Source organism: Collinsella sp. 1033st1_E11_1033SCRN_220408, from assembly GCF_039062465.1.
Classification (GTDB): Bacteria; Actinomycetota; Coriobacteriia; order Coriobacteriales; family Atopobiaceae; genus Parolsenella.
The window spans coordinates 269445-325788 of sequence record NZ_JBCLNF010000001.1; the positions used below are offsets into that span (position 1 = coordinate 269445).

The following is a 56344-nucleotide window of genomic DNA, read 5'->3' on the forward strand; positions in this document are numbered from 1 at the left end:
ATGCCGGGCCCATCATCTTCGACCCTGACAATGGCCTCGTTACCTTGCGAGTACGTTGAGACGCGGATGGTCGAACCCGCCAGCGTGTGGGTTACGGCGTTGTTCACCAGGTTGACCACGACCTGGACAATCAGCTTGGCATCCACTTTGACGAGGAGGAGGTCCTCACACGGCTCGATATCCAGACGATGCTGGCAGATGTCTGGATTGGCGTGGCGCAACGCCTCCTCGATGATGTCGTCGAGGAGCTCTACGGTGGTATTTAGCTGGACATTCCCATTTTCGAGGCGAGTGATGGCGAGGAGGTTCTCAACGGTGGCGTTCAGCCAGTTCGCGTCGGATCGAATGTCTCGGAGCAGCTCTCCGCGCTTGTCCGCGCTCAGCGCATCTCCGTCCGAGAGCAGAACGTCGGCGTTTCCCGAGATTGCCGTGAGCGGAGTGCGCAGGTCGTGCGAAATCGAGCGGAGGAGGTTGGCGCGAAGCTGCTCGTTCTTGGCAAGCACGGCGGCCTCCTCGCGCTGCTCTAGCGCCTGGATACGGTTGAGCGCGAGAGACGCTTCACCCACAACTGCCTCCGCCTCGTTTTGCTCGGCGGGGAGTGGCGTCTTATTGCCAAGGCAGGCACCCATTACGCCGATAACCTTGTCGTCCGAGATGACCGGCAGATAATAGCCGCTTGCGGAGGGGAAACAGCCGGTCCCGGCACCGACCGCGCCTCTGTTCTCCATAGCCCTACGAGCCATGGGAGTCTCGACGATTGGCTCTGTCTGCGTTGCCGAGACAGCGGAGAAGTGTCTTTGGGGAGCAAAGCCCGAGATGCCCTCGGCATACCAGATGACTTCGGCTTCGAGCAGCTTGGACAGCTGGGCGCCAATCGCATCTATGATCTGCTCGCGCGTAGAGCACCTGCGCAGCGCTTCGTCCGCTTCGAGGATGATCTGCGTCCTTCGATATGCGAGCTGTGAGGCGTGGACTTCGCGTCTGAGCGTCACGGCAACGGTACTGGCAATGAATGCGACCACGAACATAACTGCGAACGTCGCGGGATAGGTCCTGCCCCAGGCGGTGAGCGAGAAGCGCGGGTGAGTGAAGAAGAAGTTATAGAACAGGACCGCGAGGGCGGAGGCCACGAGGCAGTGGAGGCGTCCCACGGTGAGGAGCGAGACGCAGAGAACGGCCAAGACATACGTGATGACTATGCATGCTTCCATGTCGAGGCCGTAGAAGATGGCGCCAAGAACCGTGGCAAGCACCATCGTCAGGAAGACGATAAGCGTGTCGGTCGCGAAGCGCTTGAGCGTGGGCTTATCGGACCACGCGAAAACCCTCTGCTCGAACCACGAGACTATGCTCCAATTTGAGCACGGGCTTGCCATGTCGTCCCCATTCGTTTTTCGCCCTATCACGAGCTTGCCCTTTCTGCTTTCCTTCGAAATAAGTCGTAATTATTAGAATAGGCAGGCGTCAATCAGGTCCTTGGCTCTGAGCGTCTCAAGCCATGTATCCGGTATTCCCTCAATACCATAGACGATGCCGGCAAGCGCCCCGGCCACCGCGCCGGTCGTGTCGGTGTCGTCTCCCAGGTTGACTGCCATGAGCACGCACTCCGCAAAGCTCTCGGTGTTGGCGAGGCACCACTGGGCTGCCTCATGGGTGTCTCTGACAAAACCGCCGGAGCGGATGTCGCTGCGATCCTTGCTGACATTGACGCCGTGGGCAGCGGCGACATCGCGTGGGGTGGCGCCCGCTATGAGCTCGCGTGCCGCATGGACCATGCCTACGCAGGTTTCGGTTGAGACCCTGTGTGCGTGGGTAATTGCAGAGACGGCGCGAATCTCGTCGTCGGTGGCGCTTGTGAAGGCAAGCGGGACCGTTCTCATGAGCGATCCGTTGCCGTTGTCACGCTCGCCCGAGAGGCCCGTACCACGCTTGAGCGCAAGAATCGTGGTGTTGCCGATATCGAACAGCCTGTCACAGGTGTAGGCATCGTCACGGTACCAGGAAACGAAGCGTCTCCGAATGTCGTCCGTGTCAATACGTCCGAGCTCACGATAGCTGTCGCATATGGCGAGCGCCATCGAGGTGTCATCGCTCCAGGTGCCCGCCGGTTGGTGGTGGGTGCCGTAGCCAACCATGTCTGAACATTCATAGCTGTCGCGAGGACGGAATTCGAAAGGCACCCCAAGGGCGTCACCGATGGCCTGGCCATATACGCAGTCTCTAAGCGTTGCAGTCATGGTATCCCGCCTTTCTTCGAGGCCGCATGCAAACGGACGTCCCGAACTCCTCTCATCGGACCGGTCTTGATGGTAGACCAAATCGCGCGATTAATAGCATGAAGGGGAGGGCTCCCAGTCGCTGCTCGTTCAGACGAGAGGACGCTCAGATACCCTCCCCCTATTGGCCGCGAACAGTCCTTACGCTCCCGGGCCGCGCGACGGCGCTCTCGCGATACAATGTCACGCGGCTCATTCGCCTGCGGCCGGCCCATTTGCCGACGCACGTCCTAAGAAGAGGTTCCACATATGGCAGACAAGCCCTCGTACTTCGTCACCACCCCCATCTACTACGTCAACGCCGACCCGCACCTCGGCACCGCGTACTCCACCATCCTGGCCGACGTCCAGGCTCGTTACCGTCGCGCCGCCGGCTATAACGTCAAGTTCCTGACCGGCATGGACGAGCACGGCGAGAAGGTGGCCGAGGCTGCCGAGAAGCACGGCATGACCCCGCAGGAGTGGACTGACTCCCAGGCCCCGCACTTCAAGGACCTCTGGAAGAAGCTCGAGATTTCCAACGACGATTTCATCCGCACCACCGAGCCGCGCCAGTACAAGGCCGTGCAGTACCTCTGGGAGCGCATGAAGGAGTCCGGCTATCTCTACAAGGGTAGCTATGACGGTTGGTACTGCGTGCCCGATGAGACCTATTTCACCGAGACCCAGGTCGAGAAGGGCGACGAGGAGAACGGCACCCCCGGCGCCCACCTCTGCCCGGATTGCCATCGCCCGCTCGAGCGCGTGAAGGAGGAGAGCTACTTCTTCAAGCTCTCCGCGTTCCAGGATCGCCTCCTCAAGCTCTATGACGAGCACCCTGACTTCGTCCAGCCGGACTTCCGCATGAACGAGGTGCGCAGCTTCGTCGAGGGCGGCCTGAATGACCTCTCCGTCTCCCGCACGAGCTTCGATTGGGGCATCCCCGTTCCGTTCGATGACGGTCACGTCACCTACGTTTGGTTCGACGCCCTCCTCAATTACATGACGTCTGTTGGCTACGGCGTCGATACCCCCGAGGCGAAGGCCGAGTTTGCCTACCGTTGGCCCGCGAACACGCATATCGTTGGCAAGGACATCATTCGCTTCCACTGCGTGATTTGGCCTGCCATGCTCATGGCCATTGGCGAGGCCCTTCCCGAGCATGTCTTTGCCCACGGCTTCCTCACGGTCCGCAACTCGGAGACCGGTAAGGCCGAGAAGATGTCCAAGAGCCGCGGCAACGCCATCGCCCCGCACGAGGTCATCGACCTTCTCGGCGTCGAGGGCTATCGCTACTACTTCATGACCGATGTCGTGCCTGGCACGGATGGCGCCATTAGCTTCGAGCGTATGGAGCAGGTCTACAACGCTGACCTCGCGAACAGCTGGGGTAACCTCATCAGCCGCTCTGCCAACATGAGCGTGAAGTACTTCGACGGCTGCGCTCCTGCCAAGCCCGCGAGCGCCAACGCCTTCGCCAACCCGCTCGCCGAGGTCGCAGACGGCATCTTCGAGCGCTACTCCGCGCGCATGGACGTCTTCGACTACGCTGGCGCTAAGGACGAGGTCATGGCGCTCGTCCACGCGGCAAACCACTACATCGAGGACTCCGAGCCCTGGAGCCTCGCCAAGGATCCCGCCAAGGCTGACGAGCTCGCCTTCGTGATCTACAACCTGCTCGAGGCCATCCGCATCTCCGCGCACCTGCTTGCGCCCTTTATGCCCGAGACCAGCGCCGAGGCCCTCCGCCGCATCGGCGCCGAGTCTGAGGCCGGCACCGATGACCTCTCCGGCGCTTGCGCCTGGGGCGGCCTGGCCGGTGGCACTCCCGTCGAGAAGGGTGAGGCCCTCTTCCCGCGCCTCAAGCTCGACGAGGACAAGTAATCTAGCTCTTTGACGCTGTGCCCGCGGCCGCCCGGCTTGCCCTGGCGGCCGCGGGTGCTCTTTTGATTGGACGGTCAAATGACCACATCCCCGCTTGCAAGCCCGGCCGCTACGAGGGGCCTGCTGGAGGAGTTTGGCCTGGCGACCAAGCATCGCCTGGGGCAGAACTTCCTTATCGACAATCACGTGATCGAGCGCATCATGTCCCTTGCCGAGCTGGATGGCAGCGAGCGCGTGCTCGAGGTCGGTCCCGGCATCGGCACCCTCACGCTCGCCCTCTTGAGCGAGGCTTCGCGCGTTGTCTCCGTGGAGGCAGACCCAGAGCTCGAGCCTGTTCTCGAGGCTCACGCGGAGGAACACGATGGTTTCGCCTTCATCATGGGCGATGCGCTCAAGGTGACACCGGCGAAGATTGCCGAGGCTGCCGGTGGCGAGCCCACGGTATTCGTCGCGAACCTTCCCTATAACGTTGCCGCTACGATCATCCTCCAGTTCTTCCAGACGATGCCTGCCCTTAAGCGCGCCGTCGTCATGGTGCAGAAGGAGGTCGCGGATCGTATTGCGGCGGCACCGGGCAACCGCACCTATGGAGGCTATACGGCCAAGCTCGGGCTTTATGGCCACGTTACTGGTCGCTTCGAGGTTCCGCCGCGTTGCTTCATGCCGGCGCCGCACGTTGATTCCGCTGTCGTGCGCATCGATCGCGGGGGCGTCGAGCTTCCTGACGGAATTGATGCCGAGGCCGTCTCTTGCGTGATCGACGCCGCCTTTGGACAGCGGAGGAAGACCATCCGCAACTCCATGGGCTCGAACGGGTTCGATAAGGCCATGCTTGACGAGTCGTTCCCGGTCGCCGGCGTGGATCCGAGCGCGCGTGCGGAGACCCTCTCGACGACAGATTTCGTTCGCCTGACGGCCGCGCTCGCCCAATCTGTGCCCGCTACGGGGAAGAGCGAAGCTCGATGAGCCACGCCGCCCTGCTTAACGCCGATGCCCTCACGCTCGAAGACGGAATGCTCTTTCATACGAAAAAGGGCAAAGCACGCGAGTTTCCGTCGCCGCTCGCCCCTCTTGCTGACACTCATGGGCACCTGACGGTGCTTAAGAGCCATGACCCGGCCCTTGCGCTTGCGCGTGCGGCGCTTGCGGGCGTGCGCCTGCTTGTGGTTCCGCTCGATCCTTTCGATGACTGCGGCTCCACCGAGGATGACCCCGCCCCCCGTCGAAGCCCGTCGGACCTTCTGTCGTTTCTCGACGAGGCATACGATCTCGCCCTGCCGCTTATGGCGGAGTTCGCGGAGGCCGGGCTGGTGCCGCCCTCGTTTCTTGGCTATGAGCCGCTGCCGCTCGCCACGCCAGAGCTGCCTCTTGACCTGCGATTCGTTGCCGGTTCTCATCCGTATAACGCGCCATATTTCGACGACGCGGCCGAGGCTCGCATGCGCGAGTTGCTTCAGGGTGAGCGTTGCGTTGGCGTTGGCGAGATTGGTCTCGACTTCGGTCCCTATAACGAGGTCGATGTCGAGACTCAGCTTATTGCCTTCAGACGTCAGCTCGCTATTGCCCATGAGCTAGATTTACCCGTCGAGTTGCATCTCAGGAGCGCGTCGGATGACCCTGATGCCTCCGCACATGCGTTGGCGGCGCAGGTTCTCCGCGAGATGGGCGTGCCCGCCGCTGGCTGCGATATCCACTGTTTCACGTCGGGCCCGGAAGTTGCCGAGCAATTCATAGAACTTGGCTGCTCGATTGCCTTTGGCGGCGCCGTTACCTTTGGCAAGAGCGACGACATTCGTGCGGCCGCCGCGAAGGTCCCGCTCGACCAGCTTCTCTCGGAGACGGATTGTCCCTATATGGCTCCCGTCCCGCTCCGTGGGGAGGAATGCGAGCCCGCGATGGTTGCTTATCAAGCTGCCTGCGTTGCTGATGTTCGTGCGGAGTTCGGCGTTTCTTCGCGCGAGGAAACGTATCGCGCCCTGTGGAATAACGCTTGCGCGCTCTTCCGACTGAGCTAACCTATCTTCGATGATTTACCGTCCGTCGCGTACCGCATAAACGGGACGCGGCGCTGTTTGATATGAAGTTGCTTGAGTGGTAAATGCCACATGTCAGATGGGAGTCACATGGAAGGCACCCTTCATGTCGCCGTTCTCTTTGGCGGCACTTCGTCCGAGCACGATATTTCGCTTCGTTCGGCCAACAACGTCCTGCACGAGCTGTCGGGCCTTGAATATGACCTTACGCTCGTCGGCATCACGCGCGATGGCGAATGGCTCAACTACACGGGCGTCCTCGATGATGTTGACGAGGGCGATGCATGGGCCGCGCACGACGTGTGCCCCGTGGTTGTCGTTCCCGGTGGCGGGCTTTGTCGTCATGAGGCAAACGGAACCCTGACCCGTCTCGATGTGGACGTTGCGCTCCCGGTGCTTCATGGCCAGGGCGGGGAGGATGGCGTTACACAGGCGCTTCTTGAGAGCGCTGGCGTGCCGTATGTCGGCTGTGGGGTCCTCTCGAGCGCCGTCTGCATGGATAAGGACGTCTCGCATCGCCTGGCCGCGAGCGCAGGCGTGCGAGTCCCCAAGTGCGAGGTCCTCTATCGCGGCGCAAGCGTTGCGGATGCGGAGGCTGCCGTTAGCGCATGCGGTGGCTATCCCGTGTTCGTGAAGCCCACGCGAGGAGGCTCTTCCTACGGAGTCTCTAAGGTCGCCGATGAGAACGAGATGGCTCGCGCTCTCGAGCTCGCCTTTTCGCTCGACCCCAAGGTCTCCGTTGAGGAGGCCATCGTCGGCACCGAGGTGGGATGCGCCGTGATCGGCGACGCGACGTCGGGCCTCGAGATGGGCGTCGTGGACGAGACCGTCGTCTCGGATGGTGGGTTCTTCCATATCCACCAGGACCAAACCGCAGGTGCCTCGGCTTCCTCTCAGAACTCGTCCCTTCGCTGCCCGGCACAGATCTCGGATGAGGATATGGCGCTCGTTCGCAAGACGGGCTTTGCCGTGTACGAGGCCCTGTGCTGCTCCGGATTTGCGCGCGTGGACCTCTTCGTGACGCCCGAGCACGAGGTCGTCTTCAACGAGGTCAACTCCATTCCGGGACTTACGCGCTATTCGCGATTCCCGGAGATGATGAAGGCGTCTGGTCGCGAGCTTTCAGGCGTCCTTGATCAGCTGATTCGCTCGGCGGCGAAGAACTAGCCCGTGCTCCCGGCATTGGTGTTGAACCTGGAGCAAGACTGATTATGGCCGAGGCCCTCTTCGCGTATAAGCGATAGAATTGTTGACACCGAGAATCCCCTTCGTGCTTGCATGGAGGGGATTCTGTGCATTTGGGGTCTGTTTGTAGTGCCGCCATGGAGGTTGTCTGGCCGACGCGCTGCGTCGTTTGCGATGAGCCTGGGGAGTTAATCTGCGAGTCGTGCCGGAACTCTCTCCCGTGGATCGAACAACGTCTCGCGTGCCCGAACTGCGGGGCTCCCTTTGGTCGGCTCGCTTGTACGGAGTGTGACTTGCCTCAAGGCGGAGGATGGGAAGCTCGCTCGTGCGTCTGCGCCTTACCGCTCGAGGGCGTCGGCCGCGCGCTGGCCGTTGCTCACAAAGACGCGGGGGAGAGGCGCCTTGCAGCGATCATCGCCGCGATAATCGCGACCTCTCTTGACGAGGCGGCAACTCTACCCGCCACTGACGGCTCGGCCCGCTTTGACGCGAACGAAACGGATGCCGTCTGCTTCGTGCCGGTGACGCCTGAGGCGTTCCGGCGCAGGGGCTTTGACCATATGGAGGCGATCGCGAGGTTCCTCGCCTCCTTTCTCGACTTGCCGTTGGCAGACGTTCTCGCGCGCGAGGACGCCAAGGACCAGCGTAAGCTCGGTCGCGAGGGAAGAAAGGCAAACCTCGAGAGCGGCGTTATGGTTATCGAAGACGTTACGGGTTGCTCGCTGCTGCTCGTTGATGACGTCCTCACGACCGGCACGACGGTTCGCGCTTGCGCGCGCTGTTTGCTTGAAGCCGGAGCGGCGGATGTCACCGTTTGCGCCCTCGCGCGCTCGTGGTGAGGCCTAGGAGGTGAATTCACAGTCTCACCATGCCTAAGCTGCTATAATGCGGAAGTCTCATTCAGGTCTGTGGTTGCGGGCCGGTGGGTCAGTCGATACGTTGCGAGCCAAAGTTGGCCAGTGCGTTCGTCTGTCCCTGCGGGCGTGTGCCCGCAGCCGTCCCAAGTCCATGCCAGACGAGGGCAAAGGGATCCACGTAAGTCAGTCCGCGCGCGGGCTGGCGATCATGGCTCGTCCTAGAAGTAAGCCGCACCGTTCGTTAGATGAGGGGCTAAAGCTCCGCGGGCGAGAGAGTCACGAGTGGCGGACGCCGCGGCGTCCAAAGCAAACGCTCCAGTGCGCGAGTGTGGGGTCAAATACCAGGTCAGCTGTCTGAGACCACTGACAACTTCCGGCATGTGCCGGCCCAGTGGGCGCTCGCGCCCGAGATACGAGGAGACTCGATGAAACGCTCGTTGGCGGCTAAGCCCGTCCTCGCCTCCCTGCTTGCGGTGGCTTGCACTGTTGCCCTTGCGGGCTGCTCTAACCCGCTCGAGGCGATTAGTGACGCCTTTGCCTCTCCCACAGTCGAAGAGGCCCGATCTCAGCGCGCTGCCGCTGCCACACCGGCTGTCTCCTCTCCGTCCGTTCTCGAGGACGGCGCCCTTACGGTTGGTCTCAACCGTTCTTCTTCGGCTCCCATGTGCATGACTGACCAGGCTGGCTCTTACCAGGGTTATGACGTGGACATGGCGTATGCGCTTGGTGATGAGCTCGGCCTTTCTGTCAAGCTCGTTAGCGTTTCGAGCACTTCCTCTTCGCTTGGCTCTGAGTGCGACGTCGTCATGGGCGAGACCTCGGGCCGTTCGAACGTGACCGTTGCTGGCTCCTATGCCGAAGACGCGATTGGTTTCTTCCACAAGGGTGACGAGACGGTTGCCTCTAGCATGGATCTTCGCGGTAAGAGAATTGGCGTCCAGGAGGGCTCCTCTTCTGCCCAGTATCTCAAGCGCAGCGACCTCAACGCCACGGAGCAGGATTTCCAGAACCTGAACGACGCGTTTGATGCGCTTGACCAAGGCATTGTTGACTACGTGCTTTGCGACGCGTTCTCGGGCGCCTTTCTTTCGGGTTCCTATGACGGCATCGCCTTTGCCGGCTCCATCAATGCCCCGTCCATGATTGGCGTTGGGGTTATGACCTCTAACACCGATCTCCAGATGGCGGTCAAAGACGCCCTCGACAAGATCTCCTCCAATGGAGTCGGCGACGTTATTCGCGCCAGGTGGCTCGGCGGTTTGAGCCCCTTGACGGATTCCTCGCAGATCTCTGGCATCACGCTTTCTGCCGGAACCGTCGAGGGGTCAGAGTCTGACTCCTCTGGGATTGAGGGTGTGACCTCGGGAATTCAGGACGGATCGACCGCTGGTGCCAATGCCGCGGACGTCTATTAATGCCTACTTAGTCTGTCTAAGCGTGTGACTGTTCGCTTGTGAAGGGTGGAATCGGTAACCGGTCATTTATTTTCTCGCGAACTTTTTTGTCGCGTTTGGGTATCTAGAGAGTACGGACGTAAGTCCCAAGGGCTCGCGTCCCCGGAACGTGCATTTTGGCTCTAGGGTTGGAGGCACTATGGACATCAAGGTATCCGGTCGCAAGGTTACCGTTACTGACGCGCTGCGTAACTACGTTGACGAGAAGATCGGCGGGGCTCTCGGAGTCTTCGACATTCAGCCCATGACGTGCGACGTCGTCCTTCGAGTCGAGAAGAACCGCTCCAATCCCGAGGCAGCGGTCTGCGAAGTCACCGTGCGTGTTCGTGACAACGTGGTTCGCGTCGAGTCCGCAGATCCTGACATGTACGCCGCCATCGATATCGCCGCCGATAAGGTGACCCGTCAGATTCGTAAGTTCAAGACCAAGGTCATTGACCGTCGCCAGCGCACTCAGGGGCTGCCCGTCGCTCCCGTCTCGGGGGATTTGGCTGATCTCATCGAGGGCGATGATGACGAAGAGCTCGTTCGCGAGAAGGTCATCGACCTGCCGCCTATGAGCGAGGAAGAGGCACTCGTCCAGACTGACCTCATCGGTCACGACTTCTACGTCTTCACGAATGCCACCACTGGCCTTGTAAACGTTATTTATCGCCGCAAGAGCGGCGGATATGGAATCATTAAGCCCAAGATCGAGGAGCCGGATGAGTAGCGAGATTTCTGACAATTCAAACCTTCAGGCCGCGGGTTCTACGGAGCCCGCGGCCGTCGCATGCTTCGAGGCTGCGTCGGTCGTTGGAGAAGAGCCCGAGACCATTGCGCGCGCAGTTGGAGCAAGCTATCGCCGTGACGGCCAGTGCCGCATCATCGTGGACTCGTGTGCGGACTTTGCCCCGGAGGTCGCCCGTGCCCTCGGCGTCGAGATCGTCCATTTCCCGTTCGTAATGGAGGACGGGGAGCACGTGGATGACCTCTGGCGCTCCATGTCGCCTCATGAGTTTTATGAGCGCATGCGTGCCGGCGAGCACGTGTCGACGTCTGCCGTTACGCCCGGCAACTACCTCGAGGTGTTCGAGCGCATGGCCAAGGACGGTGTCCCTGCCGTTTACCTCGCCTTCACTCGTGGCCTTTCCTCCAGCGTCGACGCCGCTCGTCAAGCGGTTGACCTTGTCCGCGAGGCGCATCCCGGCTACGAGATTTACGTCGTGGACAATCTTTGTCCCTCCGCTGCGGCCGAGCTCTTGACCATCGAGGCCGTGCGTCAGGTGGGCAACGGCCTCACGGCGTCCGAGCTTGTCGAGTGGGCGGAAGAGGCCCGCTATTACATCCAAGGCTACTTTACGCTCGATAGTTTTGACGCCCTCGCGCGTGGTGGACGCATTCCGCCCGCGGCGGCGACCGTCGGTGGCAAGCTCGACATCAAGCCCGAGCTCTCCTATGACCTCAGCGGCGCCCTCACGCTTCGAGGTATGTGTCGCGGTCGTAAGAAGGCCCTTCGTGCCATCATTGCCGACTTCAAAGAGAACTACATTGGCGCGAGTGGTGTCATCACGCACATGCCCATCGGCATCGTGGACACTGACGCCGAGAAGGACGCGCGCTGGCTTGCTGACCAAATTCGCAAGGAGCCTGGCTGCCGCGACATTCCCATCATCCACAGCTCCGTCTCGCCGGTCATTGGCGCGCATGTGGGCCCCGGTATGGTGGCGTGCGTCTTCTGGGGCAAGGACCGTCGCGAGGCCCTCTCCTTCACGGATCGCATTGCCCGTAAGGTCCGCTCAAAGTAACTGATCCCCACGAGGGGGGAATCCTTGTTCATTTGCGGTCGTTTGCGCCGCCAGAAAGGAGCAGCATGACTGCAGCCAAAAACCTCAAGGTCGCCTTCATCGGTACCGGCATTATGGGCGCGCCCATCGCTGGCCACATCATGGATGCTGGCTATGACGTAACTGTCTACAACCGCACCAAGGAGAAGGCCGATGCCCTCATCACTCGAGGCGCTACCTGGGCGGATAGCCCTGCGGCGGCAGCCGCTGACGCAGACGTCATCTTTACGATGGTCGGCTATCCCTCTGACGTGGAGGATGTCTACCTTTCGACTGACGGGCTCATTCGCGTCGCAAAGAAGGGTGCATGGCTTATCGACCTCACGACCTCTTCGCCCGCGCTCGCTCGTGATATTCACGACGCGGCGGAGGTCGAGGACAAGCACGCCTTCGACTGCCCGGTGACCGGCGGCGAGCAGGGCGCCATCGACGGCACGCTGACCCTCATCGTCGGGGCCAAGGAGGAAGACGTCGCTCCGGTCCTTCCCATCCTCGAGTCCTTCTCCTCGAAGATCTTCTACTTCGACGCGGCTGGCGCCGGCCAGACCGCCAAGCTCTGCAACCAGGTCTCCCTTGCCGGCTGCATGGTCGGCATGGCCGATGCCCTCGCCCTCGCCGAGCAGGGCGGCCTTGACGTTTCCCGTATGCTCGAGATGGTCGGTTCCGGCATGGGCGGCTCCCGCGCGCTTACGGGCCTTGGTCCCAAGGCCCTCGAGGGAGACTACAAGCCTGGCTTCCTCGTCGAGCACTTCCGCAAGGATCTTGGCCTCGCCATTGAGCAGTCCGAGGACCTCGACATTACGCTTCCTGGTGTCGAGACTGCTTTCACGCTCTACGACATGCTCGATCAGATCGGTGGCGGCCGTCTTGGAACCCAGGCGCTCACCCTTCTCTACGCCGAGCAGGCTGACGCCGTGGCAGCGGGTCTGGACTGGGGCAAGCTAGACACCAGTGCCTTCGAGCCTGATGACCATGACCACGAGTGCTCCTGCGGCCACGACCATGGCCACGATCACGAATGCACGTGCGGTCACGATCACGACGGCGACCAAGAGTGTGCCTGCGGCCATGGCGACGGCTGCCATTGCGAGGAGTAGCGCGTGGGTGACGGTTTTGGCATCACTATCGTCAGCATCCTGTTCGCGGTCTTTGGCATCTTCATCGGGTTTCACCTCGGTGAAGATGCTGGAGGCCGCGTGAGGGGCACGACTGGCTTCTTCGCCGCTAATCTCGCTGCGGTTCTCGCGGGATCCTTCCTGTTCATGATTGTCTGGATGACGGGATATGTGGTTCTCGGCATGTTTGCCATCGGTGCCATCGCGGGCGCAATCGCCGGGCTTAAGTTCGGTTATGGCGAGTCGGTGGGTCCGTGGAAGTTCGTTGATCGCCTCATGACCCCTGAGGCTCGCGCTCGTGATCGGGAACGCGCCCGCGTCAAGCGTGCGGAACGCGAGCGAGCTCGCACTGGCGCGGCCGAGCCAGAGCTCATGAGCGTCGCCGACGACAAGAAGAAGGCTGGTAATCAGTCGTGAGTGAAATGGACCAATCGATCCCCGCGGCTCCTCAGGGCACGATTGCCGTGTTCATCGACTACGAGAACCTTGCTCTTGGTACTGGCAAGCGCAATCGTCGAGGCCATCAGGAGCCAGGTCCCGCGCCGGACGTCAAACGCATTCTCGAGCGCCTTGTCGAAAAGGGACGCATCGTCGTGAAGCGTGCCTATTGCGACTGGCAGCGCTTTGATGAGGCGGTAACGCCGCTGCATGAGCTGGGCATAGAGCTGATCGAGATTCCCGATCGAGCCTATACGGGCAAGAATTCCGCAGACATCCGCCTTGCCGTAGACGCCATGGAGATGTGTCTCACCAAGAACCACATTGACACCTTTGCGGTTCTCTCCGGCGACTCGGACTTCTCGCCGCTTGTCTCCAAGCTCCGAGAGTTCAACAAGACCGTGATTGGCGTGGGCATGCGCGAGGCGACGAGCACCTTGCTCACCGAGGTCTGCGACGAGTTCATCTTCTATGAGGACATCGTCTCCGCTGGTGGCGTTCCCGCCTACGAGGATCGGGTCCCGAAGGAGAAACTCGCTTGCTATAAGCTCATGTTGGAGACCGTCGACGCCCTCCAGCGAGAGACCGACAGCATCATTCGGGCGTCGCTCATTAAGGACACCATGCGCCGTAAGCAGCCGCAGTTCTCCGAGAGGAGCTATGGCTATCGTTCTTTCACGGCGCTGTTGCGCGAGGCCGCGTCGTTTGGCCTCATTGAAATTCACACCGACCCTCGAAGCGGCACCGCCGTTGTCGATGGGTTCTGCGAGTAGGGGAGGACCCGCATGACCGAGAAGACCACCACCGCGAGGTTTGGCGCTGGAAAGATTACCATGGTTGACCGCCTGATCGACGAGGTCTCCGGCCCCGTTCGTCGTGCTCGTCAGGAAGCTTCCCATACGCTCACGAGTATGCTTGCCGATGACCCCAACGCCCTTGGCGACAAGCTTCCGGCTGTTGCCGAGGCCATGGTCGACGCGTTGTTCCGTTCGGAGGCGCAGACGCGCTGGGAGGCACTTGATGCGCTCCGTTATATTGCCGATGTTGACCCCACGCTTGTCGAGGATTCCTACGAGGGCGCTGAGGCCTCGCTGTTTGATGAGAACAACTCTCGCGTTCGCGTTTCCGCCTTCTGCCTGATTGCTCGTATGGGTTCCAAATCCCCCGATGCTGCCGAGAAGGCCTGGCCTCTTCTCGACGAGGCCATCCAGTGCTATCACGGTGACCTTGGCTACCGCGATATGCTTGCTGGCATGCTTGAGTTCGTTCAGGGAGAGGCGAGCGATGAGATTAAGTCCGCCCTTGCTGAGCGCATTCGTTTCGACGCCGAGAACGGAAGAGGCTTCGTCAAGGATCGTTCTGCCGAGATCATCGCCATCGTCGACGGCAAGTAGGTTTCGGCTCTGTGAAGCCGTGCGCGCGCTTGCTTCGCCTTCAATTGTTCTTACGTAGAATCGCTTACGCAGCTAATAGCGGGTCGCTCCGCAATACGACGAGGGGGAAATATGGCCCATCAGGTAACGCTCATTCCTGGCGATGGCATCGGTCCGGAGATTTCTGCTGCCATGCGTGAGGTCGTCGAAGCCTCTGGCGTAAGCATCGACTGGCATGTCCAGGAGGCTGGCGCCCACGTCATGGAGGAAGAGGGCACTCCGCTGCCTGAGCGCGTCCTCGATTCGATTCGCGAGACCGGCACCGCCATCAAGGGCCCGGTTACCACGCCCGTGGGTTCCGGATTCCGCAGCGTGAACGTTGCACTGAGACGCGCCTTCGATCTCTATGCCTGCGTGCGCCCGTGCCTCTCGATGCCTGGCGACGGTAGCCGTTATGATGGCGTTGACCTCGTAATCGTTCGCGAGAACACGGAAGACCTCTACGCGGGCATCGAGTTCGATGAGGGTAGCGAGGGCGCTCGTTCTATCATCGACACCGTCGCCGCGCAGGGGGCCGGCACCATCAAGCCTGACTCCGCGATTTCGCTTAAGCCCATCAGCGTGAGCGGATCCGAGCGCATCATTCGCTATGCGTTTGATTACGCTCACAAGAACGGCCGCCGCAAGGTCACTGCCGTTCACAAGGCGAACATCATGAAGTGCACGGACGGCCTGTTCCTCCACACGGCCGAGCGCGTCGCTGCCGAGTACCCCGATATCGAGTTTGACAACAAGATTGTCGACGCCACGTGCATGGGCCTCGTGCAAAACCCCGCGGACTTCGATGTCATGGTCCTTCCTAACCTCTACGGCGACATCGTGAGCGACCTCTGTGCCGGTCTCGTTGGAGGACTTGGCCTCGCGCCCGGGTCCAACATTGGCCTGAACCAGGCCATTTTCGAGGCTACGCACGGTAGTGCCCCCGATATCGCGGGTAAGGACATCGCCAACCCCACGGCAATGATTCTCTCCGCGGCGATGATGCTCGATCACCTTGGCGAGAACGAGGCGGCGCATCGCATTCGCACTGCCGTGCGCGAGGTCCTCTCTGCCGGCGAGAGCGTCACTGCGGACATCAAGCGTGCCCTCACGGGCTCCACTGAGGGTTCCGTTGGGACGCGAGCCTATGGTGCCGCCGTCGCCGCTCGTGTTGCAGAGCTTGCCTAGCGTCAACGTGGTGTCTCCAACATTGGGGTAGACTTGCCAAAGTATGCATGCGCGGCCGGGTTTCTTACCCGGCCGTTCGATTGATTTGGAGTTTTCAATGGATGATAAGAAGTCTTCCGATAAGCATGCCTCGCAGGGCGCGCGTTCCGGCGGTGCTAGGTTCTCGCAGGCTCCTAAGGCTGCTGCCTCTGTTCCTGTCCAGATTCTTGCCGCAGGCGTCGTCATCGCTCTCGTCGTTGGCGTGCTCGTCGGTCACTTCGTTCTTGGGGGCGGTGCGCCGTCTCCGGCGTTCCCTGGCGCCACGACGGTTTCCGAGGGCGACCTCGACCGGGTGATTGCCTCCTATACCTATAACGGCAAGACTGAGACCATCACCGTTCGCGATGCCATCGAGTCCCAGATCTCGCTCGACTCCGCTAAGGATGCGGATGGCAACTACTCGTTGCCCAACGCCGACTCCACCCTTGCTGTCGCTCGCAACCAGATTCTTGCCAAGCAGGCAGAGGCCGAGGGAATCACGGTCTCAGATGATGAGATCGGCTCTTATGCCGAGCAGATCCTCGGTACGTCCGACATTGCCTCCCTTGCGCAGCAGTACGGCTTGACCGAGGATCAGGCAAAGGAAGTCGTTCGCGAGAGCGCTGCCATGTACAAGCTCAAGGAGAAGGTCTGCAGCACTCAGGCGGGTACCATCCCCGATGCCCCCACGGCTCCCGCCGAGGGCGCGGAGGATACCGCCACGAGCGATTACGGGGCTTACATCGTCAACCTCATCGGCGACGAGTGGGATGCCACCAATAACACCTGGGCGCGCACTGACGGTCCTTACTACGAGGCCCTGAAGGACGAGACCTGGACTCCCGATTCCGCCACGTACGCCCAGGCGCAGATCGCCTACGCCGTTGCCTATAAGCAGTATGCTTCTAACGCCACGGCGTCGAGCAGCGAGTGGACTGCCTACGTGAACGGCATCCTCTCCAGTGCTTCCATCCAGATCTATACCCTGGGCGCATAAGAGAGCCGTGGATCTTATCGTAAGCAGGTGCCTGTTGGGCGAGCGTTGCCGTTACGACGGTGGCGCTCGCCCTTGCGCGTCCGTAGAGGCACTCGTGCGTTCCGTGAGGAATGGGGGAGGACGCGTCGTTCCCATTTGCCCCGAGGTTGACGGCGGTCTGACCACTCCTCGACCGCCTGCCGAAATTCTCGGAGATTCCGTTGTCACCGTGTCTGGGGACGACGTAACCGCAGCTTATGTACGCGGGGCGAGGTTCGCCGCCTCTCGTGCTCGTGAGCTCTCTTCGCCGCTCGCCGTACTCAAGGCGAAGAGTCCGGCCTGTGGCTCCGGAGTCGTCTACGATGGAACCCATACAGGGAGACTCGTGAGGGGAACGGGTTTTGCGGCCCGTGCTCTCGAAAAGGAGGGAATCATCGTGGTTGATGAGAAGGTTGTCGAGGGTTGCCGTGCGAGCGTCGAGCATCCCGTTGCCATCGTCCTCGGAAGTGGTCTGGGTGCGCTTGCTGCCGCGGTCAAGCCCGTCCGTCGCATTCCGTATGCCGATATCGACGGGTTCCCGGTTACGGCTCGCCCGGTTGCCGGGCACACGTTTGAAGCGACGGTCGGCACCATCGATGGAGTACCCGTCGTCGTGTATCCGGGCCGCGTCCACCTGTATCAGGGCTATGATCCGGCCCAGGTGACCTCGCTTGTGCGCCACGCCTATAAGCTCGGTTGTCGCGACATCATCTTTGCCTGCGCGACGGGCGCCATTGCAGGGCGTGCCCATGTGGGCCTTGGCCTGATCACGGACCATCTCAACCTTACGGGTACGAACCCCCTTATCGAGGACGAGGACCTTGCCTGCGTCGAATCGCCCTTCGTTGGCATGACGGATGTCTACACGCCCTATCTGCGCAGTCTTGCCGCTGGGGTCGCAGCGGATAACGGCATCGACCTCCAACAGGGCGTTTATGCTGGCCTTCTCGGACCTTGCTTTGAGACCGGCGCCGAGGTTGCCATGCTCGGCAGCCTGGGAGCCTCCTATGCGGGCATGTCCCTTGTCTGCGAGGCTATCATGGCTCATGCCCTCGGTATGAACGTCCTCGGCGTCACCCTCGCTGCCAACATGGCTGGCGAGGCCGGCGTCACGCACGAATCCGTTCTTGAGGTCGCCCACGATCACGAGAAGGACTTCGAGACCCTCATTCGCGGAGTCCTCGCCCGTCTCAAGTAGGGAAGGGCTTGTTCCTTTGTACCGGTAGTTTTTTGATTGAGCCGCACCTTGCTGGGCCGTCTTGGCAGAAAGCCGAGGCGGCCTTTTTCTCGTTGATTCCTTGGGACAATCTTCGTTTTTGCTGGGACGATCTCCGGTATTTCTGAAGCAATCCCCGGTTTTGCTGGGGCAATCTTCGGATTTTTGTTCCCAGATCTCGGCATAACCAAATGTTAACCAAATCAAACGGTTCACCACGGTTGACTCATGCAAAAGTTAGGCACATACTACTCAAATTAGTTATGGAGTTAGTTGGGGACAACTTTTGGTTAGAGGAGCAGCTATGGTTGCAGCGTCAGTCGCACAGCTTCCGCTTGCCATGGCACGCGAGGGCGAAGACGTCCGCGTCGTGAGGGTCAGCGGCACCACCGAGATGCGACGTCACCTCGAGAACCTTGGATTTGTCGAGGGTGCCGTGGTCAGGGTCGTAACCCAGGGCGGTGCCTCGGGGTCCATCGTGAGGGTTAAGGGAGCCCAGCTTGGTCTCGATCGCACAATCTGCATGCACGTGTTCGTTTGCTAATTCGCCTATTCGCTCGCTTGGGTTTCGCATTACATCAGGCGAATTCGCATCTAGTTGTCGTTTCAGGCCGGCATGCCGGCAGAGAGAGGAAGAGAGGGAACAGGTGACTACGCTTAAGGACATACCAGTTGGGTCGTCTTGCACGGTGAAGGCACTCACTGGTGTCGGGGCCGTGAAGCGCCGCATCATGGACATGGGCATCACCAAGGGCGCCAAGGTGAAGGTCGTTAAGGTGGCCCCACTTGGTGATCCGCTCGAGCTCAACGTTCGTGGCTACGAGCTTTCCATCCGCAAGGATGAGGCCGAGAAGGTCGAGGTCGAGCCCGAGTAAGCGGGGATCGGCTTGGTGCCAGCTATGCTCCGCACGAGCGGAGAGGCGCGGTCTCGAGGGGATCTCCGCGCCCATCTGAAAAGGTCCGGCATAAGGGACCAGGGGGCCGACCCCGCCCCCAGCAACACATCAGGAAAGGGAGTCATGGAAGACCGCATGTATATCGCGCTCGCAGGTAATCCGAACTGCGGCAAGACCACGCTGTTCAACGCCCTCACCGGATCGAACGGCTATGTGGGAAACTGGCCTGGCGTCACCGTTGAGAAGAAGGAGGCCAACTGGAGGAAGGATAAGCAGATTACCTTCACCGACCTCCCCGGCATCTACTCGCTTTCTCCGTACTCTCCTGAGGAAGTCGTCTCGCGTGACTACCTCATCAAGAACCGCCCGTCTGCCGTTATCGACCTCGTCGATTCGACGAACCTCGAGCGCAACCTCTATCTTGCGACCCAGATTCTCGAGTGCGGCCTTCCCGTCGTTCTCGGCCTGAACATGCTCGACCTTCTCGAGAAGAGCGGCGACCGCATTGACGTGTCCGCCCTCTCTCGCGAGCTTGGCTGTGAGGTCGTTCAGGTGTCCGCCCTGCGCGAAACGAACGTCGATGACCTCGTCAACAAGGCCGTCGAGGCTGGCAAGGCGGGTACTGCTCCGGCTCCTGCCCGCGTCTTCTCCGACGAGGTCGAGGCGGCGCTTGCTAAGATCGAGAAGGGCATCGCCGGCAAGTGCGACGTTTCGCTGAACCGCTGGTTTGCCATCAAGGTGTTCGAGCGCGACGCCGCCGCCATCGAGCCCCTCGGCCTTTCGAATGCCGAGCTCGAGGCCTTCGAGGCTGACATCAAGGCTGTCGAGACCGCTCGCGATGACGACGCCGAGTCCATCATCACCTCCGATCGTTACGAGTGGATCGCGCGCGTCATGGACGCTTGCGTCGTGAAGGCTCCGAAGAAGCTCACCACCTCCGAGAAGATCGACAAGGTCGTTACCAACCGTGTCCTCGGTCTGCCGATCTTCGTCGTCGTGATGTTCCTCGTCTACTACATCGCCATCTCCACCGTAGGCACCGCTGGTACCGACTGGGTGAACGACAATCTCTTCTCTGACGGCTTCTTCGTCAACTCTGCCGGCCAGGAGCAGTATGAGGCCGATGCCGAGGAGTTTGCCGACAACCACTACGGCGATCAGATTTCCGGCTTTATCGCCGCTGCCGAGGATGACGGCGTCGTGACCGAAGACGGTGCGACCGAGGTCTCCGACGCTGTCGACGCCCTTGCGGAAGACCCTGAGGACGCCGACTCCGAGGCCATCGTTGACGGCTTCGTTGCCTCTGCTGCCGACGTGACCGCGAAGGACGTCGTGATCACCGACGAGGACGGCAACGACACCGAGGACACTATCCCCGCCGTCACGGCCGATGACTTCCTCGCCGCTGTCGATGCGCAGTCCGAGGAGCCCGATCCCGCGGACTACGACGGCTACGTCCCCTCCATTCCCGGTGCCGTCGAGGGCTGGCTTGATGACGCGGGTGCGTCTGATGCGGTCAAGTCCCTCGTCATTGACGGCGTCATCGGCGGCGTCGGCTCCGTGCTCGGCTTCATCCCGCAGATGTTCGTCCTGTTCGTCCTCCTTTGCTTCCTCGAGGACTGCGGCTACATGAGCCGTGTCGCCTTCGTCATGGACCGCGTCTTCCGTCGCTTTGGCCTCTCTGGTAAGTCCTTCATCCCGATGCTCGTGAGCTCTGGTTGCGGCGTGCCTGGCGTTCTCGCCACCAAGACCATCGAGAACGAAAAGGACCGTCGCATGACGGCCATGCTCACCACGATGATTCCGTGCGGAGCCAAGCAGCCGATCATCGCCCTCGTCATGGGCGTCCTCATCGGCGGTTCTGACGGCTGGTGGATCGCCCCGATGTTCTACTTCCTCGGCGTTGCCGCGATCATCATCTCCGGCATCATGCTGAAGAAGACCAAGGCCTTCGCTGGCGAGCCCACCCCGTTCGTCATGGAGCTCCCGTCCTACCACTTCCCGTCCATCAAGTCTTGGTGGCTCCACATCTGGGAGCGTGTCAGCGCGTACATCAAGAAGGCCGGTACGATCATCTTCGCCGCTGCCGTCGTGGTGTGGTTCCTCTCTAACTTTGGCTTTGACAACGGCGCGTTCGGCTTCCTGGCCGACGGCGACGTCGAGAAGTCCCTCCTGAAGGTCATCGCCGGTTCCATCTCCTGGCTCTTCGCCCCGCTTGGCGCCGACAACTGGATGGCCGCCGCCGCCTCCATCAACGCGCTCATCGCCAAGGAGAACTTGGTCTCGACCTTCGGAGTCCTGTTTGGTCTTGGTGACGCCACCGAGAACTCCCTCTCCATGTGGAGCGGCTTCGCTGGCATGTTTACGGATGCTTCCGGCATCATGCATGCCGGCGCCATGTGCGCGTTCGTTGCCTTCAACATGCTTGACGCTCCGTGCTTTGCCGCTATCGGTACGATTCGCAAGCAGATGGATGACCCCAAGTGGTTCTGGTTCGCCATTGCCTACCAGTGCGGCTTTGGCTGGGTTGTCGGCCTCATCATCAACCAGCTCTGGGAGCTCGCTGTTCTGGGTAACTTTGGCTTCTGGACCGTCGTGGCCTTCGTCGCGCTTGCTGGAATCCTGTTCATGCTCTTCCGTCCCGCTCCCAAGTACGACGGCAAGGACGAGCACATCCTCGATTCCCTTTCTGAGGCTGAGGCGTCGCTGTAGCGGCTAGGGTATGGCTGGCGACGTTCGAGACTCTTAGCAGCTAGTTCATCGCTCAGATCTAAACTCGCTCGTCATGTGCTTTGTGTAAGGGGCTGCGTGCCGCGATGCCGGCGCGCAGCCCCTTTGTTTCGTTCGTGCGAGTGGGTGACGCAAGCGAACCCTCACGAATGACGTTTTTTGCCGCGCGCGAATACGGCTTGGAGGGCGGGTATCATGAACCGTAGCCTGATGATTTGGGAGGTTGCATGGGAAACGTCAAGGTTGGCATCATCGGAGCGATGGATTCCGAGGTCGAGCTGCTTAAGAGTAAGGTCGAGGGCGCGACGGAGCACGACGTCGCGGGGCTGGTGTTCGTCGAGGGCATCATTGACGGGGTTTCTGTCGTCGTCGTCAAGTGCGGCGTCGGCAAGGTGAACGCGGCCATGTGTGCCCAGACCCTCGTTTCCCAGCTTGGCGCCACCTGCGTCATCAATACGGGCGTCGCTGGCTCCCTCGACAATAACATTGAGGTGGGCGACATCGTCGTCTCTACGGATGCCGTTGAGTACGACATGGACGTGACGCCCCTCGGCTACAAGCCTGGCGAGCATCCTGACCTGCATGTCATTGCCTTCGAGGCGGACCGCTCCCTTCGTGAGGCCGTGCTTTCCGCGGCGAAGGCGCTCGACGACGTGAATGTCTTTGAGGGTCGCGTCTGCTCCGCGGATAGGTTCGTCGCCTCGACCGAGGCCAAGGCTCAGATTACCTCGCAGTTTGGCGGTATGTGCTGTGAGATGGAGGGTGCGGCAATCGCCCACGTCTGCTATGTGGCTGGCGTTCCGTACGTTGTCGTTCGTGCCATTTCAGATAAGGCCGACGGCTCTGCGAGCGTTTCCTATCCGGAGTTCGAGGCGGCTGCGGCCAAGCACTGCGCTGGTGTCGTTCTTACGGCGCTCCCTCTCATTGCTAGGTAACGGCACGAGGACACTCGCTTCAATCCTTTGGCGCCCCGATGGTTCGATGACCCTCGGGGCGCTGTTTTGTCTCTTGTGTTTCTCGACTGGTGCCTGGCTTGAGGTGCGGACACGCTACCAGCAGACACGTTCGACAAGGCGAGTGAGCACCGCTTGGGCTCGGCACACATCCTCATGCGGCACGTATTCGTTGGGCTTATGGGCAAGCGCGAGCGATCCCGGCCCATAGCTCATGCAATTGTGATTCTGGCACGTGCCCGCTATGACCGCGGTGTCGGTGTAGCCTGTGAAAATGCCAACTTCCGCGGAAGTGCCCGTTACATCGGCGGTTGATTCAAGCAGCTCGGCCAGCAGGGGAGAGGCGGGGTCACGCTCGACGGCGGGACGGTCCCCGGTGATGACGAATGAACCGTGGCAGCCCTCCACCTCGCTCTCGGCGGCTGCAATCGCGTCCTGTACAATCTTCGTTGCCGCCTGCGTGTCGCAGGGCGGGACCAGCCTCATGTCAATCCAAACCTTGCACGAGTCGGGGACGACATACGGGCGATAACCGCCCTCGATCTGTCCAAACGTTACCGTGGATAGGCCAAGCTCGTCATGCGCGGGCTGGCTGCCAATCTCTCGGCGAATTTGATTGATGACTACTGCCATGGCAGCGATGGCGTCCGCTCCTTTCCACGGCTGGCTCGCGTGAGCGGTTACTCCCTGCATGGTAAGTTCGAACCACGTGCGTCCCTTATGAGCGACCTGGATCTGGGAGTCGGTCGGCTCGGTGTCAACAACCCATTCCGAGGTGCCGACCCAGCCCTGTTTGATGGCGGCCTCGACGCCACGCATAAAGTCTTCCTCGTCGACGCTGCAAATGAGCGAGAGCCCTCTCCGTGGAAGCTTGCCGGTCCTCGCCATTTTGTCGAGCGTAGCTTCGAAAGCGACCATAGCGCTTGCGAGACCGCTCTTCATGTCGCATGCCCCGCGGCCGTAGAGGCGCTCGTCGCGAATGAGGCCGGATAGTGGGTCAACGCCGTCGTCCCAACCGTCTCCGAGCGTCACGGTGTCCATATGGCAGATGAAGACGAGGCGGGGTTCATCAGTTGCGCCTGGGATGGTCGCCATGAGTTCCGTGCGCCCCGGGAGGATCTCGAGCTCATCGATTGAAACTCGTGACGCGAGCGATTCGGGGAGGTTTTCGATTCTCTGGCGTAGCCAGGTTCTGATGTGACGCTCGATCTCGCCTTCATAGGCCCCCGGATCGGAGCTGTCGATTTGTACGAGTTCGCGCGCGAGTTTCCAAGCAGCATCTTCGTTTGAGTCCATGGCTCCTCCTTAGGTATGTCTGATGCCATGGTAGGACTAGCCTGCGTTTTGGGTGATGTGGCTTCGTATTTTTTGGCCTGTGCGGGCGGGGAGACCTTTGTCCGGCATCGTCAAATCGTCGAGTCAGTCTCCGGGTAAGTGGTTGCGTTGTTCTATTGCGCAACAACGGTTGCTCGTAAACATACCGTTCACAGACCGCTATTCGTAAGCGCATATAACGTTCGCTAACATTCTGTACGGCAACCAAACCATGTGTCATTGGACGATGACTCACGGCGGCTGCCGGATAAGCAGTCTCTGCCGATGCGCTCTTGGCGCGATTCAATGCCGTCTGTAGATGAGGGAGGCTAAGCGCCCATGGAGGATACGTTCGACCAGTCGTTGCCGCGGACGTTCCAGGAGTTCAACGAGCAACGCAAGGCGAGCTTCATTCGCGTCAAGGACTACAAGCAGGCCGGTAATCGCCTTGTCGGATATCTTTGCAGCTATACGCCGCTCGAGATCGTGGACGCCGCGGGAGCTGCGGGCGTTTCCCTCTGTGGCACATCTGACGAGGTGATTCCCGAGGCGGAGAAGGTCCTCCCCGCCAATCTCTGCCCTCTCGTCAAGTCGACGTTTGGCTTCGCGTACTCTCAGAAGTGCCCGTTCACGCATTTCAGCGACATCATCATCGCCGAGACCACATGCGACGGGAAGAAGAAGATGTACGAGCTCCTGAACGACCTCAAGGAGACGTACGTCCTCCACCTTCCCCAGGGCCGAGACCGCGGCTACGAGCGCGAGGCGTGGTACGAGGAGTGCCGCCTCCTAAAGGAGCGTCTCGAGGACCTCTATGGCGTCACGATTACGGATGATGACCTGAGGACTGCCGCGGTGAGGCGCAACCGTCTCCGCGCCGCAAAGCTCGCGATGTATGGCCTCCAGGCATGCGAGCCTCCCGTCATGAGCGGCGTAGAGCTCATGAGCACGATGTTCGCGGGCACCTTTAACTTCGATGTCGACGCCTATATCGAGAAGCTCGAGACTGTGACCGCTGATCGTCGCGCTGCTTACGAGGCCGGCGAGCGTCCGATTCTGGCGGACGCGAAGCGCATTCTTCTCACGGGCTGTCCTGTGGGCGGCGTCATCAACAAGATTGGCCACAATATCGAGGTGAACGGCGGGGTCGTTGTCTGCATGGACGATTGCTCCGGCGAGCGCACGGCTCGCATGATGGTGGACGTTGACGCGCCTGACATCCTGCGCGCCATCTCTGACCGCTATCTCCAGATCAACTGTTCTGTCATGACCCCCAACGAGGGTCGCATGGAGAACACGCTGGCAATGTGCGAGAAGTACCACGTCGATGGCGTTATCGAGAGCGTGCTCTCCGCGTGCCATACGTTCAACGTCGAGAGTGCCCGCATGCAGGCGGCCGTCGAGGGCGCCGGTATCCCCTACATGAAGATTGAGACCGACTTCTCCAAGGGCGACCAGGGACAAATCGACACGCGCATTGCCGCGTTCATCGAGACTCTCTAGGGGTGGGGCATGTTCGGGGTCGGAATAGACATTGGGTCCACGGCAACGAAGCTCGCTGTCATCGATGGCGGCGGGGATATCCTCTTTACGAGGCAGATGCCCACGGGTTTTTCGAGCGTAGACGCCTCGGACCGTGCTCTCGAGGAGCTCCGAGTAGCCGGCTTTGATCCAGCTGATCCCGAGACGCGCGTGGTTGCGACCGGATACGGGCGCATAGCCGTTCCGTATGCCGACAAGGTCATTACGGAGATAACCTGTCATGGCGTGGGTGCCGTGAGACTCTTCGGGCCCGAAGGTACCGTTATCGATGTCGGAGGCCAGGATACCAAGGTGATCACGCTTCGTGGCGGCCGCGTTGCCAAGTTCGCGATGAACGATAAGTGCGCCGCCGGTACGGGGCGTTTCCTCGAAATCATGGCTGACAGGCTTGGCGTCTCGCAGGGAGAGCTCTCGCGTCTGGCTGCCGAGGGCGAGCCGACGAAGATCTCGAGTATGTGCACCGTATTCGCGGAGTCCGAGGTAATCAGCATGATTGGTCGAGGGGAGCCTCGCGCAAACATTGCGAATGGCGTCTTGGATAGCGTGTTGGGGCGAGTTGCGGCGCTTGCCGGGCAGGGTTCGGGTGCCCCATACTTCCTCACCGGTGGTCTTTGCGAGAATGACTATTTCGTTGCCCAGCTTGGGGAGAGGCTTGGGGCGCTGGTCACGACATGCCCGCAGGCAAGATTCGCAGGCGCGCTTGGTGCCGCCGAACGAGCGCTTGCCCTTGTTGGGTAGATAAGGCGTATTCGATTCGGGCGTTAGCCCGGCAACTGGGTTGGAGACACCATGGACATGACGGGAGTCAAGCTTACCGAGCTCGTTGAGGCCGCTGGTTGCGCTGCGAAGCTCGCGCCAGGGTACCTTTCGCAGGTCCTCGCGGACTTGCCTCGCGTCGCAAGCGACAAGCTGGTTGTCGGCTTCGACTCTTCTGACGACGCTTACGTCTATGACCTCGGCGACGGTAGGGGGCTCGTGGGGACGACGGATTTCTTCCCCCCGATGGTCGATGACCCGTATCTCTTTGGCCAGGTAGCGGCAGCAAACGCCCTCTCCGACGTATGGGCCATGGGCGGCAAGCCCGCGCTTGCGCTTAATCTCCTCTGCTTTCCCAATTGCCTCGGCCTTGAGGTGGCGGGGCAGATTCTTGCCGGAGGTGCCGACAAATGCCGTGAGGCGGGCGTGATCGTTGCCGGGGGCCACTCCATCAATGACCACGAGCCTAAGTTCGGCCTTGCCGTCACGGGCTTCGTGAACCTCGACCACCTTCTTGCGAATGCGGGCGCTCGTGAGGGAGACGTGCTCGTGTTGACGAAGGCCCTCGGCACCGGTGTCCTCACAACCGCCTACAAGGGTGGGATTCTCGACGACGATGGCGTCCGCGTAGCGACCGACTCTATGATCATGCTCAACAAATACGCCGCCGAGGCCCTCGACGGCCTCTCCGCGCATGCGGCAACCGATGTCACGGGCTTCTCGCTCATGGGTCATGGTTGCGAGATGGCGGAGGCGAGCGATGTCACGCTTGAGATATGGGCCGCACGCGTGCCGTTGCTCGCGCGGGCGCGGGAAATGGCAGCCATGGGTCTCATTCCCGCCGGCGCCTACCGCAACCGTGATTTCTTCGGCCCTCGCGTCGAGATGGAGCCTGATGTCCCGCTTGACCTTGCGGACGTCCTGTTTGATCCGCAGACCTCCGGCGGCCTTCTCGTCGCCATGCCCGAGGAGGAGGCCGGGGGATATGTTGCCCGGTTGAGGGAACTGGGGCAGCCAGCTGCGGTGATAGGCCGTGCTGTTGCTCGCGGAGAACGTTCTGTCCACGTTACGATGTAGATTCGCTTCGAGAAAGGAAGCTTAAGTATGTCTGAGAACAAGCTCGTCATCGACGCTCGCGGAGACGCCTGCCCCATCCCTGTCGTCAAGACGCTGAAGGCGCTTGGCGCGCTCGGCGGAGCTGGTGTGGTCGAGACCATTGTCGATAACAAGATCGCCGTCGAGAACCTCTCCCGCATGGCCACTTCCAAGGGTTGCGCTAGCAGCTTCGAGCAGACGGGCGACAAGGAGTGGCACGTCGTTACCACGGCCAACGGTGCCGTTGAGGTGTCCGCGGGCGAGCCCGAGGGCGTTACTTGCGCTGCTCCGGCGGACAACGTAGTTGTCCAGATCACGAGCGATGCCATGGGCACGGGCGACGACGTCCTGGGTAAGAAGCTGCTCAAGAGCTTCGTCTTCTCTCTGACGCAGCTGCCGCGTCTGCCCAAGACCATCCTGCTCTACAACGGCGGCGCCCATCTCTCCTGCGAGGGTTCGGATTCGCTCGAGGACCTCAAGAACCTCGCCAATGACGGCGTCGAGATTCTTACCTGTGGCACCTGCCTCGACTTCTATGGCATCACCGACAAGCTCGCCGTTGGCGAGGTCACCAACATGTACGTGATCGCCGAGAAGCTCGCTGGTGCATCCGTGGTCGTGAGGCCCTAGTGCCGCGCGTTCCGAGGCCTGCTCTCGTCGTGGCGTTTCCCACGACGGCGGCCGCCATGAGCTGCGAGGAGCTTTGCCAGTCTCAGGGCTTGCCCGGGCGGATGATTCCCGTTCCCGGCCAGGTCTCCGCTGGCTGCGGGCTTGCTTGGAAGGCGGCGCCAGAGGATCGCGACCTTCTCGAGCCTGCCCTCTCTGGGGCCGGCGTTCCCGTTGAGGGGTTCTTCACGGTTGAGCTGCTTGAATTCGTGAGGGGGTAAGGGCCTGCCTGGGCATGGCCTTTGGAGGACGACGCCATGATTTATCTCGATAACGCTGCCACGACGATGCGAAAGCCGCGAGAGGTTGTCGACGCTGTGGCAACTGCCATGGGTACGCTCGGCAATGCCGGGCGTGGGGCGAGCTCAAGTGCCATGGGCGCCGCTCGCACTATTCATGAGTGTCGAGAGCGCATGGCGAGGCTTCTTGGCTGCCCGAGGGCCGATCACGTTGCCTTTGCCCCCAACTCGACGGCGACCCTCAACTGCGCCATCAATGGCCTGGTGGGCGAGGGCGACCGCGTGGTGACCACGGTGCTTGAGCATAACTCGGTTCTTCGTCCGCTGAACAGGCTCGCGTCCGAGCGTGGCGTCCTCGTTGAGCACGTGGGTTGCGATGAGTTCGGACGCCTGGACATGGAGGAGCTTGAGCGCCTTGTCGTTTTGGGGACGCGAGCCGTCATCGTGACCGGAGCCTCAAACGTCACCGGCAACGCCGTGGATGTCGCGCGTGTCTCTCGCATCGCGCATGCCGCCGGGGCCGTTTGTATTGTGGATGCCTCGCAAAGCGCGGGTATCATCCCCATCGACATGGTCGAGCAGGGGTTGGACGTAGTCTGCTTCACCGGTCACAAAGCGCTGATGGGTCCCCAGGGGACAGGGGGTCTTGCTGTGACTGAAGGCGTCGACGTTCGTCCTTGGAATGTGGGCGGCACTGGCGTGCATAGCTTTGACCCAATGCAGCCCGAGGATTGGCCCACGCGCCTCGAGGCGGGTACCCTCAACGGGCATGGCCTGGCTGGTCTCGCGGCGGGCCTCGAGTTCCTTGATGCCAACGGAGGCGTCGAAGCGATGGGCGAGCACGAGGTGGCCATGGCACGGCGTCTGTATGAGGGCGTGCGTGGTATTGAAGGCGTGACCGTCTACGGTGATTGGGAGACCTTCTCGTCTGGCGAGTCTCCTCTCCGGGCGGGCGTTCTTTCCCTCAACGTTGGTGACATCTCGTCCGCCGACGTGTCGGACATGCTTATGCAGGGCTGGGGCATCGCGACCCGTCCAGGTGCCCATTGCGCGCCTCTCATGCATGAGGCGCTTGGCACGCGTGAGCAGGGCGTGGTTCGCTTTTCCACGAGTTGGTTCACTACGCAGGAGGAGATAGACACGGCGATCGAGGCCGTTCGAGAGATTGCGCAAGGCTAACTGCGTTCCGTGTGGTTTAGCGGCGCCAACACATCGCCTGCTCGCTAGTGTTTGGGCTAACGGGCAGGCGATGCGCCATCGCGGGCTGATGTCATCGTCTAGCTACCGGATCTCTGCGAGATCGTGTCTGCGGATGCTGCCCGCGAGCATGGGCACCTTCATGCCCATGGCGATGAGCTCCTCGTAAAAGGCGTGAGCAGCTTCAATCGTCTCAGGGCTTTCTGCTTGGTTGACTATGATCAGGTTTGGGTCTATGGCACCCCTCCTGGCCTCCGTGGCAAGATGCCGAGCGAGAAGCTCTGGCGTAACCACATCATTCTGCTCGCACCCCGAGTTCTCGCAGAAGAGCTCTGCCCTATGAACGGTTTCCGCCACGGGCTTATCAAGGGCGCTGGCACCAATGACCATGATCGTCAGGTCGCTGCCGTCCGGAACGACGGGCTCGCGATCGCTGTGTGCTTTGACGGGCATGTGCCTCGAGCCATCTGCTTCGACGAGCACGAAGTCTGCGAGGCTTGCGAGATCTTGCGGTGCGATCCGTGAGGGTGCCAGTTTGCCCGCATTTCGCGCTTCGTGAGCGGGCGTGCCAACGCAGATGACTCGCTGGGTCTCGACCTGTCGCGCGACCTCAAACTCGTCAGCGGAAACAACGGTGTCGATTCCGCTGAAGGGTAGGAAATGGGTCGTCGTAGCGAGGATCACGGTCTTTCCCTCCGCGACGAGCTCATCCGCAAGCGAGCGCAGCAGCGTCGTCTTGCCACCTCCGCCGATGACGGACCAAATCGTGCCGTTCTCCTGTCGATTCGGCGCGCTCGCAGTTCTTTTGATGCCACGATAACAATCCATTAGCAACCCTAACTCAAAGTTTGGTATACCGTTGTTGTCGTATGATGACTACGCTTTGCCATAGCGGGAAACTGCTTACCATTGTGGCTGTCTTTGGGGAACGGTGAGTTACATGCTCGTTGAGATTCGGGGAGCGGGGGATATCGCTACCGGCATCGCGCTTCGCCTGAGGCGCGCCGGGTGCAAGGTCGTCATGTGCGACATCGCGGTTCCCACGTCCATCCGCCGTACCGTCTGCTTTTCTGAGGCCATCCGCCTTGGCTCATGTGAGGTTGAGGGCGTTTGCGCTCGTCTTGCCAGCTCCTGCGCGGAGGCTCGTTCAATCGTCGTCAACGGTGACGTCGCGGTTCTCGTCGATCCTGAGGGTGAGAGCATTTCGGAGTTGAAGCCGCAGGTTGTTGTCGATGCCATCCTCGCCAAGAAGAACCTTGGCACAAAGCGCTCCATGGCTCCGTATGTTATTGGCGTTGGCCCGGGCTTTTATGCAGGCAAGGATTGCGATGCAGTCGTCGAGACCAATCGAGGGCATTTCCTCGGCCAGGTCATCTGGGATGGTTCAGCTGCCCCCAACACCGGTATCCCTGGCGTCATCGCTGGTCATTCTGCGGACCGCGTGCTGCGCGCTCCCGCAGACGGCGTCTTTGAGCCGGTCCTCCAGATTGGCGACGTCGTGCGCGCCGGCCAGGTTGCCGCAACCGTGTCCGGCGTTCCCATGACTTGCACTATCAACGGTGTCCTGCGTGGCCTTCTCCAGGAGGGCGTTGAGGTGACGGCGGGCATGAAGTCCGGCGACATCGACCCGCGTTGTGAGCGCTCGCACTGCTTCTCCTCGTCTGACAAGGCCCGCGCCGTTGGTGGGGGCGTGCTCGAGGCGATTTGCATGCTCACCTCGAGGTTGGAGGGTTAGGGATGGAAGGCATCTCTCTTCTCCGCCGCGAACTTGCGGAGCTTGAGGCCGGAAGGCCCGTTGCCGAGGCCGTCGTGCTATCTACTGCGGGGTCGGCCGCCCGCGCCGCCGGCGCCCGGATGGTGCTTCTCGAGGACGGTTCCTTTCTGGGGACGGTTGGCGGTGGCTCTCCCGAGCTCGAAAGCCAGAGGCTCTGCCACGACGTGCTTTCTGGCAAGCCCGCCCTGCGAATGAACTTCAAGCGAGGTGTGGTTGATATCGCCTGCGGGGGCTCTCAGCTCATCGGCATTCGCCGTCTATCGTCTCGCGACATCCCAGCGCTTGAGGCCGCTATCGAGTCCGCCGACGCGGGGACACCGGTCGAGCTTGTCGTTGATTGGTCCGCCTCCGTCCCCGTCGCTGCCGTTGGGGGGTCCGCAGGGGCTGATTCGACCCCGCGGGTGGAGGGCGACCGCTATCTCGAGCCCGTGGTGTGCGCTCCCCGTTGCGTCATCTTTGGCGGGGGACACGTCGGCAGGGCGCTCGTGCCGGCACTCGCCGCGATCGATTTCGACGTCGTGGTTGTTGACGACCGTCCGGAGGTGGCACGCGTCGAGAACTTTCCGGCCGCCTCGAGCGTCATCCTCGGCGATTTCAAGGATATTTCTGCGAGCGTCACGGTTGGTGATCGCGATTACGTCGTTGTCATGACTCATGGGCACGCGGCTGACGAAGACGTCGTCTCACAAGTAGTCGAGGCCCATCCGCTTTATCTCGGCTGCATGGGTAGCAGGAACAAGAGACGAGTCCTCGAAGGCGTGCTCACCTCGCGTGGCGTCTCTGCGGATGAGGTCGCTGCCGTCGATCTTCCCATTGGCCTGCCTATTGGTGCTGTGACTCCCGCGGAAATTGCGGTTTCAATTGCCGCAAAGATGATCGAAGTCCGTTCGGGCCATCGTGTTTCTCGGGCGATAGGCTGCCCCAGCTACCTGTAAGAAGGGTCTCATTGCACGACAACCGTAGCGTCGTGCGTAAACATGGCGACCGTTGTGTATTTCGCAAAACAACGAATCGCATAGATTGCCCACGGAACGCACGGCTGAAAGGAAAGGCCTTCATGAAATCCATCACTCGCAAGCAGGCAATCGCTTCCATCGGGGCGGGTGCCGCTGCCGTCGCTGGCCTCGGGCTCGCCGGATGTGGCAGCTCTGGCCCCGCCGCGACGTCGTCCGCTGCGTCTGACGAGAAGCTCATCGTCTTTGCCGCGGCAAGCATGACCGAGAGCCTCACCAAGGCGACTGAGTCCTTCACGAAGGACGCTGGCACCGAGGTTAGCTTCAATTTCGATTCCTCCGGTACCCTGAAGACCCAGATTCAGGAAGGTGCCGAGTGCGACGTCTTCATCTCCGCCGGACAAAAGCAGATGAACCAGCTCGACGCCACCGCAGACCCCGAGGTCAACACCGAGGGCCTCGATCTTATCGAGTCCGACACGCGCTTCAACATCCTCCAGAACGAGGTCACGCTCGTTGTCCCCGAAGGCAATCCCAAGGGCATCCAGAACTTCGAGGACCTCGCTGAGCACCTCACGGCTGGCGACGTCAAGCTCGCCATGGGTAACTCCGATGTTCCCGTTGGACAGTACACCCAGAAAATTTTGAAGTACTTCAACCTCAACGAGGACGAACTCGCGGATTCTGGCGTGATCACCTATGGCACCAACGTCAAGGAGGTCACGACCCAGGTATCCGAGGCGGCTGTCGACTGTGGCGTCATTTATCGTACCGATGCGGTGTCAGCAGGCCTCGCGGTCGTCGATTGCGCTACCAAGGATATGTGCGGCGAGGTCGTCTATCCGATCGCCATCGTCAAGGGCACGAAGCGCGAGGACGCCGCCAAGTCCTATCTCGAGTTCCTCAAGGGCTCCGAGGCCTCCGCTTGCTTCGAGGAGGTCGGCTTCAAGCCGCTGTCCGCGTAATTGTCGATAGGATCTGAGCCATGGATTGGTACCCGCTCATAAACTCGCTGCGCATCGCTGCTGTCTCGACGGTGGCCGTGTTCTTCCTGGGGCTCGGTGCGGCGTGCGTGATCGCGAAGCTTCCCAGAACGGTGAGGGCCCTGCTCGATGTGGTGCTCACGCTGCCGCTCGTCTTGCCGCCGACCGTCGTCGGGTACCTGCTCCTGCTTGTTCTTGGACCCAGGCGTCCCATCGGCGCCTGGGTACTCGAGGTCTTTGGGGTTCGTCTCACCATGACGTGGTACAGCGCGATCTTCGCGTGCGTTGTCGTCGCCTTTCCCCTTATGTATCGAACGGCTCGCGGAGCTTTCGAGGCCTATGACAAGACCTTGACTCACGCCGCGCTTACCCTCGGCAAGAGCCGCACGTGGGCGTTCTGGCGGGTCCAGGTTCCCGGTTGCGCCCAGGGCATTCTTGCGGGGGCGGTTCTCGCGTTCGCCCGCGCCCTCGGAGAGTACGGGGCCACGGCTATGGTCGCGGGATATACGCCCGGTCAGACCGCAACGGTCTCCACGACCGTCTATCAGCTATGGCGCACGGGCGATGACGCACTCGCGTTTCGATGGGTGCTCGTCAACATCGCCATATCGGCCGTTGTCCTTCTCGCCATGAACTGGCTTGAGGGTAGGGCCCGCACGCAGGGGAGGCGGGCATGAGCCTTTCCGTTGACATCACAAAACGCCTTGGCGACTTCGTCCTCGACGTGTCCTTCAACGCGGATGACCCGAGCGAGACGCTTGCGATTCTCGGTGCGTCCGGCTGCGGCAAGAGCATGACCCTCAAGTGCATCGCCGGCATCGAGCACCCTGACAGGGGTCGTATCGTATTGAACGATCACGTGCTGTTTGACTCGGAAGCGCGCGTTGACGTGCCGGTGCAGGATAGGCGCGTGGGCTATCTCTTTCAGAACTACGCGCTGTTCCCGACGATGACGGTTCTCGACAATGTCATGGCGGGCGCGCGAGGAGGATCTCGCAACGAGCGCCGCGAGAGGGCTTTGGAGCAGATTCGAGCCTTCCGCTTGGAGGGCCTCGAGGAGTCGCGTCCGGCCGAGCTGTCTGGAGGCCAGCAGCAGCGTTGCGCCCTCGCGCGCATCATGGCGAACGATCCGGAGCTCCTCCTTCTCGACGAACCCTTCAGCGCGCTCGACGGTTATCTGCGCTGGCAGCTCGAGCTCGAGCTCACAGACACGCTTCGCGCGTTTCCCGGGGGCGTGGTGTTCGTCACGCACAGCCGCGACGAGGTGTATCGCATGAGCCAGCGCGTTTGCGTGCTCGACCATGGCAAGAGTGGTCGCACGGTGCCCACCCGTGAGCTGTTCGATACCCCGGCGACTCTGTCGGAGGCCCTCATCAGTGGTTGCAAGAACGTGAGTGCGGCGTCGCCGGTGGGAGAGACTTCCCTTGCCTGCGCGGATTGGGGCGTGACCCTTGATTGCGCGCGTCCGGTCGAGGGCTGCGACCACGTTGGCCTCCGCGCGCACTTCCTAAGGGTCGTCGAGGCGGATGGTCGAGCCGTGGATACCCTTGGTGACGCGCCCACGGGGTTTGGGAGTGTGGCCGCGCCAAGTCGCGGTGAGCTCGACAAGACCGACAACCTCATCCCCTGCGAGGTAGCGCGCGTTATCGACAACGTCTTCTCGACCATCGTCATGTGCTCAACTCCTGGCGGCGGGATGCTCCGCGTCGAGCTCGAGAAGGCGGCGTGGGCCGCGCTCGAAGACCCTTCACGCGTTACGCTTGAGGTCGCCCCGTCTGACGTCATGTGCTTGGAGGCGTAGGGAACGTGCAGGACACCTTCGGAAGAACCATTAGCTACATGAGGCTATCCGTCACGGACAAGTGCAATTGCCGATGCATCTACTGCATGCCCCGCGAGGGCGTTGCCCATCACACTCATGGAGAGATCCTCTCGTTCGAGGAAATGGCGGAGATCGTCCGTGCCGCGTCAAGGCTTGGCGTCCGCAAGGTTCGCGTTACGGGCGGAGAGCCGCTGGTGAGGCGGGGAATCGTGGACCTTGTCGCTATGCTCTCCCACATAGAGGGCATTGACGAGGTCGACATGACGACGAACGGAACCTTGCTCGCGCCTCTCGCGAGCGACCTCCGCACCGCCGGGCTAACTCGCCTTAACATCTCGCTCGACACGCTTCGTCCCGATCGCTACCGGGAGATTTCACGCGTCGGCGAGCTTTCAGACGCTCTGGACGGACTGCACGCCGCAAGGCTGGCCGGTTTCCCTCCGCCAAAGATAAACTGTGTGCTCATGGGCGGAGTGAACGACGATGAGGCGGCGGACTTCGTTGACATTGCACGAAGGGAGCCCGTTGAGGTTCGCTTTATCGAGCTCATGCCCATGGGAGAGTGCGCCCGCTGGCCGAAGGAGCGCTTCGTTTCCGGCGACGTCGTCCTCGAAGCGGTGCCCGAGCTCGAACGTGTTGGCGAGGGTGGTGTGGCGGAGCTCTACTCTGCACCGGGGTTTCTCGGGCGTGTCGGGCTCATTCGCGCCGTCAGCCACGGGTTCTGCTCGGGATGCGACCGGGTACGCGTCACGGCGGACGGTAGGCTCAAACCCTGTCTTCACTCCGCCGCCGAAGTGCCTCTTCGCGGCTTGCATGGTTTGGAGCTCGAACGCGCCATCGCCCGTGGCATCGAGGCCAAGCCGGCTCATCACAACCTCGTCCCTGGTCTTCGCTCGAGCGAGACACCGAGGGACATGTTCGAGATAGGGGGCTAGGGTGGAGGATTTCCAGACCACTACGGCAAGCATTCGCGATGCCGAGTTCACGCACGTAAACGAGCAGGGCCGAGCCCGCATGGTCGACGTTGGCGACAAGCCTGTGACGTCTCGGGTCGCGCGCGCCGCCGCGAAGGTGCTTATGGCCCCGAGTACGCTCGAGCTCGTGCGGACCGGTGGCACGCGCAAGGGTGACGTCCTCGCTGTCGCCCAGGTAGCCGGCATTATGGCTGCAAAGCGCACGTGGGAGATTATCCCGATGTGCCACCAGATTCCGCTATCCGGCGTGGATATCAACTTCGCGCTTGAGAACGACGGGATCTCAATCGAGGCCACGGCTCGCTGCAAGGGGGAGACGGGCGTGGAGATGGAGGCGCTTACCGCGGCTTCCGTGGCCGCGCTGACCATCTACGACATGTGCAAATCGCATCAGCGTGATATGGAGATCACGGCTGTTCGCCTTATGGAGAAGACTGGGGGCCGTAGCGGCCATTTTGTGAGGGGAGAGTAACGTGGGAGAGTTCGTCGTTTCGCCCGGTTCCCTTGCGGGTGAGGTCATTGCCGTCTGCACGAGCGCCGAGAAGGGCGTTCGCAAGCAGTCTGTTGATTCCATTCAGCTTGAGGTGGGCACTGGCGTCGTCGGCGACGCGCATTCTGGAGCCTGGCACCGTCAGGTGAGCTTGCTGCCGGATGAGGCTGTTGATGAGCTGCGCCAGGTTCTGCCCAATCTCAAGGCGGGCGACTTCGCGGAGAACATCCTCACGCGCGGCCTCGACCTCAAGTCGCTTCCCGTGGGTACGGTCATCTCCGTCGGGGAGACGCTGCTCGCCGTGACGCAAATCGGCAAGAAATGCCATAACGACTGCGAGATCAAGCGCCTGGTGGGAAAGTGCGCCATGCCGAGCGAGGGCATCTTTACCGTTGTCATTCGAGGGGGAGAGGTTCGCCCCGGCGATGAGGTGCACGTCATGGAGGTGAGTCGCTAATGAGGGAACTTCCCGTTCAGCAGGCCGTGGGACACGTGCTCTGTCATGACATGACCCAGATCATTCCTGGTGAATTCAAGGGAGCTCGTTTCCGTAAGGGCCACGTCGTGGCTCCGGAGGACGTCGACGTGCTGCTCTCGATGGGTAAGCGCAGCGTCTATGTGCTCGAGCTCGAGCCGGGCATGCTCCACGAGGATGACGCCGCCATCCGCCTCTGCGAGATCATGGAGGGTGATGGTTGCGTCCGCTCGCCCGAGATCCGCGAGGGCAAAATCGAGCTGCGCGCCGCCTATGACGGGTGCTTCCGCGTGCGCAGCAGTGCGCTTGCCGCCGTTAACTCGGTGACGCAGGTCATGGTAGCCACGCGCGCCGGTAACACGGCGGTTCATGCGGGTGATAAGCTCGCGGGAATGCGCGTCATTCCGCTTGTGATCGAGGAGTCAAAGCTTGAGGAGGCCCGCCGCGCGGCTGACGCTTGCGCTGGCGAGGGGCCCGTCTGCGAGGTTCTGCCTTACAAGCTCCGCCGCGTTGGCATCGTCACCACGGGCAGCGAGGTTGCCGCGGGTCTTATCGAGGACTCCTTCACTCCCGTCGTCAAGGGCAAGCTCGCCGAGTACGGCATGGAGTGCGTTGCCCACGAGATGCCCGGTGACGATGTCGAGGATATCGTTGCCGCGATCAGGCGCGTGCGCGCGGCGGGCGTTGACCTCGTTGTCTGCACCGGCGGCATGAGCGTCGACCCCGACGACAACACCCCTGGCGCCATCCAGGAGAGCGGCGCCGAGATGGTGACCTATGGCGCGCCCGTGCTTCCGGGTGCCATGGTCTTCGTGGGATACTATGACGATGGCACCCCCGTGCTCGGTCTTCCTGGCTGCGTGATGTTCGCGCGAGCCACGATTCTCGACCTCATTATGCCTCGCATCGCGGCGGGCGTTCGCCTGACGCGTGCGGATATCGTCGCCTATGCAGAGGGCGGCCTCTGTCTCGGCTGCGAGGAGTGTCACTACCCAATCTGTCCCTTCGGCAAGTAGGCTTTGGCTAGTAGGAGTGCGCATGAGCTGCCATGACAAGGATGTCATCCCGTCTTATACCGCTACCGTCATCACTGTGAGCGATCGCGCGAGTGCTGGTGTCTATAGGGATGAGGCGGGTCCCGCCGTGGCGGCTCTTCTTTCTGAGTCCGGTTTTGAGGTGGTATCTTCCGACGTCGTTCCGGACGAGCGCGCGAGGATCGAGCGCGCAATCCGCGAAGCTGCCGCTTTGGACGTCGCTCTCGTTGTCACGGCGGGTGGTACGGGCCTTTCTCCCCGCGACGTGACGCCCGATGTTACGGCTGATGTCTGTGATCGTCTCGTGCCTGGCATCGGCGAGGCCATGCGCGCCGCCTCCGCCAAGGTAACGCCCTTCGCCTGGCTCTCTCGCGCCACCGCCGGAACCCTGGGGCGCACGCTCGTCGTCAACGTGCCCGGCTCTCCCAAGGCATCCGTGGAGAACCTCGCCGCCGTGATCGAGCCTGTCAGGCACGGTCTTAAGGTTCTCCGGGCGAAGGGCCCCCTTGACTGCGCTGCCGAGCGCCTCGCATCGGCCATTCATGGTCTGGCCGAGAAGCCCGTCGTCCTCTTTGATTTTGATGGCACCCTTGCGGACACGAAGCCCTGCATCGTGAGGACGGCAACTCAGGTGCTTCGCGAATGGGGCCTGACCGATGAGGAGATCGGCGACGCCGGAAGGCTCGTCGGCCCTCCCTTTCCGCTTGCCTACTCGCTCGTCTATGGCCTCTCCGAGGAAGACGCCGCCGAGGTCACTCGTCGCTATCGCGAGATCTATGCGGGCCTCGGTCCCGAGAGAAACCCGTTGTTCGATGGCGTTCGCGAGATGCTCACGGAGCTCAAGGCCCGAGGCAAGAGACTCGCCATCGTGTCTTCGAAGATGGAGCGCTTCGTCCGCATGGCTCTTCAGCAGACTGGTATCGAGGACCTTTTCGAGGAGGTCGTCACCCAGACGGGGGTTAAGGATCCCGGAAAGGCCGGCCTTATCGCTGAGGCCTTACGCCGCCTCGACGCTGAGCCCGAGGATGCCGTCATGCTCGGAGACAGGCACTATGACATCGAGGGCGCCGTCGCGACGGGCGTCGACTCTATCGGCGTCTACCTTGGCGACACCGCTCCCGCGGGAGAGCTGGAAAACGCCGGTGCTACGGCTATCGCTATGAGCGTCTCTCAGATGGGCCGCTATCTCCTGGGCGAGTAGCCAGCCTGGGATGACGCGGCGGTCGCTATCTGCCACTGCCGTGATGCCATCTGTCTCCGTTTGCGGATACGACCGATACCGTCTTGCCTCGCTTGGGTACAAGCAGGCTAACGACAACGCGCACGCGAGTGCGGGAGAGGGGCAATCATGGTTGACATCACTGAGGGCATTCGCAAGGCGTTTCTTGCTGGCGTGGGTGCCGTCGCCCTTGGCGCCGAGAAAACCACGGAGCTCGTGGATTCGCTCGTCAATAAGGGCGAGCTTACGGTTGAACAGGGCAAGGACCTCAACCGAGAGCTCACCCAGAAGGCTAAGGAGACCGTGGATGGCGCCCAGGATTCCGTTCTTCGCGCCCGCTTGTCCACGATGACCCCTGAGGAGCGCGCGGCTTTCATCGACCGTGCCAAGGAGCTTGCGAGTGACCTTGACGCCAAGGCCTCTGCGGCAACCAAGGTTCCCGTTGAGGCGGACTCCGTCGAAGACGCCGCAAAGGAGTAGCGAGGCTTGAACGAAGACCTCGAAAAGAACGAGAGAGCCGCCGCCCCTGACGCTTCCGGCCCGGGGGCGGCTTCTCATGGCTCGACGTCGCCCTCGATGACGCAAAGGCCGGCTTCTTCTGATCGCGATCGCGGTTCAGGCTCTCCCGACGAGATGAGGAGCCCAGAAAACGCGTTTCGCCCCGATGCGACTCCGGCCGAGGCTGAGGACGCAATGTGGGAGGCCGCGCTCGCCGGCGTCGAGGGCGAGCTTGACGATGACTCTGATTCCGTGACGATCGGCCTTCTTCGAGGTGCGCGCAGAAATGATGCGAGCCGCTATGGGGTCTCGCGGAAGCGCCGACATGCGCGTCTGCTTCAGATATTTGCGATCGTCCGCAAGTACGATGTTCTCGGTGGTATCACGCCCGTCAAGTTCCGCCGGATGCTCGAGGAGCTTGGTCCCACCTTCGTTAAGGCGGGGCAGATACTCTCCATGCGCTCGGAGATTCTCCCGGAGCAGTTCTGCGAGGAGCTCACGCGCCTTAGGAGCGATGTCGAGCCAATGCCGTACGAGACCGTTCTTGCCGTGCTTGAAAGCGAATATGGCGGGGACCTCGGCGAGATATTTGATGCTATTGGCGAGCGGCCCTTGGGCTCCGCCTCGGTGGCACAGGTCCATCGCGCACGCCTCTCCTCGGGCGAAGACGTTGCGATCAAGGTGCAACGTCCCCACGTTCAGGAGGTTATGGCACAGGATATCGACATCATGCGCTCTCTCGTACGTCACCTGATGCCCTTCTTCAAGGGCGAGCAGTTCCTCGACCTCACAAGCGTCGTCGAAGAGCTGTGGGATACCTTCCGGGAGGAGACGGACTTCCTCGTCGAGGCACGCAACCTCGAGGAGTTCAGGCGTAATAACGAGGGCTGCAAGTTCGTGACTTGCCCCAAGCCCTATATGGACCTCTGCACGAAGCACATCGTTGTGATGGAGTACATCGACGGTATTACCATCTCGACTCCCGTCAAGCTCATCGAGGCCGGCTATGACCTCACTGAGATTGGCACCAAGCTTGTGGACAACTACGCCTCCCAGCTCCTCGATGACGGTTTTTTCCACGCCGATCCGCATCCGGGCAACATCGAGGTCCTTGGTGGGCAGATAGTCTTTCTCGACCTCGGCATTACGGGCCGCCTGTCCCCAAGTCTTCGACGCATCATGCGCGACATGATCTTCTCGGTGGCGGAGCGGGACACGCCAAAGCTCAAGAGCGCCCTGCTCAGGCTCTCCTCGACGAGTCCCGAGGACGTGGATCATGGCGAGCTCCTCGCCGATCTCGACGAAGTTGTCGATGAGTTTGGCACTGTCAACCTATCCGATCTCGATCTCGGCAGCTTCCTTGGACGCATCATCGCGCTTGCGCGGAGGAATGGCATCGAACTGCCAGGCCAGATCACGAGCATGGCACGCGGCCTCGTGACGCTTGAGGGCGTTCTCGACGAGTTTCTGCCCGGCGTCAATATGATCGACATCATCTCCCAGCACATCCGCGTTCATACGGATTGCTCGGCAAAGATCAAGCGCGACGTGGGGGAGCTCGCCATGCGTAGCAAGGCCGCGACCAAGGGCCTTCTGGGCGCCGCGGCTCAGGCGGAGCTTGCCATGAGCATGCTCACGCGAGGCCAACTCAAGATCAACATGGATTTCGTCGGTTCAGAGGATCCCATCGACGACCTCTCCCATATCGCGGACCGCCTAACCCTTGGCGTACTGTGCGTCGGCTTTCTCATTGCCGCCAGCGCAATCGTCATGAGCACAGAACCTGGCGGCGCAAGATTCATGGTCTTTGACGTTCCCGGCTTCGCCTTCGTGTGCTATCTGATTGCCTTCGTCATCGCGTTCTTCGTCTTCCGTGACATTTGGGCTCGTCACAGGAGGAAGCATCGCTAGCATCATTCGGGCTCGCCACGGGAGGAGGCACCGCTAGCGTCATCCGGGCTCGCCACAGGAGGAAGCTCCGCTAGCGTCATTAGGGCCCCCGTAGGAGGAGGCACCACTAGCTTATCGGGCGGTGTGATCGATACGATTTTTCGCATAAACGCGTGTAGATTTGGCTTCTACTTGATAGCACCTGCGTAATGGCGTGTTTCGGCTTCATGACAATCGGGTATAAATAAGACTTAAACCCGATTCGGTGCCGTAGAGTCTTCAGACAAGACAATCCGAGAAAAGGAATCCCATGGCTGACGCCAAGAACATGATTGAGATTCGTGGTCTCAATAAGTATTTCGGAGACGTCCACGTCCTCAAGGATATTAACCTCACCGTCAAGGCTGGCGAGAAGCTCGTTATCATCGGGCCTTCTGGCTCCGGCAAGTCTACGCTCATCCGTTGCGTGAATTACCTTGAGGAGCCCACCACCGGCACTATCACGATTGATGGTACTGAGCTTACGCGCAAGAACCACCTTGAGATGGCGCGCAAGTACTCGTCGATGGTGTTCCAGCAGTTCAACCTGTATCCCAACATGACGGTTCTGGGCAACCTCACACTTGCGCCCATTAAGCTCCAGAAGAAGAGCAAGGAAGAGGCCACCGAGGCTGCCATGGCTGCCCTCAGGCGTGTTGGCCTAGAGGCGAAGGCAGGGGAGTACCCGCAGAATCTCTCTGGTGGTCAGCAGCAGCGCGTTGCAATCGCGCGCGCCCTTTGCACCAAGCAGCCGATCATCCTGTTCGATGAGCCGACGAGCGCGCTCGATCCTGAGATGGTCCAGGAGGTCCTCAACGTAATGGTCGAGCTCGCCCAGGAGAACATCACGATGATGTGCGTCACTCACGAGATGGGCTTTGCTCGTGAGGTTGCCGATCGCGTCATCTTCGTTGAGGACGGAAGAATTATCGAGGAGGGCACGCCCGAGCACTTCTTCGAGAATCCCCAGAATGAGCGCACGAAGCTCTTCCTTTCCAAGATTCTGCGCTAACTCAGGGTCTGCTCTTCTTTCGTCCGAAGACCATTTTGCAAGTGCATCTGCCCGTGTGAACGGGCTGGCAAGCGGTGGTAGCGCCGCTTTTGAAGTAGATGACTACCTGCAACTGAAAGGGGTATCCCATGAAGAACATCTCTCGCCGTCAGTTCGTCGTAACCCTCGGTGCCTCCGCCGCCATCGCCGGCCTTGGCCTTGTTGGCTGCGGTGGTAGCTCCTCCAGCTCGTCCGACTCCAAGCTTCAGACCATCAAGGATCGCGGCAAGCTGAAGTGTGGCGTCAAGAAGGACGTCGTGGGTTACGGCCTGCTTGATACCGCCACTGGCAAGTACGAGGGCCTTGAGATTGACCTGTGCTATATGGTTGCCGCCAAGGTCTTTGACGTCTCTTATGAGGAGGCCAAGGATCAGGATCTCTGCGAGTTCACCGACGTCACCCCGAAGACCCGCGGCCCGCTTATCGATAACGACACCCTCGACCTGATTTGCGCCACCTACACCATTACGAAAAAGCGCAAGGAGGACTGGGACTTCACCGATCCCTATCGCACGGACCACGTCGGCATCCTCATCAAGAAGGGCTCCATGTCCACCATGGCCGACCTTGATGGCAAGCACATCGGCGTCTCCCAGGGCTCGACCACCAAGGACCACGTCCTTCAGATGCTCGAGGACAACAACATTGCCGCCACGCCCGTCTTCGACGAGTACCCGGATTACCCCTCCATCAACTCCGCCCTTGACGCCGGCCAGATCGACGCCTTCGCGATGGACCGTTCCACGCTGAAGACCTACACGACCGACGATAAGGAGCTCCTGCAGCCCGAGATCGAGTTTGGCGCCCAGGATTACGGTATCGCCACCAAGAAGGGCTGCGACTTCTCCGAGGTCACCGAGGAAGTCGTCAAGGAGGTTACTTCCAACGGCTGGATTGACGAGGAAGTCTCCGCTTGGGGCCTGCTCTAGGATTGCTTCGCCCGGCTCCTTATAGGGCTGGGCTTCCGTGCCGCCTGGACTTTAGCCTGGGCGGCACGATGTATGTTTTGACGAAGGGATAGAGATGCTAGACGGACTCCTCGATGCGAAGCGATGGGAGCTTACCCTCGCCAGCATGGGCGATCTCTGGTCGGGATTCGGGCTTACGCTCAAGGTCGTGTTTGCTGGCCTGGTGCTTTCGATCGTTCTCGGCACGATTCTCGGCGTGTTCTCCACGACGCGCTCTAACGTTCTCAGGGCCATCAGCCGTGTCTACGTCGAGTTTTACCAGAACACGCCTCTGCCGGTGCAGGTCTTCTTCATGTACATGGCGGGGCCCAAGATTCTGCAGGTCATCCTTCATACGGATAGCCCGGTCCGTACCTCCGCCTTCGCGCTTGGAGCCATCGGCGTCGGACTGTATCACGCGGCCTACATCTCCGAGGTCATTCGTACGGGCATCGAGAGCGTTCCTCGCGGTCAGATGGAGGCGGCCCTGTCGCAGGGTTTCTCTCGTATTCAGGCCTATGGGTACATCATTCTGCCCCAGACCTTCAAGGTGATCCTCCCTCCGCTGTGCAACCAGGCTCTCAACCTCGTTAAGAACAGCTCCGTGCTCGCCCTCATCGCTGGCGGCGACCTGATGTACAACGCGGATGGCTTTGTCTCTACGTATGGCTATCTGCAGGGCTACATCATGGCTTGCGTTCTGTACTTCATCATCTGCTTCCCCCTGGCGCTTCTCGTCCAGTGGCTCGAGGCTCGTTCCAAGAGGCGCCCGCGCGCAAAGGTGATTCCTGGCGTTACGCCCGAGACCGCGAAGGAGGCGTAGGTCATGGAGGTATTTAGCTCAGCAAACGTCATGTTCATGCTCGGTGGCTTTGTCAAGACGCTCGAGATTTCTGCTCTCTCAATCTTCTTCTCGCTTATACTCGGCACGGTTCTTGCGCTTGTGAAGGCATACGCTGCCAAACCGTTCTCACTTCTCGTCAGCGCCTATATCGAGCTCTTCCGCTGCACTCCTAACCTTCTCTGGATTCTCTTCATTTACTTCACGGTCAAGGGTAACGACGTCTTCATTTCCACTCTTGCGTTTACGATCTTTACCTCGGCCGTAATGGCGGAGATCGTCCGCGGAGGTCTCAACTCCATCCCCCAGAGCCAGTTCGAGGCCGCTCAGAGCCAGGGCTTTGGGTTCTTCGCGACCATGCGCCTCATCATCCTGCCCCAGACGTTCAAGACGATCATCCCCGCCCTGTTCAGTCAGTGCACGACGGTCATCAAGGACAGTTCCTATCTTGCCGGCATTAACGTCGCCGAGTTCATGTATACCTCTAAGGTAGTTATGGCAAAGACCCAGAGCCTTAATGAGGTCCTCCTTGTCTATGGCTTTGTGTTCCTGCTGTACTTCGCCCTGAACTTCGGCATCTCCCTGTTCGTTCGTGCCTACCAGCGTCGCCAGGTCGCGGCCTAAAGGAGCAACCATGACCGAGAACTTCTCTGAGGTAAGCCCTGATATCTCCACCTATCCCGTAGTCATCGCCATTGCGCGCGACTTTGGTGCGGAGGGCCACGAGATTGGCAAGATGCTGTCAGTCGAACTTGGCATACCTCTGTATGACAACGAGGTTCTCGTGCGCGCTGCCATGCGTGCCGGAGTGACGACGGATCAGATCGCCGCCTATGACGAGAGCCTTGCGGCAGAGGTTGCTGCCTTCCTTCCCGATCGCGTTGACGCGCGATCCGTTGCGGATAAGCTCTTCAAGCAGATGGAGGGCGTTATTCGTGACCTCGGGTCGAGCGAGAGCTGCATTATCGAAGGCCGTCTGTCTGATTACATCCTTCGCGATAATCCCAATCTCATTACCGTGCTCGTAACCGCCCCGCTTGAGGCTCGTATCGAGATCGTCCGTTCGAAGCGCGACATCTCTGAGAAGAAGGCCCGCAAGCTGGTTAAGCGCATGCAGCGCGCCCGCGAGATGTTCTACAAGCGCTATTCTGCTGGCAAGTGGACGCTTCATGCCGGCAAGGACGTCGTCGTTAACCGTGCACGCTTTGGTCGTCAGGGCTGCGTCGACATTCTTGCCGCAGCTTACAGGACGAAGCTTGCCGCTGTCGAGCGCTCTCGCGCGGAACGCAGCGCCTCCGTTGCTCCCGAGGATGCGCCTGTGGCGGAGTAGGGTAGGGGCGCTCGCCGTCAACTTTCATTGAACTAGAAGTTGCTAGCCGGTCAGGGTTATACCTTGGCCGGCTGTTTTCGTGCTTATGGTGTGGGTGTCGGGAAGAATTGCCGCGTGGGGTACACTAGTCAAGTAATGGCCGCACGGCGCTCGCGCTGTATGCGACATCATCCAGACTCAGGAATCGCATGGCTCAGAACCCCGAAAACAACATCAAGGCGGAGCAGGCCACCCATGTGGACGGCGCTCCCAAGCACAGACCTCATGCCCCTAAGCCCAGGCTAGCCGGAGCTCCTGCTCCCATGCATAAGGGATCGGTTGCTGAAGAGCGGCCTCAGGACCCTGACAAGAAGCAGGCGGCTAAGGGCGCCCAGTTCATCGGTCTCGTCTTTGCCGCCTACGTCGCCTTCCTGTTTTTCTCGGGACAAATCGATTCGTTCGTTGAGGCCTTCCAAAACGTAGAGGCTTCGTGGCTCGTTGGCGCCGTTGGCTGCATTTGCATGTACTTCATGCTTGGCTCTCTTGCCTACGCCGTTGCTGTGTATCTCGACCATGACTCTCCCGTGGGCTTCCGCGACCTCATGGCAGTGGAGGCTTCCGGCAATTTCTTCGGCAACCTCACGCCAATGCAGATGGGTGCGCTTCCCTCTCAGATTTATCAACTCACCAAAGCCGGCCTCTCCGTTGGCGCGGCTTCTGCCACGCAGTTCACGCGCTTCATCATGTTCCAGCTCGGTGTCGTCCTCTTCGCTGGCATTATGCTCTGGGCCAAGCTTGGCTTCTTCCTTGACTCCTACGGCGATATCGTCCTTCTTAACCTGCTTGTATTTGCGGGTCATGCACTTGAGCTGATTGGCCTCTTCATCGTCTGTCTCTGCCCTAATTTTGTCAGGCGCGCGGGTTCCTCTCTGCTCCGCTGGGCCAATGGCCATGGGTGGGTCAAGAACTACGACAAGTGGAATGACATGATCAACGTGCAGGTCAATCAGTTCTCCACCGCGTTTCGTCGTTCGGCTGCCAACATCCCCGACATGGTGATCACACTTGTCATCACCATGTGCCAGCTTGGCTTCCTCTATACGATTCCCTGGTTCGTCATTCATGCTTTTGGTCTTGAGGCTGACTTCCTTACCTGTCTCGCCGCGGGCTCGATGGTTCAGCTTGTTGCCACTGCTGTGCCTCTTCCTGGCGGCACCGGAGGAGCCGAGGGTGGATTCGCCCTGTTCTTCGGCCCAATGTTTGGTGGATATGCGACTGCCGGATTTCTTGTCTGGCGAGTAGTCACGTTCTTCTTTCCGACATTCGCCGCGCTTCCGCTCCTGGGCCTTAAGAGCACGAGCACGGAAAGCATCTATCACCGTGTTCAGCGCTGGTCTGGTCGCGATGGGAAGAGGAAGGTGCGTTTGGCGCACGGTGCCGTGAGCTACAATCCGTCTAATCCTCCCCGTAAGACGACTAAGTTTGTCGTTAAGGGCTCATCTCGCACGTCTGGATCCAATAAATAGGCTGTTCGCGGGCCGTAGCTTAGGTCGGGCCTTTTCTGTTCGCAGCGATATTGAGTAGCCAATGCCCCGAGCCGCGTCTTCGCGGTTCGGGGCTTTCTTGTTTCGCGGCTTCCTTTGGAGCTTTCTTGTGTCTAGACGCTTCGCGGGATTCCCTCAGCGCATAAAAATGGCCTCGCCGGCGCAGCTGCGTCGGCGAGGCCTGGTGACACGATGAGCAAAGTGCGGGCACGTATTTGATAATCCCGGCACCGCTCCGATGTATCTATCGGGCTAGAGTGCCATTTCCTTTGCACGTTCGAGACGGGCGAGGGCATCAGCCTTGCCGACGAGCTCAATCACGACGCCGAGCGGAGGGCTCACGAGGTTGCCGCAGATGGCGGCTCGAATCGCCTGGAAGACGATGCGCTTCTTGGCGTCAAGCTGGTCAGGGAGCTGCTCTAGCGCCGCGTCGACAGCCTCGGCGTTCCAGGAATCGGAAGAGACACCCTCGAGAGTCTTGATGGCAGCGTCGAGGATGGGCGCCATGCCCTCCTTGGCGAGACCCTTAGAGACGGCCTTCTCCTCGTAGGAGAGGGTCTCAGCCGAGTCAAACACCATGGAGCAGATACCAGCGACATCACCTAGGTGCTTGGTACGCGGGCGGACGACGGAGGCGAGGGTGGCGAACCACTCGGGCGTGCGATCGTTGGCGCCCTTGATGAGGCCAGCCTCGAGAAGCTCGGGAATCATGATCTTCTCGGTGAAATCATCATCACTCATTGCGGCGAGGTACTCGGCGTTGATCCAGTCAAGCTTCGCCGGGTCAAACGTGGCGGGGTTCTTCGAGACGCGGTCGAGGGAGAAGGTGCTTGCGAGCACGTCGCGCGGAACGATGGTCGTCTCGCCGTCTGGAGACCAGCCGAGAAGGGCGAGATAGTTGACGAAAGCGTCCGGCAGGTAACCGGCATCGCGGAACTCCTCGACGCTCGTGGCGCCGTGGCGCTTGGAGAGCTTCTTACCATCCGCGCCAAGGATCATGGAAATGTGCGCGAAGACGGGAACGGGAGCCCCGAGGGCTTCGTAGACCATGACCTGGCGCGGGGTGTTGGAGAGGTGGTCATCGCCGCGGATGACGTGGGTGATACCCATGGCGGCGTCGTCGACGACGGTGGCGAAGTTGTAAGTAGGCGTTCCGTCGGAGCGGAAGATGACGAAGTCGTCAAGCTCCTTGGCATCGAATGTCACGTCGCCGTGGACGGCATCGTGGATGACGACGTCGCCGCGGTCCTCCGGGACCTTGATTCGGAGGACGTAGGGCTCGCCAGCCTCGATGCGGGCCTTCGCCTCGGCCGGATCGAGGTTGCGGCAGCGGCGCTGATAGCCCTGGAAGGGATCCTTGCGCTCCTGGGCGGCCTTCCTGTCCTCGGCGAGCTGTTCGGTGGTGCAGAAGCAGGGGTAGGCACGGCCCCCGTCCCAGAGCTTCTGAGCGGCGGCCTTGTACATCTCGAGGCGCTCCGTCTGAGCGTAGGGGCCAAAATCTCCGCCCACCTCGGGGCCCTCGTCCCAATCGAGACCCATCCAACGCATGGCGCGGAGAATCACCTGAGTGTTCTCGTCAGTCGAGCGCGTCGGGTCGGTGTCATCGATGCGAAGGATGAAGGTGCCGTTGTTCGCACGTGCGAAGGACCAATTGAAAATAGCCGTCCGCGCACCGCCGACATGGAGCTTGCCGGTGGGCGAGGGGGCGAATCGAACGCGTACTGGCGTGGTGCTGTCGGACATGAGGATAGTCCTCTCGTTATTTGTTCACATACGTCAGACAGTATAACGCGTGGCCTGGCGGTATACTCTCCCTGAACATGTATGCGACTCAAGGAGGCATAACTGTGAAGGGTATTGTCCTTGCTGGTGGCTTCGGAACGCACCTGTATCCCATGACGTTCTCGGGTTCCAAGCACCTTCTGCCCATCTATGACAAGCCGCTCGTCTATTACTCCCTGGCCACGCTCATGAAGGCGGATATTCGCGATGTCCTGTTCATCGTGAACCCCCAGGATATGGCTTCCTACCAGGCCCACTTCGGCGATGGCTCGCAGCTCGGTATGAATATCAGCTACAAGGCTCAGGTCAGTCGCGATGGCATCGCTCAGGCATTCCTCATCGGCGAGGACTTCATCGGTGACGACCGCGTCGCCCTCATTCTCGCGGATAGCATCTTCTATGGCTCGGGATTTGACCTGAACCTTCGCGAGGCGCTCGATCGAGACAAGGGTGCCACGGTCTTTGGCTATCAGGTGAATGACCCCGAGCGCTTTGCCGTCATTGACTTTGGCGAGGACAAGAAGGTCACCTATATCGAGGAGAAGCCGGAAGAGGCGCGCACCAAGTACGTCGCCACTGGTCTTTACGTCTACGATAACAAGGTCGTCGAGTACGCCAAGAAGCTCAAGCCTTCCGCGCGCGGCGAGCTCGAGATCACGGATCTCAACCAGATGTACCTCGACCACAAGCAGCTCTATACCACCACGCTGCCCGAGGGCTTTGCTTGGTTCTGCCCCCGCACCGTTGACGAGCTCTTCCATGCGGGCGAGTTCATCCGTGTCGTCCAGCAGTCTACGGGCACGAAGATCGCCTCTATCGAGGAGATCGCGTACCGTAAGGGTTGGATCGGCCGCGCCCAGCTGCTGTCTCTGGCTTCCAAGATCGCCAAGACCGAGTACGGCAAGTATCTTGAGGGCATCGCGCTTTCCACCGAGAGCGCTAAGTAGTTCTGAGGCATCATTGACCTGACGGTTCCGCCCCGGCACCCCCTTCAGACGTTCGACGCTTCGCGTCTCAGAATGTCTGTGCGGGGGCACCGGGGCGGAACCTTTTGTTTACGTTGTCGCCGAGCTGCTTGGCGCGCCGTAAACGCGTGCGGGGGCCTCGGGTTGCGTGCGACTTGCGCTATTCGGGGAAGGCGAGTTGCGCGGCAACGGGGAATTTGGGGCTCGTGCGGCGAATCCTGGGCTGGTAGCGGGAGAGACCGTCCACCACGAGCTCGCATGCGGCGGGAAGAGCCTCGGCGCGCCAGCTGGTGACCATGTCGGGGACGACTTCGCCATCGACCTGCATGGGGATGGGCTCGGAGGTCTTGATCTCGATACTTCTGCCCCTGAAGGTCTCAATGCGAGGCCTGTTGCCACGTTCGCCCTTCGGGTCGACGAGGCTGGCGATGAGCGGTCGAATGAGCTGAGCCGTGACGCTCACCTCGAGGACGATGACGTCGAGCAGGCCATCGTCCATGACGCATCCGGGGACCACGTCGACATCTAGCTGGAGCATGGCATTGTTCGCGACGAGGCAGGCGATTCCGTCGCGCTCGTAGGTCTCTCCGTCGACGTTGATTGTGAAGTGATTGACCTTGGGTGTCGGGTCCGAGAGAGCGGCCATGAAATAGGCCACTTCGCCCATCGTCCTCTTGTTGGGCGCGGCGGCAGCCATGAGTTCGGCGTCAAACCCAGTGCCGGTCATGATGGAAAAGCCTCGCTTGGTTGGGCCTCCCGCGCTCTCCCAGCTTGCTTCGCCGAGGTCTGCGCTTATGGTGTCTCCCCATCGGCAGGCGCGGGCGAGAGCGGCTGGCTCTGGGGAGTTGCCGATATTCGCGAAGAGGAGGTTTGCCGTGCCAGACGGAAACACGCAGGTGGTAACCGCGCGATTGCGCAACATGTAGAGGAGATTCGAAATCGTCCCGTCGCCGCCTGAGATGACAACTACGTCGAACGTCTCGGCATCGGCGAGGGCCTTCTCGTCAACGTTCTCGTCGTCAAGGACGCGCAGCACGCATTCGTCGCCAGGGCGAACGAGCTCGCGCTCAAATGCGTAGACCGCGTCTGAGCCGAAGCCAGAACGCGGATTATGAACGATGAGGCAGCGCATGGATGGTATCCTCCTGTCTGTGGGCCCAAAGGGGCCACAGCCATGGTAGCCGATTTTGCCCGGTCGTTTTATGGATGCGACGGGGCTGAGGGGTCACGTTTTGTTCATCTCCACATCGGAGGAGCTCAGGCGCTTTTGTGAGCGTGCTGCCTCCTCGAGCGTGCTTGCCGTTGACACTGAGTTTCTTCGTGAGCGCACGTATCGTCCGCGTCTTTGTCTAATTCAGCTCGCTACGTCGGCGGATGATATCGCCGCCGTTGATCCGCTTACCATCACTGACCTTTCTCCGGTGGTAGAGCTGTTTGAGAACCCGGCTATTACCAAGGTCTTTCATGCTTGCTCCCAAGACCTTGAAGTCATCGATGGCAGCCTGGGATGTGTTCCGGCTCCTCTGTTCGACACGCAGCTTGCTGCCGCGTTTCTCGGCCAGCGCATGCAACTTGGGTACGGAGGCCTGGTTGAGGCCTACACTGGCGTTCGCCTCGCCAAGGCCGAGAGCCTAACGGACTGGTCTCGTCGTCCGCTTGATCCCGAGCAGCTTACGTATGCAGAAGATGACGTGCGCTATCTTCCGGGAATTTATGAGACGATGCTCTCCGAGCTCGTCGAGCGCGATCGTCTTTCGATGGTCCTTCCCGAGATGCAGGCTTTACTCGACCCGTCTCATTACCGTCACGAGCCGATGGACGCGTTTCGCCACCTCAAGCGAGCTTCGTCGCTCACCCGACGTCAACTTGCCGTGGCGCGCGAGGCCTGCGCTTGGCGAGAGCGCATGGCGTCCAAGCGCGACATCCCGCGCAAATGGGTTCTCTCTGATGAGGTGATGCTCGAGATCTGCAAGCGCGGACCGGTGGATACGGAACGGCTGCGTCGCATTCGCGGAACAGAACAGCTGTCTGAGCGCGATGCTGATGCTCTGGTTCATGCCATATCGCGCGGCGCCGCATGCCAAGCGTCCGATTGTCCGAGTCTTCCCAAGCGCTCGCGCCCGTCCGCCGATCAGGAATGCGTCATCGACCTCATGTACGCCATGGTGCGCATCATTTCCGAGAAGACCGGCGTGGCCGCGCAGCTCATCGCAACGCGCGAAGACCTCCTTGAATTCATGGCCGGGAGAGAGGATGCGTCTCTTGCCTCTGGATGGCGACGCGACATCGCGGGGGAGAAGCTCAAGGGACTCCTCTTGGGCGACTGCGGCCTGACCGTCAAGGACGGTCGAGTGGAGATTCTTTAGGCTACATAGCGAATCTAATGTTTGGGGAGCCGGGTGAGAAGTCCGGCTCCTTTTGTGTCCGGCTTTGGGTACATACTCAAAGTAATTCACTGATTGGGGGTTCGTATGTACCACGGCATGGGCTACGGGATGGGGTATGACACCTCGTACCTCGTCTTGGTTCTTGTGTCTACCCTGCTTGGCCTTGTCACGCAGTCATATATTAAGTCGACGTATAAGACGTGGTCTAAAGTCGGGCTTGATTGCGGGCTTACTGGAGCCCAGATAGCAGAGCGCATGCTTGCTGACGAAGGCGTCTCCGGCATGAGGATTCAGCCTATCGCGGGTGAGCTAACGGATAACTTCGATCCGCGCTCGAACGTTCTCAACCTTTCGCGTGCCAACCTGAGCGGCGGCTCCGTGGCGAGCGCGGCCGTTGCTTGTCACGAAGCTGGCCACGCGGTCCAGCATTCAAAGGGCTACATTCCGGTGAAGGTTCGCTCCGCTCTCGTGCCTATCGTTAACTTCACGTCCAACGTATGGATGATCGTGTTCTTCGCTGGTGTGGCCATTGGCCTTGCTGGTCTTGTGCAGCTTGCCGTCATCCTCTTTGCTTTCTCGGTCATTTTTCAGATCGTGACGCTTCCGGTCGAGTTCGATGCTTCTCGTCGCGCCGTTGCCTATCTCGAGCGCAGCGGCATGAGCGAGACTGCGGTTCGCGGTGCGCGTAAGGTGCTAGTCGCAGCGGCACTGACGTACGTTGCCGCCGCGCTTGTGTCGGTGCTCCAGCTTCTCTACTACCTTTCTCGTGTTCAGCGGAGGAATGACTAGATGGCCTGGGGACGCGAGGAGACGAGCGGCAGCAAAGACTTCGCATCTGCTGCTCTTGACGCTGCATCGCGAGAACCAATCTCGGTGAGCTCCGCCGTGGGCGCTGCGAAGGCTCGTGTGGGGGAGATGGGTTCCTTCCTCGTGACCGGTGAGGTCACGGGCTTTAGGGGCCCCAACGCTCGGTCTGGCCACTGCTACTTTCAAGTCAAGGACGAGTCTGCTGCGATGGACGTCATCGTATGGCGCGGCGTCTATGCATCGAGTGGCATCGAGCTGCGTGACGGCATGCAGCTCGAACTCCGGGGTAAGTTTGATGTCTACGTCGGGTCTGGCAGACTTTCGTTTATTGCGAGTCGCATCTCCGTTTCTGGAGAGGGGCTTTTGAGACAACAGGTTGCTCTTCTTCGAGAGAAGCTCAAGATCGAGGGTCTCATGGACCCGGCTCGCAAGCGGCCCATCATGCGTTTTTGCACGCGTGTTGCCGTGGTCACGAGCCTTTCCGGCTCTGTGATCGATGATGTTAAGCGGACGCTCCGGCGGCGCAACCCACTTGTCGAGATCGATGCTGTGGGATGTCAGGTCCAGGGTCCCGGAGCTCCCGCTACCATCATTCGCGCTCTTGAGGTTGCCGCGGCTTCTAATCCAGACGCAATCTTGCTTGTCCGAGGTGGGGGTTCTTATGAGGACCTCATGACCTTTAATGACGAAACTCTCGCTCGGGCGGTTTCCGCTTGTCCCGTTCCCGTCATTACGGGCATTGGCCATGAGCCGGACAACTCGATCTGCGACGATGTCGCGGACCGTCGAACTTCAACGCCTACGGCCGCCGCAGAAAGCGTGGCTCCGGCTCTCGATGAGATTGTGACCTCGATTAACGGGCGTCGTGAGCGCTTGGCGCGAGCTATGGACCTTGCGCTCGCCGCCGATGAGCGCTCTCTCGAGCAGGTCGATACTTCGCTTGTACGCGGAATGGCGACGCTTCTCGATCGCGAACGGGTCCGGCTCGCAGGCCTTGCCAAACGCCGGTGCCTCACGAATCCGGAGTCCCTCATTGATGATCGTGCCGTCGCCCTCATGCAGTCTGAGCAGCGCCTGGTGGATGCTTTGCCGCGTGCCTTGGGTCGTAAGGCTAGCTCATTGGAAGACTATTCTGTTCGCCTCGACGCTGCGGCATCCCGCATGCTTCGTCCTCACGAGGCAATGGTTTCAAGCATGGCGGCGACTTTGGACGCGCTCTCACCTTTGAAGGTACTCGGGCGCGGATACGCCATCGCTCGCGATGAGGCTGGGCATGTCGTTACCGATGCTTCGTCTTTGGCCGTTGGAGACTCTGTTAGCGTCCGTGTCGGGGTGGGTAGCTTCGAAGCTTCCGTTACTGGAACCTGTGATTAAATTCGACATAGCTGGTGTTTGCCGGCGGAAAGGCGGTTGGATATGGCGGATAAGGACCTGGAGACTCCAGTCGAGGAGCTTTCCTTCAAGGAGGCTTCGATTGAGCTTGAGCAGGTCGTGCGTTCTCTCGAGAGCGGTGATCTTGAGCTTGAGGACGCCCTTGCGCGTTATGCTCGTGGTGTCGAGCTATTGAAAAGCCTCCGTGAGCGTCTTACCAACGCTGAGCAGAAGGTTAAGGTCTTGCTCGATACCACCAGTGAGGTCGTCGCACCTGATACGACGGCAGCCACAAACGAAGATTAGGAGAAACGATGTCTGATTGCATCTTCTGCAAGATTGCCAACCATGAGATTCCCTCCAACGTTGTATTCGAGGACGACGAGGTTATTGCTTTCCGCGACCTCGACCCTCAGGCCCCGACGCATGTTCTCGTTATCCCCAAGAAGCACTATGCCAACATCTGCGATGGCGTTCCCGCCGAGACTCTCGCTGCCATGACCCATGCTATCTCTGAGGTCGTGAAGGCAGAGGGTCTCGAGGAGTCTGGCTACCGAGTTATCTCTAACGCGGGCGCGGATGCGGGCCAGACGGTCATGCACTTCCACATGCATGTACTCGGAGGCAAGAACCTCGGCATGGGCCTTCTTCCAGCGGACTCAGAGTAGCGGCGTCGCCGGGGATTTTTAATTCGTCTGCGCTCGGTGTCTCGAGTTGCCGGGCTTGATTGTTGTCGCGTGATACGCGGCGAAAGGAGTCGTTTTGGAATCTAGAGCCGTCCTTGCAGCAGAACGCCACAAGAAAGGCTACAACTGCGCCCAGGCAGTGGCCTGCACCTATTGCGACCTCGTTGACGTTTCCGAGGAGGAGGCCTTCCGTTCGACCGAGGCCTTTGGCCTTGGCATGGGCGGGATGCTTGGCACCTGCGGCGCGCTTTCCGGTGCTGTCTACCTCGCAAGCCTCGCCACGAGCGACGGCAACCTCGAGAACCCGTCCACCAAGAAGGCGAGCTACGCCCTCTCTCGCGAGCTCCTCAATCGATTCGAGGAGAAGAACGGTTCCGTGACTTGCCGAGTCCTCAAGGGCCTCGAAGGCGAGGGCTCCGTCGCGGTCCCGTGCCCCATCTGCATCTCAACCGCCTGCGACCTCGTCGAGCAAGTCCTCTTCCCCGACACCTTCCTCAAGTAGCTTTGCCCTCTAGGGCAACCCCGTCCGCTGCGAGGCCCGCGAGGTGTTGCTACAAGTTAGGGCCCAGCCCCTCGCTTCGCCACGAGTTCTCTTGCCGCCGTTCTTGCGGCAAGAGCTGTCTGAGTGGAGAAGCGAGGGGCTGGGCCCCTTGCCTTACGTTGGGGTGACTTCCTAGTACGTCATCCCCATGGCCTCGCAGACTTCGGCTAGGGTGGCCTCGGCAATCTCGTTGGCGCGGCGGTTTCCCTCGGCGAGGACGTCCTTCACGTAGTCAAGATCGTTCTCGTACACGTGACGACGCTCGCGAATCTCGGCGAAGCGATTGTTCACAGCCTCCGTCACGTACTTCTTGAGGGTGCCAGAGCCGCTCATGCCAATTTCCTCCGCGATCTCGACCTCGGAGCGGCCCGTGCAGATGGCGGCGGTGGAGAGCAGGCCGGAGACGCCAGGACGGTTCTCGGGGTCAAACGTAATCATGCGCTCGCCATCCGTCTGGCTCTTCTTGATGCGCTCCGCCGTCTCTTCGGGCGTCATGGAGATGGAGATGGCATTGCCGTAGGACTTGCTCATCTTGCGACCGTCGAGGCCGGGGAGCAGGGGAGTGTCGGAGAGAAGCGCGTTGACCATCGGGAAGACGGGCTTGGTGTCCTTGCAGTAGCGCTTGTTGAATTTGCGGGCGATGGTGCGCGTGAGCTCGATGTGCGGAAGCTGGTCTCG

Annotated in this window: 57 protein-coding genes and 1 pseudogene (2 of these 58 only partly in view); 51 read left to right on the plus strand and 7 right to left on the minus strand. The window is 60.8% G+C overall.

Annotated elements, in window-relative coordinates; all coding sequences use genetic code 11:
• A protein-coding gene (locus ABCN07_RS01075) for an ATP-binding protein (RefSeq protein WP_343005011.1) crosses the window boundary here: on the minus strand, positions 1-1376 show its 5' portion. 226 nt of this gene lie to the left of the window's left edge; only the first 1376 of its 1602 coding nucleotides appear in the window; it begins with the start codon at positions 1374-1376; the stop codon falls past the left edge of the window.
• Between the two features lie 72 nt (positions 1377-1448).
• The gene (locus ABCN07_RS01080; protein ID WP_343005012.1) at positions 1449-2237 is read right to left on the minus strand and encodes an ADP-ribosylglycohydrolase family protein; all 789 of its coding nucleotides are present in this window, start codon (positions 2235-2237) and stop codon (positions 1449-1451) included.
• 288 nt (positions 2238-2525) lie between these two features.
• On the opposite strand from ABCN07_RS01080, the gene metG reads away from it, so the two are divergent.
• The 20 genes and pseudogenes from metG to ABCN07_RS01180 all read left to right on the plus strand — a co-directional run bounded on the left by metG (position 2526) and on the right by ABCN07_RS01180 (position 22457).
• Positions 2526-4139 (plus strand): methionine--tRNA ligase, encoded by a 1614-nt coding sequence (metG, locus tag ABCN07_RS01085; protein WP_343005013.1) that lies wholly within the window; start codon positions 2526-2528, stop codon positions 4137-4139.
• Between the two features lie 78 nt (positions 4140-4217).
• Positions 4218-5105 (plus strand): 16S rRNA (adenine(1518)-N(6)/adenine(1519)-N(6))-dimethyltransferase RsmA, encoded by an 888-nt coding sequence (gene rsmA / locus ABCN07_RS01090; protein ID WP_343005014.1) that lies wholly within the window; start codon positions 4218-4220, stop codon positions 5103-5105.
• Complete coding sequence (locus ABCN07_RS01095) at positions 5102-6154, plus strand: TatD family hydrolase (protein ID WP_343005015.1); 1053 nt, start codon at positions 5102-5104, stop codon at positions 6152-6154. The genes rsmA and ABCN07_RS01095 overlap by 4 nt, the downstream gene beginning before the upstream one ends.
• A gap of 108 nt (positions 6155-6262) precedes the next feature.
• Entirely contained in the window at positions 6263-7339 is a 1077-nt protein-coding gene (locus tag ABCN07_RS01100) for a D-alanine--D-alanine ligase family protein (protein WP_343005016.1), read from the plus strand.
• 155 nt (positions 7340-7494) lie between these two features.
• A pseudogene (locus ABCN07_RS01105) lies at positions 7495-7635 on the plus strand (double zinc ribbon domain-containing protein); the annotation flags it as partial.
• Positions 7636-7650: 15 nt separating this feature from the next.
• On the plus strand, positions 7651-8196 hold the full coding sequence (locus ABCN07_RS01110) for a phosphoribosyltransferase family protein (RefSeq protein WP_343005167.1): 546 nt from the start codon (positions 7651-7653) through the stop codon (positions 8194-8196).
• Between the two features lie 443 nt (positions 8197-8639).
• On the plus strand, positions 8640-9629 hold the full coding sequence (locus tag ABCN07_RS01115; protein ID WP_343005017.1) for a transporter substrate-binding domain-containing protein: 990 nt from the start codon (positions 8640-8642) through the stop codon (positions 9627-9629).
• 178 nt (positions 9630-9807) lie between these two features.
• Positions 9808-10380: a ribosome-associated translation inhibitor RaiA gene (raiA, locus tag ABCN07_RS01120; protein ID WP_330028117.1), complete on the plus strand. Its 573-nt coding sequence runs from the start codon at positions 9808-9810 to the stop codon at positions 10378-10380.
• On the plus strand, positions 10373-11455 hold the full coding sequence (locus ABCN07_RS01125) for a DegV family protein (protein ID WP_343005018.1): 1083 nt from the start codon (positions 10373-10375) through the stop codon (positions 11453-11455). The genes raiA and ABCN07_RS01125 overlap by 8 nt, the downstream gene beginning before the upstream one ends.
• A gap of 65 nt (positions 11456-11520) precedes the next feature.
• Complete coding sequence (locus ABCN07_RS01130) at positions 11521-12591, plus strand: NAD(P)-dependent oxidoreductase (protein WP_343005019.1); 1071 nt, start codon at positions 11521-11523, stop codon at positions 12589-12591.
• A 3-nt stretch (positions 12592-12594) separates the two neighbouring features.
• Positions 12595-13026, plus strand: a complete 432-nt coding sequence (locus ABCN07_RS01135) for a hypothetical protein (RefSeq protein ID WP_343005020.1) — start codon at positions 12595-12597, stop codon at positions 13024-13026.
• A 5-nt stretch (positions 13027-13031) separates the two neighbouring features.
• The gene (locus ABCN07_RS01140) at positions 13032-13820 is read left to right on the plus strand and encodes an NYN domain-containing protein (protein ID WP_343005021.1); all 789 of its coding nucleotides are present in this window, start codon (positions 13032-13034) and stop codon (positions 13818-13820) included.
• A 12-nt stretch (positions 13821-13832) separates the two neighbouring features.
• Entirely contained in the window at positions 13833-14441 is a 609-nt protein-coding gene (locus ABCN07_RS01145; protein ID WP_343005022.1) for a hypothetical protein, read from the plus strand.
• 111 nt (positions 14442-14552) lie between these two features.
• Positions 14553-15647, plus strand: coding sequence for an isocitrate/isopropylmalate dehydrogenase family protein (locus ABCN07_RS01150; RefSeq protein ID WP_343005023.1), 1095 nt, complete (start codon positions 14553-14555; stop codon positions 15645-15647).
• A 97-nt stretch (positions 15648-15744) separates the two neighbouring features.
• Positions 15745-16662, plus strand: coding sequence for a hypothetical protein (locus ABCN07_RS01155; RefSeq protein WP_343005024.1), 918 nt, complete (start codon positions 15745-15747; stop codon positions 16660-16662).
• Positions 16663-16669: 7 nt separating this feature from the next.
• Entirely contained in the window at positions 16670-17878 is a 1209-nt protein-coding gene (locus tag ABCN07_RS01160) for a purine-nucleoside phosphorylase (protein WP_343005025.1), read from the plus strand.
• A 322-nt stretch (positions 17879-18200) separates the two neighbouring features.
• Complete coding sequence (locus tag ABCN07_RS01165) at positions 18201-18440, plus strand: FeoA family protein (RefSeq protein ID WP_343005026.1); 240 nt, start codon at positions 18201-18203, stop codon at positions 18438-18440.
• Between the two features lie 103 nt (positions 18441-18543).
• Positions 18544-18771: a FeoA domain-containing protein gene (locus ABCN07_RS01170; RefSeq protein WP_320680320.1), complete on the plus strand. Its 228-nt coding sequence runs from the start codon at positions 18544-18546 to the stop codon at positions 18769-18771.
• A 144-nt stretch (positions 18772-18915) separates the two neighbouring features.
• Positions 18916-21504 carry a FeoB small GTPase domain-containing protein gene (locus ABCN07_RS01175; RefSeq protein WP_343005027.1) on the plus strand — a complete coding sequence of 863 codons (2589 nt, stop codon included), beginning with the start codon at positions 18916-18918 and terminating at the stop codon, positions 21502-21504.
• A gap of 245 nt (positions 21505-21749) precedes the next feature.
• Positions 21750-22457 carry a 5'-methylthioadenosine/adenosylhomocysteine nucleosidase gene (locus tag ABCN07_RS01180; RefSeq protein WP_343005028.1) on the plus strand — a complete coding sequence of 236 codons (708 nt, stop codon included), beginning with the start codon at positions 21750-21752 and terminating at the stop codon, positions 22455-22457.
• A gap of 114 nt (positions 22458-22571) precedes the next feature.
• Here the strand turns inward: ABCN07_RS01180 and ABCN07_RS01185 are convergent, their stop codons facing one another.
• Positions 22572-23771, minus strand: coding sequence for a M20 family metallopeptidase (locus ABCN07_RS01185; protein WP_343005029.1), 1200 nt, complete (start codon positions 23769-23771; stop codon positions 22572-22574).
• 357 nt (positions 23772-24128) lie between these two features.
• On the opposite strand from ABCN07_RS01185, the gene ABCN07_RS01190 reads away from it, so the two are divergent.
• Genes ABCN07_RS01190 through ABCN07_RS01215 form a run of 6 tightly spaced genes read left to right on the plus strand, consistent with a single transcriptional unit; the run spans position 24129 to position 29266 of the window.
• The gene (locus ABCN07_RS01190) at positions 24129-25292 is read left to right on the plus strand and encodes a double-cubane-cluster-containing anaerobic reductase (protein WP_343005030.1); all 1164 of its coding nucleotides are present in this window, start codon (positions 24129-24131) and stop codon (positions 25290-25292) included.
• Positions 25293-25301: 9 nt separating this feature from the next.
• Positions 25302-26069 (plus strand): acyl-CoA dehydratase activase, encoded by a 768-nt coding sequence (locus ABCN07_RS01195; protein WP_343005031.1) that lies wholly within the window; start codon positions 25302-25304, stop codon positions 26067-26069.
• A 57-nt stretch (positions 26070-26126) separates the two neighbouring features.
• Positions 26127-27164, plus strand: a complete 1038-nt coding sequence (gene selD, locus ABCN07_RS01200) for a selenide, water dikinase SelD (RefSeq protein WP_343005168.1) — start codon at positions 26127-26129, stop codon at positions 27162-27164.
• 27 nt (positions 27165-27191) lie between these two features.
• On the plus strand, positions 27192-27812 hold the full coding sequence (gene yedF, locus ABCN07_RS01205; protein WP_343005032.1) for a sulfurtransferase-like selenium metabolism protein YedF: 621 nt from the start codon (positions 27192-27194) through the stop codon (positions 27810-27812).
• Between the two features lie 29 nt (positions 27813-27841).
• The gene (locus tag ABCN07_RS01210; protein WP_343005169.1) at positions 27842-28069 is read left to right on the plus strand and encodes a DUF3343 domain-containing protein; all 228 of its coding nucleotides are present in this window, start codon (positions 27842-27844) and stop codon (positions 28067-28069) included.
• Positions 28070-28105: 36 nt separating this feature from the next.
• A complete protein-coding gene (locus ABCN07_RS01215; protein ID WP_343005033.1) occupies positions 28106-29266 on the plus strand; it encodes an aminotransferase class V-fold PLP-dependent enzyme in 1161 nt (386 codons plus the stop codon).
• A 102-nt stretch (positions 29267-29368) separates the two neighbouring features.
• Here the strand turns inward: ABCN07_RS01215 and yqeC are convergent, their stop codons facing one another.
• Complete coding sequence (yqeC, locus tag ABCN07_RS01220; RefSeq protein ID WP_343005034.1) at positions 29369-30112, minus strand: selenium cofactor biosynthesis protein YqeC; 744 nt, start codon at positions 30110-30112, stop codon at positions 29369-29371.
• Positions 30113-30224: 112 nt separating this feature from the next.
• Between yqeC and yqeB the strand changes: the two genes are divergently transcribed.
• The 18 genes from yqeB (at position 30225) to ABCN07_RS01310 (ending at position 47109) form a co-directional block, all read left to right on the plus strand.
• Positions 30225-31019: a selenium-dependent molybdenum cofactor biosynthesis protein YqeB gene (gene yqeB / locus ABCN07_RS01225; protein ID WP_343005035.1), complete on the plus strand. Its 795-nt coding sequence runs from the start codon at positions 30225-30227 to the stop codon at positions 31017-31019.
• Between the two features lie 2 nt (positions 31020-31021).
• Positions 31022-31993: an XdhC/CoxI family protein gene (locus tag ABCN07_RS01230; RefSeq protein ID WP_343005036.1), complete on the plus strand. Its 972-nt coding sequence runs from the start codon at positions 31022-31024 to the stop codon at positions 31991-31993.
• Between the two features lie 122 nt (positions 31994-32115).
• Positions 32116-32976, plus strand: coding sequence for a molybdate ABC transporter substrate-binding protein (gene modA / locus ABCN07_RS01235; RefSeq protein ID WP_343005037.1), 861 nt, complete (start codon positions 32116-32118; stop codon positions 32974-32976).
• A 20-nt stretch (positions 32977-32996) separates the two neighbouring features.
• On the plus strand, positions 32997-33671 hold the full coding sequence (modB, locus tag ABCN07_RS01240) for a molybdate ABC transporter permease subunit (RefSeq protein ID WP_343005038.1): 675 nt from the start codon (positions 32997-32999) through the stop codon (positions 33669-33671).
• Positions 33668-34795, plus strand: a complete 1128-nt coding sequence (locus tag ABCN07_RS01245; protein ID WP_343005039.1) for an ATP-binding cassette domain-containing protein — start codon at positions 33668-33670, stop codon at positions 34793-34795. Before modB ends, ABCN07_RS01245 begins: the two co-directional genes overlap by 4 nt.
• A gap of 5 nt (positions 34796-34800) precedes the next feature.
• A complete protein-coding gene (moaA, locus tag ABCN07_RS01250) occupies positions 34801-35751 on the plus strand; it encodes a GTP 3',8-cyclase MoaA (RefSeq protein WP_343005040.1) in 951 nt (316 codons plus the stop codon).
• A 1-nt stretch (position 35752) separates the two neighbouring features.
• Positions 35753-36262: a cyclic pyranopterin monophosphate synthase MoaC gene (moaC, locus tag ABCN07_RS01255; protein WP_343005041.1), complete on the plus strand. Its 510-nt coding sequence runs from the start codon at positions 35753-35755 to the stop codon at positions 36260-36262.
• A 1-nt stretch (position 36263) separates the two neighbouring features.
• A complete protein-coding gene (locus tag ABCN07_RS01260; protein WP_343005042.1) occupies positions 36264-36737 on the plus strand; it encodes an MOSC domain-containing protein in 474 nt (157 codons plus the stop codon).
• The gene (locus ABCN07_RS01265; protein ID WP_343005043.1) at positions 36737-37771 is read left to right on the plus strand and encodes a molybdopterin-binding protein; all 1035 of its coding nucleotides are present in this window, start codon (positions 36737-36739) and stop codon (positions 37769-37771) included. The genes ABCN07_RS01260 and ABCN07_RS01265 overlap by 1 nt, the downstream gene beginning before the upstream one ends.
• A 22-nt stretch (positions 37772-37793) precedes the next feature.
• Positions 37794-38990 carry a molybdenum cofactor synthesis domain-containing protein gene (locus ABCN07_RS01270; RefSeq protein WP_343005044.1) on the plus strand — a complete coding sequence of 399 codons (1197 nt, stop codon included), beginning with the start codon at positions 37794-37796 and terminating at the stop codon, positions 38988-38990.
• 147 nt (positions 38991-39137) lie between these two features.
• Positions 39138-39488: a hypothetical protein gene (locus tag ABCN07_RS01275; RefSeq protein WP_343005045.1), complete on the plus strand. Its 351-nt coding sequence runs from the start codon at positions 39138-39140 to the stop codon at positions 39486-39488.
• A 213-nt stretch (positions 39489-39701) separates the two neighbouring features.
• Complete coding sequence (locus ABCN07_RS01280; RefSeq protein ID WP_343005046.1) at positions 39702-41417, plus strand: AarF/UbiB family protein; 1716 nt, start codon at positions 39702-39704, stop codon at positions 41415-41417.
• A 307-nt stretch (positions 41418-41724) separates the two neighbouring features.
• On the plus strand, positions 41725-42447 hold the full coding sequence (locus ABCN07_RS01285; protein WP_343005170.1) for an amino acid ABC transporter ATP-binding protein: 723 nt from the start codon (positions 41725-41727) through the stop codon (positions 42445-42447).
• Between the two features lie 128 nt (positions 42448-42575).
• A complete protein-coding gene (locus ABCN07_RS01290; RefSeq protein WP_343005047.1) occupies positions 42576-43415 on the plus strand; it encodes a transporter substrate-binding domain-containing protein in 840 nt (279 codons plus the stop codon).
• A 94-nt stretch (positions 43416-43509) separates the two neighbouring features.
• Complete coding sequence (locus ABCN07_RS01295; protein ID WP_293837188.1) at positions 43510-44256, plus strand: amino acid ABC transporter permease; 747 nt, start codon at positions 43510-43512, stop codon at positions 44254-44256.
• Positions 44257-44259: 3 nt separating this feature from the next.
• Positions 44260-44898 (plus strand): amino acid ABC transporter permease, encoded by a 639-nt coding sequence (locus tag ABCN07_RS01300; protein ID WP_343005048.1) that lies wholly within the window; start codon positions 44260-44262, stop codon positions 44896-44898.
• 10 nt (positions 44899-44908) lie between these two features.
• Positions 44909-45604 (plus strand): cytidylate kinase-like family protein, encoded by a 696-nt coding sequence (locus tag ABCN07_RS01305; protein ID WP_343005049.1) that lies wholly within the window; start codon positions 44909-44911, stop codon positions 45602-45604.
• Between the two features lie 188 nt (positions 45605-45792).
• Positions 45793-47109 (plus strand): lysylphosphatidylglycerol synthase transmembrane domain-containing protein, encoded by a 1317-nt coding sequence (locus tag ABCN07_RS01310; protein ID WP_343005050.1) that lies wholly within the window; start codon positions 45793-45795, stop codon positions 47107-47109.
• A gap of 270 nt (positions 47110-47379) precedes the next feature.
• On the opposite strand, the gene gltX is transcribed toward ABCN07_RS01310, so the two are convergent.
• Complete coding sequence (gltX, locus tag ABCN07_RS01315; RefSeq protein WP_343005051.1) at positions 47380-48870, minus strand: glutamate--tRNA ligase; 1491 nt, start codon at positions 48868-48870, stop codon at positions 47380-47382.
• A 104-nt stretch (positions 48871-48974) separates the two neighbouring features.
• Here gltX and rfbA point away from each other — a divergent pair, with 104 nt between their 5' ends.
• Positions 48975-49856, plus strand: a complete 882-nt coding sequence (gene rfbA / locus ABCN07_RS01320; protein ID WP_343005052.1) for a glucose-1-phosphate thymidylyltransferase RfbA — start codon at positions 48975-48977, stop codon at positions 49854-49856.
• 178 nt (positions 49857-50034) lie between these two features.
• Here rfbA and ABCN07_RS01325 read toward each other — a convergent pair whose 3' ends face one another.
• Positions 50035-51006 (minus strand): diacylglycerol kinase family protein, encoded by a 972-nt coding sequence (locus ABCN07_RS01325; RefSeq protein ID WP_343005053.1) that lies wholly within the window; start codon positions 51004-51006, stop codon positions 50035-50037.
• A 100-nt stretch (positions 51007-51106) separates the two neighbouring features.
• On the opposite strand from ABCN07_RS01325, the gene rnd reads away from it, so the two are divergent.
• The 6 genes from rnd (at position 51107) to ABCN07_RS01355 (ending at position 55627) form a co-directional block, all read left to right on the plus strand.
• Positions 51107-52240: a ribonuclease D gene (gene rnd / locus ABCN07_RS01330; protein ID WP_343005054.1), complete on the plus strand. Its 1134-nt coding sequence runs from the start codon at positions 51107-51109 to the stop codon at positions 52238-52240.
• 105 nt (positions 52241-52345) lie between these two features.
• Entirely contained in the window at positions 52346-53050 is a 705-nt protein-coding gene (locus ABCN07_RS01335) for a zinc metallopeptidase (protein ID WP_343005055.1), read from the plus strand.
• The gene (xseA, locus tag ABCN07_RS01340) at positions 53051-54442 is read left to right on the plus strand and encodes an exodeoxyribonuclease VII large subunit (RefSeq protein WP_343005056.1); all 1392 of its coding nucleotides are present in this window, start codon (positions 53051-53053) and stop codon (positions 54440-54442) included.
• A 42-nt stretch (positions 54443-54484) separates the two neighbouring features.
• Positions 54485-54745 (plus strand): exodeoxyribonuclease VII small subunit, encoded by a 261-nt coding sequence (gene xseB, locus ABCN07_RS01345; protein ID WP_343005057.1) that lies wholly within the window; start codon positions 54485-54487, stop codon positions 54743-54745.
• Between the two features lie 8 nt (positions 54746-54753).
• A complete protein-coding gene (locus ABCN07_RS01350; protein WP_320680365.1) occupies positions 54754-55107 on the plus strand; it encodes a histidine triad nucleotide-binding protein in 354 nt (117 codons plus the stop codon).
• A gap of 94 nt (positions 55108-55201) precedes the next feature.
• Positions 55202-55627: a C-GCAxxG-C-C family protein gene (locus ABCN07_RS01355; protein WP_343005058.1), complete on the plus strand. Its 426-nt coding sequence runs from the start codon at positions 55202-55204 to the stop codon at positions 55625-55627.
• 171 nt (positions 55628-55798) lie between these two features.
• Here the strand turns inward: ABCN07_RS01355 and trpS are convergent, their stop codons facing one another.
• Positions 55799-56344, minus strand: the 3' portion of a protein-coding gene (gene trpS, locus ABCN07_RS01360) for a tryptophan--tRNA ligase (protein ID WP_343005059.1). It continues 516 nt past the right edge of the window; 546 of the gene's 1062 nt are visible here — the last part of the coding sequence; the start codon falls outside the window, past its right edge — the gene reads right to left on this strand; it ends in the stop codon at positions 55799-55801.

What these genes read in the sequence shown, in the direction of transcription:
- ABCN07_RS01080 (WP_343005012.1), bottom strand. Translation starts at nt 2,237, where the DNA reads ATGACTGCAACGCTTAGAGACTGCGTATATGGCCAGGCCATCGGTGAC.
- metG (WP_343005013.1), top strand. Translation starts at nt 2,526, where the DNA reads ATGGCAGACAAGCCCTCGTACTTCGTCACCACCCCCATCTACTACGTC.
- rsmA (WP_343005014.1), top strand. Translation starts at nt 4,218, where the DNA reads ATGACCACATCCCCGCTTGCAAGCCCGGCCGCTACGAGGGGCCTGCTG.
- ABCN07_RS01095 (WP_343005015.1), top strand. Translation starts at nt 5,102, where the DNA reads ATGAGCCACGCCGCCCTGCTTAACGCCGATGCCCTCACGCTCGAAGAC.
- ABCN07_RS01100 (WP_343005016.1), top strand. Translation starts at nt 6,263, where the DNA reads ATGGAAGGCACCCTTCATGTCGCCGTTCTCTTTGGCGGCACTTCGTCC.
- ABCN07_RS01115 (WP_343005017.1), top strand. Translation starts at nt 8,640, where the DNA reads ATGAAACGCTCGTTGGCGGCTAAGCCCGTCCTCGCCTCCCTGCTTGCG.
- raiA (WP_330028117.1), top strand. Translation starts at nt 9,808, where the DNA reads ATGGACATCAAGGTATCCGGTCGCAAGGTTACCGTTACTGACGCGCTG.
- ABCN07_RS01125 (WP_343005018.1), top strand. Translation starts at nt 10,373, where the DNA reads ATGAGTAGCGAGATTTCTGACAATTCAAACCTTCAGGCCGCGGGTTCT.
- ABCN07_RS01130 (WP_343005019.1), top strand. Translation starts at nt 11,521, where the DNA reads ATGACTGCAGCCAAAAACCTCAAGGTCGCCTTCATCGGTACCGGCATT.
- ABCN07_RS01140 (WP_343005021.1), top strand. Translation starts at nt 13,032, where the DNA reads ATGGACCAATCGATCCCCGCGGCTCCTCAGGGCACGATTGCCGTGTTC.
- ABCN07_RS01145 (WP_343005022.1), top strand. Translation starts at nt 13,833, where the DNA reads ATGACCGAGAAGACCACCACCGCGAGGTTTGGCGCTGGAAAGATTACC.
- ABCN07_RS01150 (WP_343005023.1), top strand. Translation starts at nt 14,553, where the DNA reads ATGGCCCATCAGGTAACGCTCATTCCTGGCGATGGCATCGGTCCGGAG.
- ABCN07_RS01155 (WP_343005024.1), top strand. Translation starts at nt 15,745, where the DNA reads ATGGATGATAAGAAGTCTTCCGATAAGCATGCCTCGCAGGGCGCGCGT.
- ABCN07_RS01165 (WP_343005026.1), top strand. Translation starts at nt 18,201, where the DNA reads ATGGTTGCAGCGTCAGTCGCACAGCTTCCGCTTGCCATGGCACGCGAG.
- ABCN07_RS01175 (WP_343005027.1), top strand. Translation starts at nt 18,916, where the DNA reads ATGGAAGACCGCATGTATATCGCGCTCGCAGGTAATCCGAACTGCGGC.
- ABCN07_RS01180 (WP_343005028.1), top strand. Translation starts at nt 21,750, where the DNA reads ATGGGAAACGTCAAGGTTGGCATCATCGGAGCGATGGATTCCGAGGTC.
- ABCN07_RS01185 (WP_343005029.1), bottom strand. Translation starts at nt 23,771, where the DNA reads ATGGACTCAAACGAAGATGCTGCTTGGAAACTCGCGCGCGAACTCGTA.
- ABCN07_RS01190 (WP_343005030.1), top strand. Translation starts at nt 24,129, where the DNA reads ATGGAGGATACGTTCGACCAGTCGTTGCCGCGGACGTTCCAGGAGTTC.
- ABCN07_RS01195 (WP_343005031.1), top strand. Translation starts at nt 25,302, where the DNA reads ATGTTCGGGGTCGGAATAGACATTGGGTCCACGGCAACGAAGCTCGCT.
- selD (WP_343005168.1), top strand. Translation starts at nt 26,127, where the DNA reads ATGACGGGAGTCAAGCTTACCGAGCTCGTTGAGGCCGCTGGTTGCGCT.
- yedF (WP_343005032.1), top strand. Translation starts at nt 27,192, where the DNA reads ATGTCTGAGAACAAGCTCGTCATCGACGCTCGCGGAGACGCCTGCCCC.
- ABCN07_RS01215 (WP_343005033.1), top strand. Translation starts at nt 28,106, where the DNA reads ATGATTTATCTCGATAACGCTGCCACGACGATGCGAAAGCCGCGAGAG.
- yqeC (WP_343005034.1), bottom strand. Translation starts at nt 30,112, where the DNA reads ATGGATTGTTATCGTGGCATCAAAAGAACTGCGAGCGCGCCGAATCGA.
- yqeB (WP_343005035.1), top strand. Translation starts at nt 30,225, where the DNA reads ATGCTCGTTGAGATTCGGGGAGCGGGGGATATCGCTACCGGCATCGCG.
- ABCN07_RS01230 (WP_343005036.1), top strand. Translation starts at nt 31,022, where the DNA reads ATGGAAGGCATCTCTCTTCTCCGCCGCGAACTTGCGGAGCTTGAGGCC.
- modA (WP_343005037.1), top strand. Translation starts at nt 32,116, where the DNA reads ATGAAATCCATCACTCGCAAGCAGGCAATCGCTTCCATCGGGGCGGGT.
- modB (WP_343005038.1), top strand. Translation starts at nt 32,997, where the DNA reads ATGGATTGGTACCCGCTCATAAACTCGCTGCGCATCGCTGCTGTCTCG.
- ABCN07_RS01245 (WP_343005039.1), top strand. Translation starts at nt 33,668, where the DNA reads ATGAGCCTTTCCGTTGACATCACAAAACGCCTTGGCGACTTCGTCCTC.
- ABCN07_RS01265 (WP_343005043.1), top strand. Translation starts at nt 36,737, where the DNA reads ATGAGGGAACTTCCCGTTCAGCAGGCCGTGGGACACGTGCTCTGTCAT.
- ABCN07_RS01270 (WP_343005044.1), top strand. Translation starts at nt 37,794, where the DNA reads ATGAGCTGCCATGACAAGGATGTCATCCCGTCTTATACCGCTACCGTC.
- ABCN07_RS01275 (WP_343005045.1), top strand. Translation starts at nt 39,138, where the DNA reads ATGGTTGACATCACTGAGGGCATTCGCAAGGCGTTTCTTGCTGGCGTG.
- ABCN07_RS01280 (WP_343005046.1), top strand. Translation starts at nt 39,702, where the DNA reads ATGTGGGAGGCCGCGCTCGCCGGCGTCGAGGGCGAGCTTGACGATGAC.
- ABCN07_RS01285 (WP_343005170.1), top strand. Translation starts at nt 41,725, where the DNA reads ATGATTGAGATTCGTGGTCTCAATAAGTATTTCGGAGACGTCCACGTC.
- ABCN07_RS01290 (WP_343005047.1), top strand. Translation starts at nt 42,576, where the DNA reads ATGAAGAACATCTCTCGCCGTCAGTTCGTCGTAACCCTCGGTGCCTCC.
- ABCN07_RS01295 (WP_293837188.1), top strand. Translation starts at nt 43,510, where the DNA reads ATGCTAGACGGACTCCTCGATGCGAAGCGATGGGAGCTTACCCTCGCC.
- ABCN07_RS01300 (WP_343005048.1), top strand. Translation starts at nt 44,260, where the DNA reads ATGGAGGTATTTAGCTCAGCAAACGTCATGTTCATGCTCGGTGGCTTT.
- ABCN07_RS01305 (WP_343005049.1), top strand. Translation starts at nt 44,909, where the DNA reads ATGACCGAGAACTTCTCTGAGGTAAGCCCTGATATCTCCACCTATCCC.
- ABCN07_RS01310 (WP_343005050.1), top strand. Translation starts at nt 45,793, where the DNA reads ATGGCTCAGAACCCCGAAAACAACATCAAGGCGGAGCAGGCCACCCAT.
- gltX (WP_343005051.1), bottom strand. Translation starts at nt 48,870, where the DNA reads ATGTCCGACAGCACCACGCCAGTACGCGTTCGATTCGCCCCCTCGCCC.
- ABCN07_RS01325 (WP_343005053.1), bottom strand. Translation starts at nt 51,006, where the DNA reads ATGCGCTGCCTCATCGTTCATAATCCGCGTTCTGGCTTCGGCTCAGAC.
- ABCN07_RS01335 (WP_343005055.1), top strand. Translation starts at nt 52,346, where the DNA reads ATGTACCACGGCATGGGCTACGGGATGGGGTATGACACCTCGTACCTC.
- xseA (WP_343005056.1), top strand. Translation starts at nt 53,051, where the DNA reads ATGGCCTGGGGACGCGAGGAGACGAGCGGCAGCAAAGACTTCGCATCT.
- xseB (WP_343005057.1), top strand. Translation starts at nt 54,485, where the DNA reads ATGGCGGATAAGGACCTGGAGACTCCAGTCGAGGAGCTTTCCTTCAAG.
- ABCN07_RS01350 (WP_320680365.1), top strand. Translation starts at nt 54,754, where the DNA reads ATGTCTGATTGCATCTTCTGCAAGATTGCCAACCATGAGATTCCCTCC.